This window comes from Bdellovibrio bacteriovorus, assembly GCF_001592745.1.
GTDB lineage: Bacteria > Bdellovibrionota > Bdellovibrionia > Bdellovibrionales > Bdellovibrionaceae > Bdellovibrio > Bdellovibrio bacteriovorus_B.
On sequence record NZ_LUKD01000001.1, the window covers coordinates 1,257,293 to 1,314,963 of the forward strand.

Here is a 57,671-nt window from a genome sequence, read left to right on the forward strand (position 1 = left end):
ACCCAAATTTCTCTCTATGGCACAACGAGTTATCGAATGTAATGAACCCGTCCGTGAGTTACACCTGCCCATGGCCGGGTCCCATACAATAGCACCCTTGACGAACCCCGCTAGGTCCGGAAGGAAGCAACGGCACTCGAGGGACTATGTGATATGGGGTGCTCGGCCACTTTTGTTTTCGCGAAAGTTTTCTTGAGGGGTGTGTTTTGTCTTATCAGGTGATTGCACGCAAATGGCGTCCACAATCTTTCACTGACGTTGTCGGGCAAAACCATATTACCCAAACTCTGACGAATGCTCTGAAAAATGGCCGTCTGCCTCACGCACTTTTATTCACAGGTCCTCGCGGTACGGGAAAAACTTCTTCCGCGCGTATTTTAGCGAAAGCTTTACGCTGCCCGAATGCCGTGGGTTTTGTTCCTTGTAACAACTGTGATTCGTGTAAAGAAATCGCTTCCGGTTCCAGCGTTGACGTTATGGAAATCGACGGAGCTTCGAACAACGGTGTCGATGCCATCCGTGAACTTCGCGACACTGTGGCTTTCATGCCTTCCAGTGGAAAATACAAAATCTACATCATCGACGAAGTGCACATGCTTTCCACAAGTGCCTTCAACGCCCTTCTAAAAACTTTGGAAGAGCCGCCTTCACACGTGATCTTCATCATGGCGACAACCGAAGTTCACAAAATCCCACAAACGATTTTGTCTCGCTGCCAACGCTTTGATTTTAGAAGAATCAGCACTCGTCAAATCACAGAAAGATTGAAAATGATCTGTGATGCAGATGGAGTTTCGGCTGAAGAGGAAGCTCTGTGGGTGATTGCTCGTCAGGGTGATGGCTCCATGCGTGACTCACAAAGTTTGCTGGATCAAGTGATCACGTTTGCTAACGGTCCTTTGACTCGCGCTAATGTGGTGGAAATTTTAGGTTTAACCGATCGCACATTGTTGTTTGAAGCTGTGAACGCTTTGATCGACAGAAACTCTCAAGCCATTTTAAGTGTGTTAGAGAAAATTTCTGCTGCTGGATTTGAACCGCATTTATTCTCTCAAGACTTACTGGAAACAATCCGCAACTTGCTTTTGGTGAAAGTCTCCCAAGCGCAAGCCGCGCAAATGTTAGAAATGCCTGAGTCAGAAATCCAAACTTTGAACGAAATGTCGCAACGACTTTCTGAAGAAGACATTCACATGCTCTTCGACATGGCGTTAAAGGGTGGCAATGATATTCCTCGCGCTCAGGATCCAAGAATTGTTTTAGAAGTTACTTTGTTAAGAATGGCGTCTGCGCCGAAGTTGGTGGACCTGAAGACTCTGTTGCAAAATGGTGTTCCCACCTCTCACAGCGCAGGTGGGGCCAGGCCCTACACTCCGCCGGTAACTCCCCCTGCAAAAGGTCACGATCGTTTAGCTGAAGCGCAAAAAGTTGCTGAAGTTCCAAAAGGCATCGATGCAATGAAAGCCGCTTTGGAGAAAGCTAAGACGACGCACGTGAAAGCGGAAGCGGCGACGAAACCTGCGACCCCGGTAACGAAAAGTGCAGAACCTGTTAAGAAAATGGCTGCGGGAAATACACCTGCAGATAAGTGGGTCGATTTTGTCGATCTGATTCGTCAGGATGATGCCCTGTTTGCAGCGAAGGTGGAAAACCTGCTTTTCTCGAAGGAAGAGGGCAAGCTTTTAACCTTGGGAGTTCCTCCGAAGCTTACGTTCTTGAAAGAGCAAATGGCTGACACTCAGGTGCGTAAAAAACTGCAAGGATTTATTGATTCGTACTGGGGTGCTGGGTATTCTTTTGAAGTTATTATGGGTCGTGATCAAACCGGAGAATCCGCTTCGTCTTTGCAGCAGAAAAAGCAGCAAATGGCCGAAGAAGATCTTCGCAATAAGATCGCAGAAAATCCGATGGTGAAAGCCGCCCAGGATGTTTTCAAAGGGCAGATTAAATCCATCGTAGACACGAAGCGCGACGGCGCAGGGAGATAGTATGAAAGGCATGCAAGGCGGAATGGCTCAGCTCATGAAGCAAGCCAATCAAATGCAAATGAAAATGAAAAAAGCCCAAGAAGAGCTTGCGAAAAAAGAATACGAAGCAACTTCTGGCGGTGGCGCAGTTAAAGTAAAAGTAAACGGCGACCACATGATCACTGCATTGACTATCGATGCTGAAGTTCTAAAAGCCGGCGACGTAGAAATGCTTCAAGACATGATCTTGTCTGCAACTAACGAAGCTATCAAAACTGCGAAAGATACATCTTCAAAAGAGATGGAAAAAATCACTGGCGGTTTGAATATCCCAGGAATGTTTTAATTAATGCTACACATTGGTGCTTTAGAAAAATTAGTCCATGAATTGAGCCGTCTTCCCGGTATCGGGCCGAAGACTGCTCAGCGCTTGGCTTATTTTATTCTAAAGACCAATAATGACTTCCCCGAGCGTTTAAGCGAAGCGCTTTTGCGCGTGAAAGCGGAAGTTCATGAATGCCCTCGCTGCTTCAACTACACGGACACGGATCTTTGCCGTTTTTGCGAAGATCCTCACCGCTCTGATGAATCTATCTGCGTGGTTGAAGAACCTGCTGACATTGTTCGTATCGAATCTTCCGGTGCTTTCCGTGGCCGCTACCATGTTTTGCATGGAGCGATTTCTCCGCTGGAAGGTATCGGACCTCAAGATTTGAAAATCAAAGAGTTGGTTGAACGTGTCGAAGCGGGCTTGAGTGGCCAAGGCCCCGTCATCAAGGAAATCATCCTCGCATTGGATGCCGATCTTGAGGGCGACACGACGATTTTGTACCTAGCTAAGCACCTTCAGGGCAAAGGATTGAAACTTTCTCGCATTGCCCATGGAGTTCCTATTGGCAGCGACATCGATTTCATAGATGATAGAACTATGGGTCGTGCCCTGCAAAATAGAGTGGAGCTGTAATGTCCTTTATTAACTACAATGCTAAAGAAATTCACTGCAAGGTGGTCTATTACGGTCCTTCATTGGGCGGTAAGACGACGAATATTCAGTGGGTTTATCAAAAAACGGCGGAGGATCAAAAGTCCAAGCTCGTGGCATTGAATACGGACATTGAGCGCACTCTGTTCTTCGACTTCTTGCCTTTGAACGTTGGTGATATTCGTGGCTTTAAGACGCGTTTTCATCTTTACACCGTTCCTGGCCAAGTGGTGTACGATGCTTCTCGTAAATTGATCCTAAAAGGTTTGGATGGCGTTATTTTCGTCGCCGACTCGCAAATCGAGCGTATGGACGAAAACTTGGAATCTCTTCGCAATTTAGAGCGAAACTTGGAACAACAAGGCTACGACATCCGCGAAATCCCTTTGATCATGCAATATAACAAGCGTGATCTTCCTAATGTGGCCTCTTTGGCTGAACTTCGAAGTGCTTTGAATCCTTATAATGCGCCAGAAATCGAAGGCTGCGCATCTGAGGGAAAAGGCGTTTTTGAGTCTTTGAAGACGGTTTCTAAGTCTATTATCAACGTCCTTAAGGGCGGAACTACTTTATAACGATCGACCGGCTTCTGGGAGGGAGGGGANNTCCCCTCCCTCCCAGAAGCCTCAATCGTTTTAAATTTGTCGCGTTTGGTAGTTAATTTCGCTTTGGAACGGCTCCAAATCGGTTTGCCTTTTCCCTGTCAGGTTACGGTGTGTTTGGGCTGGTCAAAAGGGTTGGATGGCAGTATATGAGGGCTGTTGTTGATCAATTGGGTTACAATTGGGGCCCGAGGTTTTTTTATGTCTTATGATATCGTGGCTGATATTCAGCGTTTAAAAAAAGAGAAGAATGCCGTTATCTTGGCTCACTATTATGAAGATGGTGATATCCAGGATGTGGCTGACTATGTTGGTGATAGTTTTTATTTGGCTAAGATGGGGCAGCAGGTTCAGCAGGATGTGATTCTTTTGGCTGGTGTTGTTTTCATGGCTGAAAGTGTGAAGATTTTAAATCCTACGAAGACGGTTTTGGTTCCTGATATGGAAGCCAGTTGTTCTTTGGTGAAGGGGGCTCCTTACGATAAGTACTTGGCTTGGCGTCGTCAGCATCCGGATGGGATTGCGGTTACTTACATCAACTCTTCCGCTGAAGTGAAATCTATTTCTGATGTGATTATCACTTCTTCAAATGCTCAGCAGATTGTTGAGTCGATTCCTCAAGATCGCAAAATTCTTTTTGGACCTGATCAACACTTGGGTCGTTGGTTGTCTAAGAAATTGAATCGTCAGTTCGAATACTGGAATGGCGCTTGTGAAGTGCATGTTCTTTTCAATGCGAAAAGATTGGTCGAGCTTATTGCTCAACATCCAGATGCGGTTGTTATCGCGCACCCTGAGTGTGATGAGTCTGTTCTGCAGTATGCTTCGGTGATTGGTTCGACTTCCCGCTTGCTTGAAGAAGTTGAAAAAAATCCGGCGAAGAAATTTATCGTTGCAACAGAGACTGGCATTTTCCATCAGATGCAGAAGAAGCGTCCTGACGTTGAATTAATCCAGGCTCCGGTTCTGGATTCTGGATGTTCATGCAACAACTGCCCTTACATGAAAATGAACTCGATGGAGAAAATCAAGTACGCGCTTGAGACCTTCAAACCACAGGTTCACCTGAATGAGGAGTTGCGTTTGAAAGCTAAGACGTCTTTGGATCGCATGATGGATATCACTAGCGGTAAAGAAGTTTCTTGGCCGAAAGAATTTACGGTTTAATTTATTAAAAAGGACTCGAAGTCATGACACTTTCTGCAAGCGTTATCGAGTCCTTAAAAAAGCACCTACCCTGCTCTGAGCTTGAAGTGCTTATGCACACTGAGTGGGGAAGTAAAAATCCTGACAATCGTCCCTTAATTAACAGTGAACTTATGAAGGCCTTAAACGGCCGCACTCTTTATACCTCTATCTCTCATTGCCCTGATCTTGGAGTCGCTGTGATTGCGCCTTCCTCCGTCGGTGTCGACGTAGAAATCCGCGAGCGCGTTACGGCTCCTGTAATGGCGCGCATTTCTAAAGAGGAAGAGATGCTGGTCGCACCCAGTCTTTCTTCTTTGTGGTGCGCGAAAGAAGCTGCGTTTAAAGCACTTCGCCCCTATGAACAGCCCTCGGTCCTTTCGAAAATTTCTATAGGGGACTGGCAAAATATTGATTCTCAGATTGAGACATATCGACTCATAAATGCTCGTGAGTTTAATTCTCCCTCTGAAAACAGGGGTGTTACTATTCACTCCGCAACACACACGTTCAGCTTTTTTCTTTTTTACTCTTAACTTTGGTCTGGTCCTGCCGAAGAGTTTATTACAGATGTTAATGTACTCGTTCGAAGGCAGGTAAATATGGGAACAGCAAAATACAATCGTAGAGTGGCTCCAAGGAAAGAAGTCTCTCCCATTCACATTTCGTATCTGACATCACTGGATGATTTCGCAAAGATCGCGAAAAATTGCGAGATCGTAGAAGCTTCTTCAACGGGACTTCTGTTGTTGATTAAGCGTGACGATTTGATTCCAACGGCTCTTCGCAAGAATTTGACCTTGGATGTTCTTATTGGTGACCGCGTTTTCATGCACCTTGAAGAAATGAACTTGGAAATTTCTGGTGTGATCACTCGCACGCAGCTTCTAGGTAAAAAAGGTTTCTATGTGGCTGTTGATTACAGCGAAGAAGCTCCAGAATACTGGAGAGAATGCTTGATGGATCTATTGCCTAAGCCAGGTGAATTGGACTAATCGCTTTTTAAATTCTTTCGTTAATAAAAAAGCCTGCGGTAAAAACGCAGGCTTTTTTATTTTCAACCAAAAGTCCCCTGGCACCTTTTGGTCTTGATGCACCGTAGACCCAAAAAAGAAGCAGGCACCTTAAAGATCGGTGAATGGTGGGAGGCCGATTTCTGAGACTAGCACTACGGAATAGTGTGGTGGCAGGAACCAGCTGATGGCTTCGGCGATGCCTTGGTGTTCTTTGGTTGGTGGGTTTCCTAGGGATTCTAGAGAGAATGCTAGGTCGTAGTGTTTGCGGTCTGTGCTCATTACGAGGATGCGCGGGCGCAGCACGGCTTGGTCGCGGAAGAAGTCTTTTAAGATGTTGCGCACGTATTGTGGAAGGTATTGCGGACTTGGTGGGCCAGCGTGCAGCTTTTGACCTGTTGGCATTTCTACGGTGCCGACGATGGATTCGTCAGCGGATTGGTAGAACAAACCTGTCTCTTTGAAATTCCACAGCATGCCGTAGGTGAAAACGTAGTCAGGATAGTTTTTGCGAGGGTTCACGGCGATACCGACACCCTTCATCGCGGACCATTGCATGACTTTGTTCGCATTTTCTGTCGCATCTTCGCCTGTTTCGACCAAAAGATACGGCCAACCATCGGGACCTTTTTGAGGAGCTTCATGCAGAAGCTTTACGTTTCCTTGAGTGATCGCCATGAAAAAATCGATTTCCCATTTATGATCGCGTTGCTCATCTGGGACATTTACCAACTCAAGAAGACTCATTTTAAACTCCTAAAACCCGGGGCCTAAAAATAAAAAAGGCCGGGTGAACCAGCCTTTTTTATGACCATTTAATGTAAGGGTCAAGACGAGGACCGTCGGATTAGTATTCCTCTACGATCACAATAGTTTTATAACCACGCTCGTATCTGACTTCGCCGTATTTATCCACCAAGGGACGGCCAGAACGTGTATCAAGAACTGGAACTTGGCCTTTATCTGCTGCCAAAACTGAAGAATAGATCGTGTAGATGTGGTTTTTATGAACGCGCACGCAACCCGAAGAGGCACGTTTACCTAACATCGCCTCGCCTGCAGCTTCGCCGCCAGAAAGATCTGGTGGGACTTGGTGAACAGCCAAACCACGTTTTTCATTGAAGAACATCGCGTAAGGCATTTTGAATTTGCTTTCGCCAGAACGGTAGTTGGCGTTTTCAACACGTTTAATAGTGTAGAAACCACGAGTTGTGTGTCTCCAGTGAGACTCTGTAGAACCTTTGAAGATTTTATTGATCACGCCACGGATCGGAGTGATGTACTCTAGATCTTCGCGACCTGTAGATACTTTTGTTTTCAGCATCAACTGACGGTTTGTGTAAAGGCGAAGAGATTGCGCCATCGGGCCGCTAGCCGCTTTGTTGATGACGATCACGTTTGTGTATTGGTTTAAATAAGTCTCGCCACGGAAGTAAGCTTCTTCGTCGAAAAGTTGACCACGAGGAGCTTCGTAGCTGTCTTCAACCATCAAACGGCGTTCGGCTTCGTTGCGAGATTGTGCGAACGAGTTTACAGAAAATAGAGTCGCAAGTAACAACAACGAGAAAATCGTCAATAAGCCCTTCATGAATTCTCCCCATCAAGGTTGGCAAAGATTAAGATTTGTTAAAATCAATACCCCCGTGGTCTAACAAAAATTTTTCCAAGCGCGTACAAATTTTGGTCATCTTGTAACAAATCAGAGATTAGGAAAATAATTCCACATTTGACATAAGCCCTTCGTCAGCTCGTTTTAAATGACATCTGAATCAAATTTGCGCGCGCATCAAAGACTTCCTAAAATTTCATCAATATCTACGCGATCCCAAAAATGGAGTGTGAAATGAAGTTCGTTATGAAATTTCTTCCTGCCCTATTCGCAATCGTATCAATTGGATGTTCTGGTGGTGGAGGCGGAGGCTCTGATACTCCCGGCCAAAACTACAACAAACTGAATCTAGGCGACGGCCAACTTGCCTCTCGCGTGATTGGACAAGCCAACCTCACTTCGGACTCTTCGGGAACCACGCAAACAAAGTTGAAAACTCCCTATGGATTGGACTTGGATCCCTATGGAGTCCTACGGGTCACAGAGTTTTTAAATAATCGCATCACTACTTTTGCGACGATTCACGCAAGCTCAGGCTCGGGAGCCGAAGCCGTGTTGGGACAATCTAGCTTCACGAGTGGCGGAGCTAACGGGGGCGCGGGTGCCGGTCGACCTGCGGCGAATACTCTGTACCGCCCCACTTCGGCAAAAACCTTCGGAAATAAATTGATCGTCGCGGACTCCTTTAATCACCGCGTGCTCATTTACAACTCCATTCCAACCACGGGAAATCCGAATGCAGATGTGGTGATTGGTTCACTTGATTTTGTCACTCCAATGCCCGGTGTTTGTGCGGCAAACACTCTGCACTTTCCTTCTCACGTGACGGTCGTGAACGGAAAATTAATTATCACGGACACAGGCAATCATCGCATTTTGATTTTTGATTCCGTTCCTACAGGCAATCTCCCTTCACCGTCGTTAGTTCTTGGTCAACCTGATTTCACGACGTGTGACTCTACGACGATCAATGGGGCTACAGCTTCAAGACTTTATGGTCCAACGAGTGTCTGGTCTGACGGAAAGAAGTTCGTAGTTGCTGACAGAGAAAATCATCGCGTGCTTATTTGGAACTCATTCCCTACACAGAATGGCCAACCTGCGGATCTAGTTTTAGGTCAGCCTGACTTTGCTTCTAATACTGCGAACGTCGGCGGAATTTCTGGAAGCAGCATGAATCTTCCATTCTCGGTCAGTGCGAATCCCGCAGGGCAAATGTTTTTATCTGAACAGGGAAATAACCGCGTTCTTATCTGGGATCGGTTTCCAACAAGCACTCAACAACCTGCCGATCGCGTGTTAGGGCAAAATAGCATGACGACGAACTCGGCACCCAACCCGCCGAATGCAGGATCTATGGCGACTCCCGGAGAAGTGATCTTTGCGGAAAACAGTTTGATCGTCGCTGATTCGATGAACAACCGTGTTTTGATTTTTGATAGTAAATAATGAAATCAGAGAGGCCGTCGTGGGGCAGACAGTGTCCACTAACTAAAAGGGCCTGCCCCCGTTTAACTGGATGACTTGATCGGTGCCACTGACGTTGATGTATTTACCATACATCATATTATTCCAAGAATAGCTACAGTAGGTGCCGCCGGAAGAAGAATTCGGGTAAGTAGAAATAGATCCCTGAATAGCGCCGCGATCTTCGTTCACTGTCACTTTCAACGTCCCACTCAACGTAATAGAAGTTGCAAATGTTTTTGCCGGACCTAATGTTGCAGAATAAGTTCCTTCTCCCATAGCTACGATACTCACCACAGTTGAGCTATTAGGCGCTAACGACCACTTTCCTTCGCCAGCATAATTCGTAATGGAATTAGTGCTGCTGGTTTTCGTTCCACTGACGTTACCACACACAACCAAGGTTGTATTCATGCTGTAAGCCGGACAACACATGTTGTTGCCAAACGCCCCTGAACTGTTATTGAAGGAAATCGTTCCCGTCTGAGGAAGTTTTGAAAGATTTGAAAGCGTCACTTTGACGACAAATCCTGAAATAATAGGAGTTCCTTCTGAAAGATGCATTGGCTCCTCCCAAACAGTTTTTTTAAAGTCGTGGTAAGACATTAAGTCCAATGGTGGGGAAATCAAAGTTCTCGCGGCGAAAGCTTGTGAGCCAGCGAAAATTAGCAGTATTCCTAATATGGTATTTAAACCGTTCATAATGACTCCCCTTTAAAATATATAATATGGTCTGCTGATTTGCTTTCCACGAGTCAACCCCAGCGTTCGACTGTTTTCGATATCTTGCTCATAGGTGTCTGGAAAGCCCACACAAATAAATCTTCGACCGCTAGTATGCGTGATCAAAAACTCGGGCTCTAATCCGGAAAGCTCTCCCGAGTCCGCGATCGATTTCACCAAAACGTAAAGAATTTTTCCAGAATCCGTTTTCAGTAAAAACGTCGAAACGCTAGCGGAGCTGCTTGATGGATCGAATATTAAACTGTGATTGCCGGTCGTTCCCGCAATGCCGGAAATTCCATGAGACCATCCCATCTGTCCCAATTTACATATAGGCACCAGAGTCTTCGTCGAGGTTTCTAAATAGCTGATGACTGTACTTTCACCGCCGCCGTGAACCGAAATGATTTGATCCTCGCCTTGGTCTTCACCGACAACTTCAATATCGTCTATGTTAGTTAAAGCTTCTTTATCATAAGGCGGAAAGACTTTGTGCCCAGCCAAACTACCGTTTTCAGCAACCATGTAAGAGCCACTATTTAGATTTCGAAAATTAACAATTTGTCCATCATTAGCTCTTAAACCAAAAAAGTCGCCGCGATAGTAAGCGACTCCCGTGCCTCCCCCGAGGTTTGCGATGTCATCGCACGAAACTCCGGTGTACTGACGATACTTGGACCACATTTGATTGCGACAAGGGTCGTTAGCAATGGGATATTGCTGAACTATTTTCAGATCCCCCGAATCAAGATGCATTCGATTGGGCGAATCCGACGTAAATAAAGAGAAGCGATTGTTAGCAGTTCTCTCTCCATTGACATAAAGAACGGCGTTAAACTCCGCACGGTCCTTCGTTGTGAAGGTGTTATTATAAAAGAAATCAACATGGATGCGTTCCATATTGATGGTAATCACTTTGCGAGTCAGCGGTCCATCGGCCGGCGAGTCTTCATTGATTTGCCATCCATTTGCATAAGAAAAAAGAGCGCGCTCTTCCGGCGAAAGCCCCGCAAGGTCTGACATCGTAAATACAGAAATTTTTTTGGCTCCCAGCTTCGTGCAGCGATGGCCTTCTGCTAAAGCACGTAGAAAAAGCCGCGCATCATCGCAATGGCGTGCCTCGATCATATACTTCGCTTCCGCAAAGCGCACGGCCAACATAAATGTTTCGATAGCGGAACTTAACGTCAGTCGGTGTTGAGAGCTTTGTCGTTGTCTTTTGGCTTCGTGAATTTGATCGTTGATGATGGCGAGCACAGCACCAACAATCAGTCCTAAAACTCCCATCAGCATTAAGCTCATCACAATATTCCCGCGCTGATTAGAACGAGCTGACATGATAAGCCTCGTTAAAAAGTTCGGGATTTGTCTTCTTCGCTTTGTAATCACGGTTCACTTGCAAATAGAAACTGATGGTGTGGATGAATTCTTGTTTAATCAATGAAAAGGAAGTTTTTATAATCTGCCCATCAATCTCGCCATTTAACGAAACAGGCAATGGCGAGGGAATGGTTAGCACTTCACAGCCGGACCCATCGCAATAGTTTTTCGAAAACGCCGAGGCTCGAATGACTTTTTCCCCGGCAAAGGGCTTATTGAAAATCTGCTGCGCACGTAGGCTAACGACGCCTTCGGTTCTAAGAAAAACTTTTGTGCAGGAAATTTTGCTTGTCGAATCTAAAGCGCAGTCATTCACGACCATGTTCATTTCGCCGTCAACCTGCCCCATCCCTACACTCATGAGCCTCAAAGGAGACAGCTTCACTGGCGGCCGCCCCATCGCATTTAAAACTGTCTGACTGTCCGGAGCACTTACACCAGAGTCAGGAATGAGGAATGGTTTTATCGGAAGAGTATAAAGCTGATTTCTATTTTTTGTGTATTTAATGCAGTCAGAGTTACCAGCATAGCGAGGTTCTGCAAATGTGCCTGTATCTGCGTTGTATTGAGGATCAAATTTTTGCAAATTTCCGCTGACAGAAAATAGAACTGAATTTGGTTCATCCGTTAAGGCGATAACAGTATTTTGCGAAAGATCGATTTCACCTGTCGGCATTTGCGTTCCGTTAGCTCCGACCTCTACAGAGTTTCCCGACACACTTAAATTCCCAAAGTCATCGACGGAGGCATCGATTAAGAGAGTCTTTTCATCCAAGGGGCAAATAACTGGAAGAGACGGACTCTTCACATCAGAGTAAACCCACAAGTAAGATGTCGAGTTTTCGCAGGATTCAGTAAGATTCGCACATCGATCTTCATAGGGAATTACAACTCTTCCTAACGGCAAACCCGAAGTTTGTGCAGCAAAACCATAGAAATGAATGTCGGACCTTAGCATATTTCTTTGCAAGAATCCCATCAGCAGATTGGCTTCGGTCTTAATCGACCTATTTAAAAAGACTTTATTAAAATCTTTAGAGATATCTGAAAACGCCGTGGTAATCGCAAAGATACCGATAAGGGTCACACTCAGCGCGACTAAAATTTCAATCAAAGAAAAGCCGCGCTGATTCACTACCAAGGGCCTCTCCGAATTGTGACGGTTTTATTTTCAAGCTTATGCGTTTTCGCCGAGAAGTAATAATAGTTAAACGAAAGCTCCAAAAGCTGGTTTGCCACAATATGTCTGCAGTACATTAAGTCGATGCAGCTGGGGGACGCGTAGTGGGGCCCGATAAAGAGCGCTAAATTTTTTCCTAGAAGCTCACCCATCGCGGGGATGTCTTCGATATTATCCGCATTAATGGGTACTCCCACCTTTTCACTATCTAAGGTGATGCTTTCGCAACTACTGCTGGTTTTTTGGGTCCAGGCATTTCTGTCGCTACAAAGATTTCTGATTTTATAAAGTGGGGATTTAAAAATATCCGTGAAGATCGTCACCGAAAGATCGTTGGACTTTCCTTCTCGAGAAAGATCCGAGGAAACCGCCCAATAATTATTGAAAACCACCGCGGCCGCCATCGTAGCTATAGACACGACGAGTATGCCAACAAGGCTTTCGATAATAGTGAGCCCAGCGTCTGTTCCGGAAACGTACATATAGAGACAGCCTATATTTCGAACAAATCGAAGTAAAGGAACCTACCTCATGTTCTGGCCTATAAACCGGGTTCGCTGATTTACTGTAATGCTTGTGACAAATAAAAAAACCACCTTGGTCGGTGGTTTTTAGTGCGAGATAAATTTTGAAGAAAAATGGTAGGGAATGCCGGATTCGAACCGACGACATCCACCTTGTAAGGGTGGCGCTCTACCAACTGAGCTAATTCCCTATCGTCTCGAAGGACCATTTTGTAACAATGGTCCTTCTTAATAGCAATATCTTTTTTAACGTTTCTTACTTTTTTATATCTTCAAGGCAGACTTTTTGAGTCAAATGGGCAGAGATCTTCATAATTTGCATATGAACCATGCCTTCGATGCCTTTATTATCAAGCGCACCCATTGAAAGAACCATAACCGCCTCTGTCGGCATATCGCCTTTAAGAGGTGGGATCGTAAGATCCTGCAAGTCCTTCTCACTAAATGCTGACAATTGAACTCTGTAAGTCGCGCCCAATTTGCTTGTCATTTGAGCAAGCACTTTGTTACTTCTTTCGATACCAACACCCGTCGCAAGGACACGGCAAGTATCGCCGTCGAATTGCTTCACTTGAAGCTGACGGATGCCCGTTGATTTTTGACGAACGACTTTCAAAGCAAAGTAAGAAGTAAAGTCCCCTTGCTCTACTTTCCATAAACCTTGAATATCAGACCATGGGAAAGGTTGAACCATTGCCCAAGGCCATGGAACCCAACGGTCATCGCCAGCCGGCATGATGTGTTCTTCTTCAGTCGTAGTCTCAGAGTAATTTGCAGCCGAAGCTGTAAATCCCATGAGTCCGATCATTGTTGCTAACAATAAGCTGCGTAACATGAATCCCCCCTAGTGCTCGAAATGAACTCGAGCCGCTTTATTCATGTAATATCCATTTTTGGCTCTAAAAATATATTTTGGTTTCTCGTAATCCGGTTCAATTAATTTACGCAGACGTTTGATCGTGACGTAAATTTTATTGTCATGGATTGCAGGATCGTACGGTTGCTTCCATACGTTTTCAACCAAGAATTCTTTTGAATAAATGTGACCTTGATTCTGAACAAACAGACGCAAAAGATCCAAAAGAATGAATTGGTTTTTGAAATCGATGCGTCCCAACTTTTTCTCAATAACTGAGTGGTTTGGTTCATCGAAAATAAGATCGAAGTTAGTTTGTGTCTCACCGCCGATTTTTTCCGCCAAAGCTTTCACCATACGGCCCAAGCGACGGTGATTTTCGGCATCGACGGATTTCTGAGCAAGAGTGATATATGTTCTTGCCATATCCTTATCGCCGATCTCGAAGTACGCATCAGCCAAACCACCCATGAGGTAGTTCGACATCACGACATTGCGAGTTTCCTTAACGATGTCATAAGCTTTCCAAAGTACTTCGATAGCTTCGTCGTACTTTTTCATTTGCTTTAAGATGTCCGCGTTCAAGAAAAGTGAAGACGCCTGAAGATCCGGCATTTGATACACTTGGAAGAACACTTGAAGATTGTAGATTTCTTTAAGCGCATCAGAGTGACGAGCGGTCGCCGGATGAGAATAAACCATCGCAAGACCGAAGATCGCGTGACAGATGTCTTCTTTATTGTCGGAAGCAAGACCGATAGCTAATGCTTTTTGCAAATAGTCCATCGCTGTCTCTAGTTGACCCTTATAAGAAGCGCACACTGCGAGTGTGTAGTATGTTTTGGAGTTAAGTTCGAAGCCTTCTTTAAGAACTAGATCTTGAAGTTTTTCTTTTGTTGAATTGATTTCTTCAAATTGCTCGCGCTCAGCGAAGATACGCAAAAGCAAATTAAGGCACTTTAAGTATTGAGAGAAATTTTTCTCAGCAAAGTATCCTTTGGAAGCCTCTTGAAGATGCTCCACCGCCGGAGAAAACTCTCCGCGATCACAGTATAACTTGCCGAGCTCAAAGGCACGATCTAGTTGGTTCATAAGTTCCTAAAACTCCAAAACAAATTTCGAATTACTCGCAGGGATACAGGTTTTTACAGATTGTCAGGATTTCGTCAATGTAAGACGCAGACAGTTGCTCATTAAATGAGCAGGTTGAGAATTGATTTCAGGAATGTAATAGAACCCGCTTCCAGCGCGGGAGTTAACGCGCTGGGCTTGTGTCAGATTTGGTGATTTTTTCTTTGCCAAGATCGGAATCTTACTTTTGTTAGCCTCGATCATTGTCCAAACACACTGTTCCGAAAGTCCGAATTTTGCGAGGGAACACAAGAGAAATTCGTAAGCACGTCAAAAATCAGTGAAGATATTTTTAACTCCTAACAAAGGCTGATGAATGAAGACGGCTCGCTTGTGTCTGCTTGCGCTCACGCTAACAACTTTTCTTTCGGCGTGTTCGTCTTCTTCAGATGATAACACTTCTCCCACGGATAATTCTTCAACGGTGAAACCTCCAGTGACTTCACCTTCACCTTCGCCGTCGCCTTCTCCTTCTCCGAATCCTTCGCCAACGGATCCGAGCACTCCAACGCCGGAAGAGCCAACACCTATTCCAAGCCCAGCTCCAAGGCCGACTCCAGAAGAACCGACACCGACACCTGCACCACAGCCGGTGCCAAGGCCTGTACCAGCGCCAGAGCCAGAACCAAATCCTGCGCCGAACCCTTCGCCGTTGCCATCACCATCTCCAGCGCCAGAGCCTACACCTGCTCCGTCACCAGAACCTAGCCCAGGGCCGGTTCCAACGCCTCAGCCTTCGCCAGAGCCGGCTCCAGAACCGACGCCCACTCCGTCGCCAAGCCCTTCTCCGCAACCAGCACCGGAGCCGAGTCCTGCGCCATCACCAACACCAGTTCCGGAACCAAGTCCTGCTCCACAACCAGAGCCAACTCCAGCACCTCCGGTGGGAACGACCTGTCCTGTGAATTATGAGTACGTCAATGCGAACGCCATCGTTGGAACAAGTGCTTTCTGTCTAGCGAAGTTTGAAATGAAAAATGTGAACTCGATCGCGAAGACTCAAGCTGCGGGCAAACCTTGGCTTGCTGGAAAAGCGACGGCGACCGCGGCTTGTGCTGCTTTGGGATCCCAATATCGTTTGCCGACAAATGCAGAATGGAATGCGGCGGCCTTAGAAATTTATAACAACGCTGCCAACTGGTCGGGAAATGCGCACAAGACAGGAAGACTTTATACCGGATTTTATTCAGGCTGGACTGAGCCGATCGAAATTTCTGATATAACAAATCCATATTCGGGCACTGGAAAAAACAGCGGCTCGGAAAGAAGAACTTTTGTTCTTGCGAGTGGAAATGTGATTTGGGATTTTGCAGGGAATGCGTGGGAGTGGGTCAGCGATACAATCTATGGCAACGCGTACACGCCGGACCTTTCTAGTCCTTACGGACGCAGTTATCGCAATAATAACTGGGACGTAAAACCTGGCTCAAAACAACTCTTCGACTTTACAGGAATGACATCGGTGCCGAAACAAGATGTTTACCTCGGTAATCTTTTTGGTGGAAGCAACGGAAAGGTCATTCGCGGAGGAGCTGTGTGTATTCATTCTCCGGGAACAACGGGCATCTTTACAGCGAATATCGGTGATATCACTGCCGATGACTTGCAAGCACCCGCTTCATGGAATCTACGCATGAATAACGTAGGCTTCCGCTGCGTGACCACCCCTCAATAATTTTTAGCGGGGGAAGATATCGTGGAACTTTTTAGTAAGATATCTTCCCCTCACCATTTCTTCAGATAAAAAAGAAAAGCAGGTACCAAAAAAAAGGGCCGGTATTTCTACCGACCCTTTTTAGTTAAATTGTTCTTTGATCTTAGTGATGATGGTGAACTGATTGGCCCGTGTATTGAGCTTTGATACCGAACTCAGTCTCTTTTTGAACTTTGAAAAGTTCTTTTGGAGTCTTGATGTCCAAAGCGTTGATCAATACTTGGTCCACGTGGTCTACCAAGATGACTTTCAAGTCTTTCATCACTTCCTTAGGGATGTCCTTAAGATCTTTTTCATTCTCTTTAGGACAGATGATGATCTTGATGCCACCGCGGTGAGCCGCAAGGATCTTTTCTTTCAAACCACCAATCGCCATCACGCGACCGCGAAGTGAAATCTCGCCCGTCATTGCCACGGTTCTTTTCACTGGAACTTTCATGATTGCCGAAACAATCGAAGTCGTCAGTGCGATACCTGCTGAAGGACCGTCTTTAGGAACAGCGCCTTCTGGCAAATGGATGTGCACGTCGATGTTAGAGAAGTACTCTTTATCCAAACCGAACAAAGGACCTCTTGAACGTACGTAGCTCATCGCTGCGGAACATGATTCTTTCATCACATCACCTAGCTGACCCGTGACTGTGAATTTACCTTTACCAGGAACCACACTCACTTCGACAGCTAGAAGGTCACCGCCCACCTCCGTCCAAGCCATACCGTTCGTCAAACCGATCTCGTTTTCTGTCTCGATCACGCCGAACTTGAACTTGTGCGGACCCAACAAGTCGACCAGTTTTTGTGGAGTTACCACGTAACCGCCATTCTTGTTGTTCGTAGCGGATTTTTCTGTCGTTTTCGAAGCTTTCTTTGCAGAGCCTTTTTTAGCGGCTTTCGCACCTTCAGCTTTGAAGTTTTCAACAGTTTCACCCATCACGATTTCTTTAGCGACTTTACGGCACACATTCGCCATCTGTCTTTCTAAGTTACGGACGCCGGCTTCTTTCGTGTAGTAACGAATGATGTCGCGGATCGTTTCGTCTTTGATCGTGACTTTATAATTTTTCAAACCATGGTTTTCCAATTGCTTAGGAACTAGGTAGTTCTTAGCGATGTGGAATTTTTCCTGCTCAATGTAACCTTCAAGATTGATGATCTCCATACGATCCAAAAGAGGTCTTGGGATTGTATGCAATGAGTTCGCTGTCGCGATAAACATCACTTTTGAAAGGTCGTATTCAAGCTCCAAGTAGTGATCTTGGAAGTTGTTGTTTTGCTCAGGATCCAAAACCTCAAGCATTGCGGCTGCTGGGTCACCACGGAAGTCATTCGCCATTTTGTCGATCTCATCGAGCAATACTAGCGGATTTCCTTTGTCCACTTTACGAAGCGCTTGAAGGATTTTACCTGGCATCGCACCTACGTAAGTTTTTCTGTGACCGCGGATCTCTGCTTCGTCACGCACGCCACCCAAAGAGATACGCGCAAATGGACGATTCAAAGACTCTGCAATCGATCTTGCAAGAGATGTCTTACCAACCCCTGGAGGACCTGCCAAACAAAGGATTGGACCCTTCATGTCTTTCGAAATCGAAAGAACGGCTAGGTATTCAAGGATACGGTCTTTAACTTTTTCCAAGCCCCAGTGATCGTCATCAAGGATGCGTTGAGCATTCTTAAGATCATGTTTCTCTTCATTGTAGTCATACCATGGAAGAGAAAGAACCCAGTCGATGTAGTTACGAACGACTGTGGCTTCCGCAGACATAGGCGACATCATTTTGAGCTTTTTAATCTCTTTCATGACCTTGTCTTTGGCTTCTTGAGACATTTTCTTAGCTTTAGTTTTTACTTCTAAATCCTGAAGCTCTGCTTGGTAATCGTCTTTTTCACCAAGTTCTTTTTGGATCGCCTGCATTTGTTCATTCAAATAGTACTCTTTTTGAGAGCGCTCCATTTGTTTCTTCACGCGAGTGCGGATCTTTTTCTCTACTTCAAGGATCTCGATTTCACCTGTCATTAGATTCAACAAGTGCTCAAGACGTTTTGAAGGATCAATGATCTCTAGAACGGCTTGCTTGTCTTCTAGTTTCAAGTTCAATTGAGCAACGATGATATCTGCCAACTCACCTGGATTCTCGATCGTTGATACACGCATCAAGATTTCTGGTGGGATGCGCTTATTCAGCTTCACGTAAGTTTCGAAAGTCGATTTTACGGAGCGAACAAGAGCTTGGGCTTCTACGATGTTCGTAGAATCTTCATCCAGGGCTTCACAAGAAACCATGAAGAAGTTGTCGTTGTTTACGAAATTCTTAATCTTTACACGACGTTTACCTTCAACAAGAACTTTTACAGTTCCATCTGGCAAACGAAGTAATTGGATGATTGTACCGACTGTACCGATTGCAAAGATATCTTTGGGCTCGGGATTGTTCGTCTTAGCATCTTTTTGTGCCGCTAGAACGATGTCAGTTTGTTTGCTCATCGCTTCTTCAAGAGCATTGATACTCTTTTCGCGACCGACAAACAAAGGCATCATCATATGCGGAAAAATGATGAGGTCTCTTAGGGGCAAAAGTGGTAGTTGTTGAACTTTTCCCTCGCTCATATATCTCCCTCCCTTGGGTTAACGAGCAGACTCGTTCTTCTCAGACTCGAGCCAAATCAACTTCGGTTAAAAATCCGTTTCAACCCAAGTTAGATTCCTGTACTCAGTCTAACTATGAGTACGATTACTGGGAAGTAAATATATTCGGAAAAAAAAGAGTTCTGGCCCTTGCCATATTTTTGTTTGCTTATTTATTGGGCATCATAAAAAAGGCTGATGTTAGCCGAAAAGTATTCTTATTTGTGTCGGATTTTGAGAATCTTTCCTAAATGTAATACCGTGCTATTCGATTTTCATGCCAATTTTCAATAAATTGTTCGATAAGTGCTCTGTGACACCCAGAGACTCCAGACGTTGGTTCCGCAGAAATTCTCTCTCTTTAAAGCTCCTCATTGCGACATGGGCCGTGAGCTCCTTTGCCACGTTGATTCTGACGGCTTTCCAGCTGATCATGGACTACCAACGAGACTTTGATAAACTACAAAACAACTTCGTGATCATCAAAAACTCCTACCTCGACTCGATGGCAGAACACTTGTGGTCCTATGACACAAGACTGTTAGAAATCCAGCTCGATGGACTTAGCCGTTTGCAGGGGGTTAGTTACCTTCGTCTTGTGGCAGACAACAAAACAATCTACGAGTCCGGAAAAACTGAGCCCACCGAAGAAAACCATAAACGGTTTGATATCTATCACAAAAACACCAATGAGATCCTGGGTACTCTTGATGTCGAGCTTGATGTCCGCAGCTTGCGTCAAAAATATTTTGAAGAAGCGTTTTTAATCTTCATCCGTCAGGCAGCTAAAACTCTGGTGGTCGTATTCTGCTTGTACTTCATCTTCAATCGGATTCTTGTGGTTCACATCCAGCACATCGCTGATTACCTGAAAGGCATTGGCTTACGGGATAAACGCAGCCTTGAACTCAAGCGCCGTTCGCACAAAGGCGAAGACGAACTGGATGTTCTTGTCGATTCGATCAACCAATTCAGGACTGAGCGGTTGGCCGCCAACGAAAAGTTAGAAACATTGAACGTGGCTCTTGAGCAAAAAGTGACTGATCGCACTCGCCAGCTAACAACGAAAAACGAAAGCCTTGAAAAGGCCATGCTGCAAATCAAGCGCATGCAAGCGACTTTGGTAGCGCAAGAGCGCTTAGCGTCTTTGGGAAGTCTGACTGCCAGCGTGGCGCACGAAATTCGCAATCCGCTCAACTTTGTTTTAAATTTCAGTGAGCTTTTAACGGACTCTGAAAATCTGGATGAGGTCAAAGAAGTTAGCCGTGTGATTCTAAAGCACAGTCAACGTATCGATCAGATCGTACGTTCTATGCAGATTCTTTCAGGTTACGACAGTGATGTGCTGGAAACCACGGACATCAACGAAGTGGTAAAGCGGGCTTACCAAGATACTGTTTCTAATCGCGCTCTGGGTTCGGCTTATGTGCCGTCAAAGGTGAACTATCGCCTTGCCGACAGTATCATGGTGCCGGTGTATGCGACGTCTTTACTGCGCGCTTTGACGAACGTGATTGATAATGCCATTCACGCCTTGGAAAAGAAGGCTTTAGCGAACAAAAATTTCGAGCCCGAACTCACATTGGCAACTGCCGTTCGTGGGGACATGGTGGAAATCATCATTCGTGACAATGGCGTCGGTATTCCTGCCATCTTAGGTGAAAAGATTTTTGACCCATTTTTGACAACGAAGTCCGCAGGCGAAGGCGCGGGCTTGGGTCTTACTGTTGCATTTAATATTGCTCAAAAACACGGAGGCACTCTAAGATATACGAGTGAGTTTGGCCAATGGACGGAGTTCGTTATGGCCATCCCACTTGTACATGAAAGATTGACCTAATGATTCATATCGTGATCGTGGATGATGAGGCGGATACGCACCTTCTCTACAAACTAAAATTCAAAAAACTCTTCGCGACATTAGGCGAATTGAATCTCGTGTCCTTCTTGGGTGCTCAAGAATGTTTGGAATATCTAAAGCGCAAAGACATTCCTCACGTCGACCTTGTTTTATCCGACATCAACATGCCGGGAATGGACGGTTTTGAACTGCTTCAGAAGATTCATGAAATGGATCGCTCTATTCCGGTCTATATGGTCAGCGCTTACGAGTCCCCTGAATACCGAATTAAAGCCGACAGCCTTGGAGCTTCTCGATTCTTAAGCAAACCGGTCGACTTTCATCTTCTGATTGAAATGCTTCGCAAAGACCTTGCGATTTTACCCTCTTAAATTTTCTAAAGTGGAAAACGGTGTGGAAAACGAGCGGAGAATCCGCCCGTCATTTTATGGCCACTGACTTTGTAAAAGATTTTTTCTGTTCTGAAGTGAATTATCGATACCCACTTTGCAGGCGTTCGATAGCTCTGTCGTATGATCACGCAGACACTTGATAATGCGACCGCCACCTGCACTCACGTTATCACAGAATTTCAAAAGGTCGTTGTTACACGCCCCTTGAAGCTCTATCACCATTTCGTGCAGTTTTTTATTTCTTGCACGACACTCAGGTGAAAGTTTGTCTTTGTTTTCGTCTAAACATGTTAAAAAAGCTCCCCCGCCCGGCTCCGCATTCTGGCAATACTTTTGAAGGTCCGATACACACGGATCCAAAAGTGTTCGATTGTTTTGTGCTAATACTTCGATGGAAAAAATAAATCCCAGAGCTAAGGACAGAGTGAGCATGCCAGCAATGACTTGCTCCTTCATTGATCCCCCTTTTCCGAAATTGATCTTAAAAAAGGGTTCTTAGAGTATAAATAAGAAAGCAGACGCCGTGTCTTTATACAAACAGACTCTTAAAAAGATTTCGGCGTCGCAATTTTCAGAGGAGAAATCAGCGTCTTTGACCGATTTTTCGTTAAAAATAATAATGCATCATTAAGTAGGCATAATCTTCGAAGTCGTCCCCGACAATTGAGATCTTCTTTTTTGTATACAAACCTTCAAACTCGAAATGCGGGCGCGGGTAAAATAAAAATCCGGGGCCGTAGCTTTCGAACTTCGATTTTTCGTTACTGAAATCACTTTGTGAATACTCCTGCACGAATTGCGCGTGAATTCCTTTGTAAAACTCGTATCCATACTTCGAAAATTGGTAAAGACCGTACTGTGTTTTTTGCGTCGTAGCTTGATGCCTGTTTTGATAATCAGCCTCTGCAAGAATATAGAGTTTTTCAGTGAATCCCAAAACGGCGTGAAGGCCCAGGATCTGTCTATTCTGAGTATCACTAGTGCCCAACCAATAGCTTGCGCCGACGCGATAGGAATCAGCGATCGTGTAATTCAGCTGAGCGGTCATCGCTGTTTCCACCTCACTTACGGAGGCGCTTCTTACGCTCTTAGAAACAGTAGAAACAAAATTCCATTTTTCACCACTCCACATGCCCTCTAAAGCATCGCGCTCAGTTCCCTGGTTAAATCCCAGGTTGGCTCTGGTCACCATAGTGTGTTGTGGGATGTTTAACCCAAAAACCGGAATAAAGCGGCCCGCACGCACTGTCAGCTCATCAAGTATTTGATACATTATGTAGTAGCGAGTTGCGATGGGTTCGACCTTCCAATCAGAATTCAGCTTTCCGTAAAAGAGATCGACGGTCCATTTACCCACTGTCACCGCAAGTTCTATCCCCGCTTGCATGGGGATAGTTCGACCTTCCTTGACGGTCGCGGATTCATGATGAAACTGCAAAGCACGTACGTTACCACCCACCTGCAACCATTGATTGAGCTTTTCATTATCTAAAGCGCCGTAGAAGGAACGCGCTTCCTTTTCCGTCCCCCATGTGGATAGAACTTCGCTAGAAATGGTTCGACCATAAGGCGTTAACAAGCCTCCCCCACTCGGAGAAAAGTGGCAGGCCGTACAGTTTACGTAATGATGACGAATCATTTCTGGAAAAGCATATGCCTTCGTCGTCAGAGAAATCGCAATTAAAAGTATTAATTTCATTTACTCCTCACGCGTGATGAATTCATTGATGAGGACCTGCACTTTCACGACGTCCGCCACTTTGATTCCCAGGTAAGACGGGATATCAATCTTGAAATCAGAAATTTTAATTTCAAATCGAGCTTCGGTTTTAAGTTTTTCCGAAATGCTTAAAGTTCCTTCCACTTCTTTTTCCACACCATGCAGGTGAAGGAGTCCTTTGAACGGATGATCTTGAAGTTTTGCATTTTGCGGATTCCACGAAGAGGGCAAAGAAAGATCTTTGATGATGAGCTTCGCTTGAGGATACTTTTTAACCTCGAGATATTTTTCCTTCATGTGTTCATTGCGAAGATCGATACCAGTATCTAAAGTCTCTAACGCGAAGTTCATCTCTCCTTGGACTTTTGAATCTGCTAAAGTCAAAATTCCACTAGGACCCGCCGCCTGCCCTTTAATCTTCATCATGCTGGGCTTGCCAATGGCTTCAAACTGAACAGAGCCTTGAGAAGGCACAGACTTCATTTCGATAGCAGCCAGGGCTGGCAGATTGAAAAGTGCGATTATAATGATGATGATTGATTTCATAAATCCTCCTTAAGGTTTTCTTTGTGAAAATTCAGGAGCGCCCGCAGCGATCCAATCTAAAATAAGTTTCTTTTGCTCTGGAGTGAGAGTCGTACGTCGAGGCATTGAGCCGTCGCGTATCGTGGCGTCGACATCCGCGATATTAGAAAGAACATTTTGGTATGTTTCTAAATTTACACCTCCGCGATTCGTAGGCGCTGAATGGCAGTTCAAACACTTGGGTTCGATGACAAGCGTTCTGACTGTAAGCCAATCTAAAGAAGGTCCGACGACTTCTTCTGGAGGCACATCCGGTGGAGGAGTGGGAATCGCTTGCACGGGAGGATTTTCGGTCACAGTTTCTGGCGCGCCAGCTTCAATCCACTTATTGAGAAGCGCTTTTTGGCTCGCGCTAAGGGGTTGCCGATTGAGAGGCATAGAATTATCCGCCACTGTACTTTGAATCGCTGCGATTTCAGCTTTGACGTTGGCGTAAGTCTCTAGATTGACACCGCCACGATTGCCTCCCGCAGAAGAGTGGCATTCCAGGCATTTCGGCGCGACGACCTCGGACATGACAAGAGCAAAGTCCACTTGTCCTGCGCCAACGTTACCATTATCCGCCGCCCCCGAATCTTTACTGATCTTATAATGGCAGCCGGAAAAGACAGAAAACATGCTGATAATCAGCAGCAGATATGAAAATTTCATAGGACCCCCGATCCTTCAGGGTCAATCTAGAAGAAATCCTTTGAGTTTGAACTAAGGCCATCTTAAAACTATGATTGGATTTGATGGGATTAGGTATAAATGTCTGAAATTACTAAAAATAAGACATCAAAGCAGCGACTGTCAGAGCTCTTTTTTCTTGGGCACTACACTACTATTTTACAAATCTATAAAGACCACCCCCTAAGCCTCGCGGAAAAAGACATTCCGTTTCTGATCGGTGCCCTTTCGTTTCTGGGTAAGACCTTAGAGGCCGAAGAAATTTTTAAAACCCGACAAGCCAGCTTTTCAGAAAAAGAACAGGCAGCCTCATTGTTTTATTTAGGTGTGGGTGTCGCTCGTAAATCGAAATACAAAAAGGCGCGAAGATTCTTCCGTGAGAATCAAAAGCGTTTCGGCAACCACGATCAGGCAGAGATTTCTTTTTACACTTATCAAGGCATTGCGTTTTACTTGTATTTCACGGGCCAATTTTTCCGCAGCGAAAAGTTTGCCACCAAAGCCTTGCGTCTTGCCGTACGCGCACAGAATCCCCACATCAAAGTTCTAGCTCAAGATTTACTGGCGCACACTTTAGTGCAAACCGGTCGCGTTTATTCCGGTTTGGAGCTTTTGAAAGAAGCCCACGATATTGCGCTAAGACTTGGGAATGATGCTTTCGCCTCGGCCACGCAAGTTTCCATTTTACTTTATGAAGCGACATACGGCCATCGTCCCGAGTCTATAGTTCCAGATCTAGAAAAATGCCTCCACAACTTAAAACCTCAAGATAGCTATTCAAAGTCCAATGTCGTATTGGAATTAGCTCGCCAAAAAACCTTGCGAGGCCTCTGGAAAGACGCCGAAACTTTATTGAACTTGCAAGCTCCCGTTATTTTTTCGAGTGAAAACCGTCGCCAAGAAATCGCTTTAAACTTGCGCTGGGCAGAGCTGGCTTATCTTCGCGGTCAAACCGTTTTAGCCTGGCAATATTTGCGAGGAGCCAATCTTCGTTTAGATCAAGAGGCCGATAAAAATTTTGCTATTCAGATTCTAGGCCTGGAACACAAAATTCTGACAGAACAAAATAATCCTTTGGCATTGGAAAAGAAAAAGCTATTGCTTGAACTGAGCCGCTCTTTTTCAAGTAAAATAAATCGCAACATGATTTCACGCCGACAATGGATTCAGGAAAAAGATTTTTCTGAAGATGACCATATTCACACGCTTCTTTCGCAAATTGGTGATAACTCGGGCATAGAACTGGTTCACAAGTCGGGCTACTATTCGTGGTACTACAAGTGCCTTCCTTTGCAAAAAGGCGTGAACTACTTGGTTTTAGGTCTTTCTAAGAATCGTGCCGTTACGTTCTCTATAGACGGTATTGAAGTCATAAAGCTTGCGGATTTTTCTGCGCGAATACTTGAAGTTTTAAGGCAAGGTCCGCTTGATAAGGCGACGCTCGTCGAAAAAGTCTGGGGTTATGAATATCACCCTTTACGTCACGATAGTTTGGTTTACGCGGCCATGAGCACGCTTCGCCGAAACTTAGGAAGCAAACACACCTGGATTCAAACTTTGGATTCAGGCTACCAACTAGAAAAGAACGTCCACATTCTGCAAGCCCGAGGCTCGATAAATGAGTCTAAAAATTCGGGAAGCATACTTTTAAAAAGCTCTTCTTTGCGTCCTGTTGATGCAGAATTGAACTACCGCCAGCTTCAGGCTTTGGATTATTTGCAAGAAAACAGGTTCCTAAGCACGCGTCAGTACAAGGATTTATTTAAAACTACAGAAATCACGGCCTGTCGCGACCTTGCCGCTTTAAATAAAAAAGGCCATGTGGTAAGAATCGGGTTCGGTAGAGCCACCCAATACACCTTGGCTCAGGGAGATCGAAAATGAAATCTTTCGTTCTTATAGTTTCCTTCTTTATATCGTCCATTTGTAGTGCGGCTTCACCCAGCGCCGTTTATGAAATCCCTGGCGTTGAAGATCCCGACCTTGCTCACTATGAAATCGAATCGTTGAAGCTGGATATTAATGAGGATGATATTCGCATTGATTACGTTCTGCCTTTAGATTTGACCGGGGCAAAGAATCGCATCCGCGCCGAAGGCGTGATTGGACCTGATAGTAAGGCGAACCTGCGCGGCCCCCACAGTGATTTTGTTTGCGATTTAATCCAAGAAAAGTGCGACGTTCGCTACAACGATTTAACAATTGATGAATCTTTGGTGCGCGCGCGTTTGGAAGGAAAAAAACTTTCCTCTACGCAAATAGAACAGCGATTGCAGGTCACCCGCCGCTTCTCTGGCGACCCCATCGGAATCATTCACCTGAAATAGGCGTGAAATAAAAAACCCAAGGTCGAAACCTTGGGTTTTTTGTTTTTAAGACAGACCAGTTGGCAAAGTCCCCTGGCATCTTTTGCCTAAGCGGAACTTTTCTTTTTTGCTTCTTCTTCAGCTTGGATTTCTTCATCGGTTTTGTAAACCAACATTGGCTGTGCGCCGTCGTTGATTACGTTATCGTCGATGACAACTTCCTTCACATTATTTTTAGAAGGAATGTCGTACATAATATCCAACATCGCTGTTTCAAGAACGCCGCGCAGACCGCGGGCCCCTGTTTTACGCTTCAACGCAAGTTGAGCGACAGCGCGAAGAGCTTTATCTGTAAACTTCAGTTCAACGCCTTCGAAGCTGAAAAGTCTTTGATACTGTTTTGTGATCGCATTCTTAGGACGAACCAAAATGTCCATCAAAGCTTCTTCGTCTAGAGGAGCCAGAACCGCGATCGCTGGAAGACGACCGATGAACTCTGGGATCAAACCGAACTTAGACAAGTCATCGGGTTCTACTTTCGCAAGTAGGTTTGAAGACTTCTCTACTTCTTCAGAAGTACGGATGTCCGCGGCGATACCCATTGTCTTGTTTGAAGTTCTGTTTTCGATGATCTTATCCAGACCCACGAAAGCTCCACCCACGATGAACAAGATATTTGTCGTATCCACTTGGATGAACTCTTGTTGAGGATGCTTACGACCGCCTTTTGGAGGCAAGTTCGCCACAGTACCTTCTAGAATTTTTAGAAGGGCTTGTTGCACACCCTCACCGCTCACGTCACGCGTGATCGATGGGTTTTCAGACTTACGAGAGATCTTATCAATCTCGTCCACGTAGATAACGCCACGTTGAGCTTTTTCTACATCATAGTCTGAAGCTTGAAGTAAGTTTAATACCACGTTTTCAACGTCCTCACCGACGTAACCCGCTTCAGTCAATGTCGTTGCATCCGCCATGGCGAATGGAACGTTTAAGATCTTAGCGATAGTTTGCGCCAACAATGTCTTACCAGAACCTGTCGGGCCGATAAGAAGGATGTTGGATTTTTGCATTTCCACATCTGTCGTTTTTTTACCGTTCGACATTGCGTTGACACGTTTGTAGTGGTTGTGAACCGCTACAGCCAATGTCTTCTTCGCTTGAACTTGCCCGATCACGTAATCATCAAGGTAAGTTTTGATGTCAGAAGGTTTTGGAACTTTGAAAGTTCCTTTGACCGCGGTCTCGCGCTCTTTTTCCTCGTCAATGATGTCATTGCAAAGGTCAATACACTCATCACAAATGTAAACGCCAGGGCCGGCAATTAGCTTTTTAACTTCTTTTTGGCCTTTGCCGCAGAAGCTGCATCTCAATGCGCCGTTCGTGTCTTTCGTGGTCATCTGCTCTTATCCTTTTTTCACTTTACGAGATTCAACGACATGATCAATCAAGCCGAATTCTTTCGCTTGGTAAGGGTCCATAAAGTTATCCCTTTCCATTTGCTCTCTCAAGAATTCATAGCCTTTGCCCGTGTGCGTTTCATAAATACGAGTGAGCTTCTCTTTAGTTTTGATCAGCTCGCGCGCATGAATTTCAATATCAGTCACTTGTCCTGACAACCCGCCTCCAGCAAGAAGAGGTTGATGGATCATGATACGAGTGTTCGGAAGGCTGTAACGCATTCCCTTCGTACCTGCCGTTAGCAATAGCGAGCCCATACTTGCCGCCATGCCCATGCAATATGTCGCCACATCGCACTTTACGAATTGCATAATGTCGTAGATTGCCAAACCCGCTGACACGCTTCCACCCGGAGAGTTGATGTAAAGGTGGATAGGCTTTTCTGGGTTATCTACCTCAAGGAACAGGAATTGCGCAATGATTGCGTTAGCGATTTCGTCCGTCACTTGGGTGCCGAGAATCACGATACGGTCTTTCAATAAACGGGAGTAAATATCGTAAGATCTTTCACCCTTTGATGTCTGCTCTATGACGTATGGAATGAGTGCCACTCTGCTGTCTCCTGTGGTTGTGATTGAGGTGTCATACTGTGCTACCTATCGGAATACTTAGACAAGACTTTATCAAAAAGCCTTTGACCCGTAAAACTGCTGTGCTACATCTAGTTGATCAGCATAAAACCGAATCATTTTAAGGGGTTCATATGGCTTTCAACTTGTTAAATAAAGACATCGAGACTTTGACTTGCCCGGCTTTGGTCGTGTTTTCAAAGGCGTCTTCTCAAAAAGATAAACCACCAAAGGTGACTCATTCTGAGCTTCACAAAAAACTGGCCGCATCTTTAGAAGATAAAGCGATCACAGGCAAACACCAAGAGGTGGTTCTTTTCCGTGAAATGAACTACAAGGGTTTCCGTCACGTGGTTGTTGTTGGTCTAGGAAAAGACAATCAACAAACTCACGAAAATGTTCGCCAATCTATGGCGGCGGCTTTTGAATCCATTAAAGCTTTAGGCGTTAAAGAAGCTGCGATTCACTTCGATGGCGTAGCAACAGGCAAAAAAGACGCGGCTGATTTCGCGAAAGCCACAGCTGAAGGCTTGATGCTGACTTCTTACGTTTTCAACGAATTGATGTCTGGTAAAAAAGAAGAAAAAGAAATCGACGTTCACGTAGTTACGAAAGTGAACGACAAAGCCATGAAAGCGGCTTTTGCTGAAGGTATTATCCTTGGCTCTTGCGTAAACTTCTCTCGTCGCTTGGGTGATATGCCAGGCAACTTGATGACTCCAGCGATCTTAGCTGACACGACAGTGGAAGCAGCTAAAGGCACAGGCGTTAAAGTCACTGTATGGGACAAAGCTCGTATTAAAAAAGAAAGAATGGGCGGTCTTCTTGGCGTTTCTAACGGATCTGCACAAGAGCCTCGCTTCATCATCATGGAATACCGTGGCGCTGCTGCTTCTAAAAAGCCAGTGTGCTTCGTAGGTAAAGGTCTGACATTCGACTGCGGTGGTATCTCTATTAAGCCATCTGCGGGAATGGAAGAAATGAAATTTGATATGTGTGGTGGCGCAAACGTGATCGGAACAATGCTTGCGATCGCTAAGTTGAAACTAAAAATCAACGCAGTTGGTTTGGTTGCTTCTACAGAGAATCTTGTAGGTCCTGCAGCGACAAAACCAGGCGATGTGCACACAGCTCGTAACGGTAAAACTTTCGAAGTGAACAATACAGACGCTGAAGGTCGTTTGATTCTTGCAGATGCTCTTTCTTACGCGACTGAACTTGAGCCGCAAGTTATTATTGATGCTGCCACTTTGACTGGTGCGATGGTTGTTGCTTTGGGTAACACGCACACAGGTTACTTCACTCGCAACGGTGGATTGAAAGGCAAAATTGAAAAAGCTGCTGTTCAATCTGGTGAGTGGGTTTGGAATATGCCTTTGACGGACTTCCACGTGAAAGACATGAAGGGCACTTACGCGGATCTTTCTAATATCTCTGCAGGTAAAGGCGCAGGCTCTGCGACAGCTGCAGCGTTTCTAGAGCAGTTCGTGGGTGAAGGTATTCCTTGGGCTCACTTTGATATCGCCGGCACTGGCTGGGCGGTAGGCAACCGTCTTCCATACTGCCCTAAAAAAGGTGCCTCTGGCGTGATGGTTCGTACTTTCGTTGAAATTGCGAAAGCACATATCTAAGAATTAGTATTTCACAAAAAGAAAAACCCCTCTTGAGATTTCAAGAGGGGTTTTTTATTTTTCAAAACTATTTAAAACTACCAGGCAAACACCATTGGATGACCTAGGTATTTTGCCACTTCATCGCTTTCAATCACCAAAGCCTCTGAATCTCTTTCATTCACAAGCTTCACTGATTTCAAAAGCCATGTGCGGGGCCATTCTTCAGGAAGATTGGTAAAACGAACTGTGATCATCGAACCTTCGTTGAATTGAAACTCGCCATCACCGGGGCGCTCTCCAATAATTTTTGCTACTGGCACATTCAGCGGGTTAATCTTAGACATATCAGGCGAAAACTCACAGCGACCTTCAACTTCCATCAAAGGTTTATCACCTGCGACAGAAACGCCTTCGGCTTCAAAGCTGATCGACACTTTTCCGAATTCCTGACACGCTAATCTTTTTTCGCCGCTGTCGTTTAAGAAAACGAAATGGCCTAAACCAATACCAGCACCGTTTTGCGTTTTGCGAAACTCAAGACCGGTCAACAAGCGTTGCTTAACCGCTTCTTGAAGTTTGTCGCCACGAAGATGTGAAAAGTCGAAATTATTTCTGATAGCGGCGGGATCTCTATGGATTTGTGATTCATCTGTATGGAACTGCATGTGCCCGTAACCGAATGCGAAGCAAAGCACGAACAACGCAAAAACACCGTAAAACTTTCTCATAATTTTGCTATCCCTCTTCCCTGTAGGATAACATGCGAACCCTTGAGGTCCTCTGAATTTTTCCTCTCTGGTCTATAGTCCTGCATGTCCGCAACACCATAAAAACAATGAAAAATTTTCTTTCATCCCACTTTGAGAGGATGAAAAAATCTTAAAACACGGTAATTACCAACGCGATAAAGGCTCTGTTTTCCCAGGCTTATTTCACCTTTGACTGACTATAAACTATTGGTATTTAACCTTCCCCATGAACAAGACCTCAGAATTTTTATTGAACGAATACCAACGCCGAAGATCCAGTTCGCCGGAGCTAACCAATGCTCAATTCGCAAGAATCCTGGGCATTCCTTCCAGCCGTTTGAGTGACTATATCAATGGTCGCCGCATCATGACCCAAGCCGTGGGCCGTCAAGTTATCAAGGGCCTAGGCATGGCGGACACTGATTTTGAGCATCTAAAAAATCTGATCGAATTTGATAAGCGCAAAGTTAAAACACTTCTTCCTGAAGGCCAGTTGAAAGAAGATGAATTTGGAGTGATCTGTGATTGGTATCACTTCGCTATTCTTGCATTGGTTCCTGTTAAAACATTCCAACCCAACGCAAACTGGATCGCCGATCGCCTGAACATTCCTTTGGAAGTCGCTAGTGCGGCAATTGATCGCCTGTGCCGACTTGGTCTTCTGATTGTTGAAGATGGAAAATTCACGGTCACCAAGAAACAGCTTGAGACAACACATAACATTCCTTCTGAATCTTTGCGCCGTTCGCATAAACAATCCATCACGCAAGTTTTGGATAACATGGACCGCATTCCTTTGGATTTGCGTGACGTAACGTCCATCACCTTCCCGATGAATCGTAAAAAAATTCCGGAAGCAAAAAGATTGATTCGCAACTTCCGCCGTAAAATGGCGACCTTGATGACTCAAGGACCTAAAACGGATGTTTACAACTTGAATGTGCAACTATTCCCCGTCACGAAGGTGGGCAAATGAAACTTCTAAAACTACTAACACTTTCCTTGCTTATTACTTCGTCTGCGTGGGCTAACAATTGGTATGACCGCGGGAATGCCGGATTTGCGCTATTCTGTAGCGACCGGACTCCGCAAGTTCTTGATCTTTACGAAGCTCAACAGCGTGACGGCTACACCATTGTATTTTCCAAACAGTTTGGCGTGATCGAAAAAGTTTATGACTTGATTTCTCGCTTTGAAAAGTTGGATCCAAAGAGAGCGAACATGTACCGCGCGTGGGCGCAAGAGTTCTTTTCTGAATCCACAGCTTTAAGTCCTTCTACAGAAATCGTACAAACTCCGGACCTGGGTTATGTATCTCTTCCGCAGGCTTGTCGCTTGGAGCAAGTGGTTTTCCAAAGAAACCCATCGGTTCTTAATAAGTATCGCTACATCATTAACACCGATCTTTGGAACAAACTCGACACCAATCAACTTGCGGCTTTAGTGCTTCACGAGATTGTCTATCGTGAATTCATGAATTCCCGCACGAATGAAATGACGTCCGAACGAATTCGCATGTTTAACGGACTTGTTCATGCGAATAAATTTGCGAGCCTGACGATTCCGGAATACGTGTCAATCCTTCAAGAGCTTCACTTCACAACTTACAGCTATAATGGTGTTCTGTTGTCTTTGGGTTCTGCCAATACAGTGGGAGCATGGACGACGAACTCGATCCAGTTCCATGCTGACTCGGTTCTAGAAAAAGCGGTCCTTGCGGGCGAACAGGCCTTTGAACTAAATGGTGTTAAATTCGTGTGCTTCCAATCCGACATGGATTTGGGTGAAGCGACTTTCCAAGGCTCTGGAAAATTGAAATCTCTTCGTGTCGCGACGGATTTCGCAGCTCAAACGGAATGCGCTCTTCCATTCATGGAGTACAGCTCCGAGAAGGGACGCTTCACTGTTTCAGGTACTGAATGGACTTTCCATGACAATGGCGCTCCGCTTGTGGTGAAGGGAAGTTTAAGACTGACGGAGCAATTGCAAATCAATTACGCCGGCGTGACATATTCATCCTTCTGGAATCCATTCATGCAAAAATCTGTGGAAAGCTTTTTTGAGTTTGATACAGACTTGAATTTGCGTGCCTTGGGCCTAGGTGGCGCGGCCTGCAGAAATCCTTTGAACAACTCCGTACAATTTAATCCTAAACCGTACGGCACAGATACGATCGTAAGCTTAACAGCTGCGGGTCAATTGGAAATTGAACCGCCCGCTTGTTTCTAATCTTACGTTTTATCGCACATACTTGAGGGCTGATATCCTTTGAAAACGGCATTCAGCTCTTGAGCCTCGTGAGCAATCGCTAACAACCCTAACTTCGCTGTCCAACCATAAACGTTTTCTTGCGGGCATCCCGGCGTATTGATCGCTAAATCCGAAACGCAGAGGCGTTTGTAAACCGCTCCTGGGCTATTTAAGCTGTCTGTAGAGCTTTTTTCTGCATGCGTTCTTAAGAAGCCTCCGGCAAGCTCGCTACCGATCATATAGATCACAGGCTCCGCACTGGCGCCGTCGGCTTGAACCACAGAAGGAATGCCTTCTTGGATGATCACTTCTTCAACGTCGCGCCCACCTTTTGCCGCTTTCATTTTCTTGCGAGATTTGTAAGACCACTCTTTAACTTCCGCACCCGAACCCACACGAATCACCGCTAAGCCATAAGTGCCAGCATTGTTTTTTACGAACACAAAAGGTTCTTGAGTGATTCCACGCTTTTGATATTCCGCTTTTAAGTGTGCAAGCATCGCGTCCACTCTGGCGGCAAGCTCTTCACGGCTTTTTTCATCACCGATATCAAAGTGCTCGAAAAGTTCAGTTTCCACACGAAGTAAGAACGGATCAATCTTAGTGATTGCTGCGAATTCATTTACAAGTTCGTTGTAATACTTAAAGTAAGTGCTTTTCTTACGCTGATACCACCCTAGCTCTCGCGGTGGATTCATTGGGAAGTCCGTGACGGTTTTTGCCCATTCTTCATAAGCTTCAGAGAAGTCGTTGTTGCTGATGATAAGATCGGGCTTGAAAGTTTTTAATAGCTCCCCGTCCTTCAAAGCAGAGTGCACGATTACTTCGTTACCTGCGGAACTTGTCAGCTTCAACGGCTCCGGCAATTCGCGAGGAATTGCAACCTTCACGGTGCGACCACCTGCTTCGATGAGATTACGGATCGTGTGTACGTTTTCCCAATAGAAAGCGTTATTCGTGTGCTCTTCTGTCACAAGCATGATGCTTTTCACATCGGCACCATAGTGCTTCACAATGTACTTATTCATCAACGCAATCGAAGTCTCTTTGTCCGTTGGGCAGATGTTGTTAAACCCCGCTGGAAAGATATTCGCATCAACGTTAGACACTTTGTATCCAGAATCGCGGATGTCGTAACTTGAATAAATAGGATATGAAAGATTCGCCGTCTTTGAAGAAAACCAAGCGCAAATTTCATTCATGTTGGCGAGAGTTTGTTTATGTAGCGTGAGTTTCGCCATGGAATTTCTCCTTCGATCTTTTCCTACAGATTAGGATCTTCTTCAGGAACAACTTTGGGAGGAAGAGGTATAGGCGACTTCTGTTCCTCTGGCAAGAGAGAGTCGGGTTTGACTCGCCCTGCTCGTTTGATGCTGTTCAATCGTTGTGATTCTTCAGTGAGCGACATCGTTTCGCCACTGCCGTATAAAACATTATCTAATTTCTTTCTAACTTCAGCTAGATAGCCGAAAAAGTTTTTCTCGTACGTCGTTTCTTTCTGGCCAAGAATAGGCTTATAAAGCTCCGCTTGATCCATCAAGTCTAAAAGATCCCCACCCAAGCGACTTTGTACGTCACGATTTTTTGAGGACTCTACTAATGTAAATAAATCGCGATACACGTTTTGAAGCTCTTCTTGCGCACGCAGCGACCAAGTTTCATCGTTTTGCTTCATAGCCTTAAATAAATACACCTGAATCCATCTTTGACCTTGTGCGAACTCCGAAAAGTTTTCTTCAGAAATCTGGTTTGTCGAGACAAGGCCCATCTGGAAATAAGTTTTCGCCAACCATCCTGGTTGAAGTTGCGGACGCTGTTCTTGAAGTACCTTCGCAATTCCCTTATCGGCCTGTCCAAGATAATCCACGGTCTCTTGTTCACGTCCCTGACGACCATAGATCGCTGCCAAGCGCGCGGGAATTTCAGCTTCGGCCACTTCCAAAGGTAAATGCTCGCTGAGCTTTCTTGCATCCAGCAGCGCCGCGATTGTTTTTTCATCATCGCCCAAGGCTTCGTAGGTGAAAGACATTTTGTACAAAGCTAAAGCAGCTATTTGTGGCTGACTTTGAATTGTGCGCAAGTAAACGTCGCGGTAAAGAGAAGCCGCTTGTTGATATTCTTCCATGCCGTCCAATGCTTCTGCTTCACCCAAGCGTGCCGCTTGATAAAAAGAAGATTGTTGGTGACGACCATAGAAGTCCTTAAAAAGAATCTGCGCCTCTTTGAATCTTCCTTTTTCAAGAACTCTTTCCGCATTTTTAAGTTCGGCTTCTTCAGCCGCTCTTTTGGCAAGGATGACGGCTTGTTCGTCTTCGGTGGCAGAGCGTTTACCTAAAATAGTTGCACACCCCGCAAGCATGAACGGTAAAAGGATCAAATATTTTTTCATGCTCTCTTTTCCCCTTCGACGATCAACGCACTTAATTCTTCAAGTCCTTTTAAGTCAGAAATATCTTTTACCAAATCAGGAATACGAAAGACCCGCGCGTCTTTCTTTATGCTGGATTCAAACTTTGAATAAAGGACTTCCTTCTGATTGTAGTAGCTTCGCATTTGTGAGTACAAGCGAAGGAGTTCTTCATGCCCGTTTTGATCTTTCTGTGCCGAACGGAGGTCTAGCCAATAAGGAAAAACACGATTCAAAACCACCGTCGTCAGATGATAGCCGCCTTTTTTGATCTCTTTAGAGAAGTACTCCGCTTCTTTTAGTTTCGCTTGGTCAAACGCCGTCACCAGACAAAAATGAGTTGTCGGCGAAACGAGCATACGATGCACATCGACCGTTCTTTTTAAAAGCTGACTTTGCCATTGTTCGATATTGAGGAAGAAATCTCCAAGTTCACGAATAAAGTTAGAACCCGTCAGTGTTTCAAGAATTTTTAGAACTTGGCGTGTTCCTGTCTGTAAAAGCTGTCCAAAGAAGCCGGACTTTTTTCCCTCAGGATCACGGAACCATTTCGCGACACCTTCGTTGAACAAAGCGGACAACTTTTGCGGCGCTTGCAGGAAATCAATCGCATGTTTCGTCGGTGGCGTATCCAAAATAATCAAATCAAATTGTTTTGATTCATAGACGGAATAAAGTTTTTCAAGGGCCGTGAATTCTTGAGAGCCGCTGAGGTTTGTTGAAAGCTGTTGGTAAAGACGATTCTGATAAATTTTCTGAACGGCTTCACTTTTCTTAGCTGCTCTGGCCACAAAATCATCAAATGTCTTTTTATGATCTATGACCGAGGCGTAAATTTCGCCTTTGAAATTTTGGTTGGGAACTTTGGTGATGTCTTTGGTTCCTTCGATACCCAAAGTTTGCGCCAGGCGCTTAGCCGGATCAATGGTGAGAACCAAGACTTTCTTTCCTTCTTTTGCCGCAATCACGGCCAATGAAGCCGCAACGGTAGTTTTCCCCACTCCCCCGCTGCCAACACAAATGAGCACTTGGGTGTTTTTAAATATCTCTAGACTCATAAGGTGTCCCCCACTTTTTCTACGAGGGTCCACGGATCGGTTTCAAAAAAAAGTGGTACTGCTTTCATCGCAGCGGCTTTGGCTTGTGCTTTGTTCCACATTTCTTTTTGATGGGTGATCTGATGCTCAAGGTATTCGGCAAATTTTCCTAAATCGGAATTTTCGTTCTGGGTGTTTTTGAGCTCTGCTTCGGAAATAGAGGTTTGCACCATCTTATTCACAATCAGGCTTGCTTCAATTGAAAACTCTGCCTTCAGTCTTTGCAAAAGTTCCGTTGCTTCTTTGACCGGAAGCTCTTCAGGCAAAGTGACAATATGGTATTTAGAAAGATCTGAGTTTCGAAGACATGCATCGATACTACGACTTTGCTCTCCCATCGGACCAAACTGCACGGCTTGCGCCATGCCTTTCGGCGCCTCCAAAAGCGCAATAAAGTGACCCGTTGCAAATGCATCAACGACAAGAACATCAAACGGCAACGGAGGTCCGTGCTGTCGAGGCCCACTGGTTACTTTACCTAGGATCGCAAGTTCGGGAAGACCCGGGGCCACGTTGATGAACGCGCGCATAACGGCGTTTTCAAAAAAGAGTTTTGCCAGACTTTCCACCTTGATCAGATGGCGTGCGTATTCCTGCAAACAGGCTTCCCCGGTCCACAAGGCGACGGATAGATTCTTTTTGATTTCAGTAGGCTTAAAGCCAATGTCCGGAAGATCAAAAAAGTCTTTATAGAAACTTTGATCCCCTAGTTCGACTAAAAGGACCTTTTTTCCCTCTCGACTTTTCTTGAGAGCCAGGGCCGCCGCGACAACCGACTTTCCCACGCCCCCTTTTCCGGTCACAAAGTGAATCTCTTGCTTCATACGTTCTAAGAGTGTCGCTGACCTCCGAAATATAGGCATTACGCGGTGCGATAGCGTTGCCTTCAGTCAGGGACTCTTCTAATATCCATCGGTTTTTATATTAGGAGAAAAAGACATGAAATCGAATGTAGAAAAAGTCTCTAATCTTTCCCGCAAATTGAGCATCGAAGTTCCTGCGGCTGCCGTGGCATCAGCTTTCAATAAAATCTACTCTGGCATCCAAAGAGACGTAACAATCAAAGGGTTCCGCAAAGGTAAAGCGCCTTTGGCAACAATCAAAAGCATTTACGGTGACCGCGTAAAACAAGACGTTGTCCAAGAACTTGTTCAAAAACACTACGCGATGGCATTGAGCGAACACAAACTTGAGCCCATCAGCTATCCAGAATTTGAATTCGCTGATCCAACAGAGAACAAAGACTTCTCTTTCTCTGCAAACTTTGACGTGCGCCCTGAAATCACTTTGAAAAAGTACGAAGGTTTGGAAGTAGAAAAAGAAAAGTTCGAACTTGATAATGCAAAAGTAGATCAAGTTTTGGAAAACATCCGTTCTTCACGTGCTACTTTCGAGACAGTGACTGAAGGTCGCGCTGTTAAAATGGGTGATATCGCAGTTATCGATTTCGAAGGCTTCATGGGTGGCGCGCCACTTGAAAACGGTTCTGGCAAAAACCACCACCTTGAATTGGGCGCAAAACAATTCATCGAAGGTTTTGAAGAAGGCATCGTAGGAATGAAAGCGGGAGAGACTAAAACTCTTTCTTTGAAATTCCCAGATCCATACCACTCTGCAGACCTTGCAGGTAAACCGGTAGAATTCAAAGTTACTTTGAACGAAATCAAAGCAAAAGTATTGCCTGAGTTGAACGACGAGTTCATCAAAACTTTGGGCGGTCCCAGCGATCTAGAAGCTTTGAAAAAGACGATCAAAGAAGATCTTGAACAAACTGAACAAAAACGTATCGACGACGCTTTCAAAAACCGTCTGTTGAAAGTTTTGGTTAAAGAAAACCCAGTTGAAGTTCCTCCATCTTTGTTGAAAGAACAAAAAGCTTCTTTGGTTGAAGACTTCAAAAAACGCATGACTGAACAAGGCATGGGTCCGAATGATTTCGCTTCTTACGTTGATAAATGGGACAGTGATTTCGAAAAAACTGCGGCGGAAATGATTCAATCTTCTTTCTTAGTTGATACTATTGCGAAGAAACACGATTTGTTCGCGAAGAAAGAAGATCTTGATGCTAAATTTCAAGAGTATGCTCAACAAACGAACATCGAAGAAGCACGCATCCGTGAATTCTATGGTCGTCCAGAGCAAGCAAGCCGTTTGACTTACATGATCACAGAAGAAAAAGTGATCGATTTCTTGAAAAAATCAGTAAAGGTTAAAGAAGTACCGGCTGGTTCTTTGAAAGAAGAAGGCAACTAAGCTGACCCTCAAATCTGAAATAAAAAAGGCTCCCCCTGGGAGCCTTTTTTATTTTTCGGGCAAGACTTCCAAAAATGCGTCAGCCTGACGGGATAGCTGATGCGCTCCTTTATGAACGACGTACATTTTGTAACGAATCTTTTTGCCTAACTCCTCAAGCTGCGGGATCACTTTGACCTTAGAATGATAATCCAAAATGAACTCGGGGATAAAGCCTACGCCTAAACCCATTTGTGCCATTGAAACAATCGCTTCCCAGCTTTCGACCTCTACGCCAATGGCAGGCTCGCTGTGGAACCTCTTTTTGTAAACCTGGCGTAACTCTTCAACACCGGGGCTTTCGCGCGTGACCAGGAACTCTGGCTTTTTAAAAGACGCTTTGATTTCTGCACTGGTAATGCAGGCAAAACTTCCTTCCCTCAGGAGCTTTCTTTCTAGTCCCGCAAAGTGACCATCATCAATGACGATACCCAGTTCCGCGCGACCGCTTTTTACTTCACCTACGATAAATGCGACGTCCCCGATCGTCACGTGCAGTTGAATCTTCGGGTAACGTGTTTTTAAATCCTTCAATAGGGAGGGCAGAAGAAATTGCGCCACCGTGGAAGAAGTGGCAAGCGTGACTCTTCCCGCGACTTCACTATTGAGGCTTTGAATCTGATCTTTAAGAAAATCGATTTGCTTAAAAATGCTTTCTGAATTTTCTACAAGGTATTCGCCTTCTTTTGTGAGTTTGAAAGAATTGCGGCTGTGGATGAGAAGATCGCACCCCAAGGACTCTTCAAGCTTGCGAATTGCCTGGCTAATTGCGGACTGGCTGACATTATGAGCTTTCGCTGAAGCGCCCAAGCCGCCAGCTTTTGCCGCTGATATAAAGTATTTTAAATGGTTTAAATTCAATTCCATAGATTAAGTATTACTTAATATTATATTGAATTTAATGAATTTTACTTATTAGTCTAGTCGCGTTAGCTTCCGCGCCAACAGGAGATCTTATGAAATCTTTGATGGCTGTAATCACTCTTTTTTCAGTAAATGCTTTTGCTTCTTATCCCCAATGTTCAATCAATGGCACGATCGTAGACCTTCTTCCAGAAGTTCATCCGCGTGCCGACATCGCCAGCTATGTGTTTGAAGGCGCGGTTTCTGGTGGCCACGTTCGTATTGCTGAAGTTGATGGAAATTATTTTCTATCTATTAGAAAAGACGGACAGTCCGTATTGGTTCAAGGCGAAAATATTAACAACTCATTTGTAATTGCTAATACCGAATTCGCTATTCAGTGCCCATAATCAGGTGATCCCGTGGCTACCGAATCCTTTTCGCTCTGTCATGATACTCTCAACAGTCTCTTTCGAGAAAAAGGTCTGTCGCAAACAGCGGTAGCCGAAAAACTGCATATCTCCACAAAGACGGTTCAGCGCTGGTCAAACCGCACTGCTCGAAGAATTCGCTCTGAGCTGCTGACCAATCTTGCCGCGCTCCTCGAAGTTCCTACTGAACAGCTTATTAAAAATAGCGAAAGCTTTAAGATGCGCCCTCACAACCCTTTGCTTGAGGAGCTTTTACAAGATTCGTATTTGCAATTCGTTCGGGTTACCGACAGCTGGAGCAGCTACTTAAGAATGTTACGTTCATTTCAAAGTGAAGAACTTCCCAGCTCGCAAGCTTTAGGTCTTTTTTTGCAGATGGGTGCCGCAACTCTTCATGTCGGACAAATGCGGGCTAGCCGCTTCTATTTACAAAAAGCCCACGACCTTGCGGTGACTTTGAATGACCCACGGGCTCTGACAAAATGCTATATTTTGTCTGCCTTCCGAGAAGAACAGGCGGGCAGCTTAAGTGTCGCACTTTTACATCTCGAAAAAGCTCAAGGTTTTTTAAAATCCACGAATTCATTGTCTTTAGAGGCCGACTTTCATTTTTGTTATGGCCGGATCCATGCCCATCTTCGCAACTTTCACATGGCTAAAACGGCTTTTCGCAAATGCCTCTTGATCGCTGTAAAAAATAAATTCATGGCTCGCGCAGCCGTGACGTATTTAGAGCTGGCTCATTTGCAGTTTAAATTTGGCTTTTATAAACAATCTTACCTGTCATTTCAGCGTACGTTGAAATATGCACAGAAGAGCGGATGGGCGCACGGGATTTCCGTTGCAAAAGTCGGTTTGAATCTTGTTCAAAGTATTAAAACGAAGTCCCACTTTCCACAGCTCACAAAAAATTTGATGTTCGCCAATACGAAAGTTGACGTACGACTTGAAGACCTTTTGTTTCAAGGTGCCGTATTAAATGGTGACATGGAAAGTGCTAATAAGATGGCATTAGCACGTATTAAAAAATCCCGCACAACACCTTTGCATTTTGCTTACGCAATCTTAGATGCCCAAGTTCTTGCAGAAAAGAATCCATCGAATTATTCTTTCAGGGAAAGTCTGCTGTCTAAAGCCCGGGATACACTGAAAAGAAATGGGATCCCCGCTAATTAATCTTGAGGATAAAACGGTATATCGACAATGGCTCTCAGACCGTACTTGGAAGTGATAGCCGTGACGATGTTGCGAATGCTCGTAATAGTTTTTCCGTTTTTACCGATGAGTCGGGCCATATTCTGCTGACAGCAGTCCACTTTGAAAGTGGTGGTTCTATCACCGGGAATCACTGTCACTGTCATTTCTTCGGGAACATCGGCATTGAGTTTTAGTAAACCCTCTATAAGATCGCGGCATTGATTGATCACGCCTTCTTTCGAGGGGTTTTCGAGCCTCCAGGGATCGCGGCTTTGACGTTTGATAACAAGTGGTTTTTCTGATGAAGACATAGTTAAGCTCCTGATCCCATTCAAAAGTGAAATCTAGGGAGCAACAATCTTCAGTTCAAGAGACTGGCCTAAATAGTAATGCAGTCCTGTATGTCCGTTATTACTGACAGTTATTATATTCTTCGAAATATCTCTGGCAGATTGAGTATTGTGAATTGCAATCGTTAATATCCGAGGATGTGTACTGAGCTGTAGGACATTGGCGAGGAGCACCTCGTTTTACGTTCGCAACAAAAGTTCCTTCTGCCATTGGTTCGATGTTACGGCTGTAGATTCGGTAGCGAATCGTGTTCACTCCCGCTTCCAACAAAGGCTTTTGAAAGATCGTTGAAATCCAAAGATTGAAAGCCTCTTTGCTTTTGCCGCGGTATCCGTCGTACTCTGCAGTCTTTGAACGAGACGAGCCGTCAGCATGAGTCGCCACCAACTCAACACGATCCGTGCGAGAATCTTGAGGACCTACGAAATGATCATAAGCCGCTGGGTTTAAAGCCATGTCACGGCAAGTATAGATAGCAGAGCCGCTTCCGTTAAAACCACTGCAGATAACTTTGACTGTGCCAGAGATGGCCGTCGCCGATAATTCATTTCCGTGAGAAAAGCCCACGAATTCAGCCGACGCCATGGATGAGAATAATAGAATTGAAGCAATCACCTTCAACATGAAAGGCCCCCTCTGCCTGCCACATCTTGTAGTGGGCGTAGAGTAGGGCCTCTAATTTTCAGAAGCAATAACTAGCGCGTCAAGGCCTTCAGAGTACCCCATGCCTTAAGATAGCTAAATGCCTGATATGCCTGATAATCTCGCTTAAATAATGCTTCGCGCGGAGAAAGCTTTTCTTCCTTCTTAGAACCCACATCTTTCCACCAAGCAAGGGCGCCTTCTTCAGTTCCTTGTTTTGTGTCAAGTTTCTCTGCGGCTTTTTCGCGGTCGCCTTTTAAGTGCCCAGCGATGTCACCTTCGCGAGTTGTTTGCGATTTTACGACGGCTTTAGAGAATGCTTCGGGATCCACGTCATCAATCTCGATATCAGGATGGATTCCTTCTGCTTGGATCGAAACGCCACTTGGAGTGTAGTAACGAGCCACCGTTAATTTCAAACCACTGCCATCACCTAATTTAATAACAGACTGAACAGAGCCCTTTCCGAAAGTTCTTTGACCAACAATCAAGGCACGTTTGTTATCTTGAAGCGCGCCGGAAACGATTTCACTAGCACTTGCCGTGTACTCATTGACTAAAATCACAACGGGGAAGTTCGTGTACTGACCACGACGAGTCGCCACCGCAACTTCTTTGTCATTTTTGTTGCGACCAATGGTGCTTACGATAGTTCCTTCTTTTAAGAACATATCGCTGACTTTCACCGCTTGATCCAACAATCCACCCGGATTTCTACGTAAATCAATCAGAAGTCCCGCGGTATTACCGTTATTTTCTTTCATGTGTTTTTCAATCGCTTTTTGTAAATCCTTCGCCGTATTTTCTATAAAGCTTGTGATTTTCACGTAAGCAAATCCATCGCCCAAGTCCGTGTATTTCACAGATTTGATTTTTACACTTCCACGAGTCACCGTGATATCGCGAGGTTTTTCTTCACCTTCACGCACGACACGAAGAATGACTTTGCTACCACGTTTTCCACGCATCAATTGCGAGGCTTCAACTAAGCTGACACCTTTCGTGCTATGTCCATCGACTGCAATCACTTTATCTCCGGCTTTGATTCCGGCTTCCCACGCAGGCGCATCTTCAATTGGAGAGATGATAGTTAAGACACCATTTTGAATGGAAATTTCAATTCCCAGTCCGCCAAACTCGCCGCTTGTCTCAGTTTCAAAATCTTTAAAGATGTCAGGAGACATGAAGTTCGTGTGAGGATCAAGTTCACGCAACATCCCTTTAATAGCCCCATAGACTAATTTTTTAGTGTCTACCGGCTCTACGTAATATTGCTGAATAAGATTTAAAACTTTCGAAAAGTTTTGCAAATCCGCATAACGCTCTTGAGCGAATGCGCGAACCTGAAAACCCGTTTCAGCCATAATAAAAATTGTTAATAAAAGAACGAATCCGAGGATGTAGGTTTTCCAGTAACGTTTAATCGATTGCATAGTGTTTTAGAGTCCTTTCATCCACTGCTGCGGGTCGTAGGGTTCGGAAAAATGTCTAATTTCAAAATATAAACCAGGGTTGCTTTCGCGAGTCGGCTCACCCACCTGGGCAATGACCTGCGACTGGGTGATCTCATCACCGACGCCAACTTTTACTTCTTCAGCGTGAGAATAAACGGTGTAGTAGTGATCGCCGTGATCCACAATCAATGTCGTGCCAAATCCGGGCAGTTCACCGACATAAGAAATACGACCTTCAAAAACAGATTTGATCGGACTTCCTTTAGCTGCGGAAATGAAAATTCCCTTATGAGAAATAGTATAGGGATGATCCTCCCCTTTCATAAGTCCAAATTTCCGAGTAACTACACCTGGAAGTGGCTGAGGCAAGGCGCCTTTTTGATCTGCGAAAGAGGGTTTAAACAGAAGGTCAAAAAGTCCGGCGTCTTCAATATTGTACTGCAAAGATTTTTCACGAAGACCGTTGATCTTGTTGATCGCGAATAGTTTGCTTTTGCGAATGCCATCAAGAAGTTTGCCTTTAAGCTCTTGTTCTTTGCGAAATTGCTTTTCTTGCGCGACGATTTTGTTTTCAACAGACTTAAGGCTTTCCAAACGTTGCGCTAACATTTTCTTTTTATTTTGCAGTTCTTTAAGATCGCGTCCGTAGTTCTTTATAAGATCTAGATCGCGGGCCGCTACAATCCCTAAGATCTTAAGATTTCTTTCCAAAGATGCTGAACTATTTGATGAAAACAGAAAACGTGCGACCGAAGGGCCGCCTAGTTTATAGATCGCTCTTAACCTTTCGGCGAGGAGTGCTTTCTGCGATTTTGAGCGTTGATCCAACTCATCGACTTTTTGAGAGAGGTTTTTAATATTGACCTCTAAGAAAGCGCGCTGTTGAGACAGATCCCCTTTTTCGATAACGATCTTTTTGATTTTCTTATTGAGCTGATAAAGCGCGGAAAGGACTTGGCGCTGCTTAAGTTCTGCGTCCTCAAGTTTCTTTTTCTGAGTTTCAAAGTCTTTAGCAATAGAATCCGCCTCCGTCGACGCCACCGCCGTGGTTGCCATCGCCGCCGAAAGGATTATTGCTAAGAACAGTTGAAAGAGCTTCAAACCTACACCCGACTTCCTGCATATCCGTCGTTAAGGCGACGAACGCAAAGATAGGAAGCCAGCGCACCTAAGAAAGTGCCCCCGACGACAAAAAGGAAAAGGGCCGGGTAACTGATGAAGTGAATGTGTTCACCTAGCTGTAAGAAACTAAGTTTGGTAACCAAAAAGCCTTTAAGACCCGTGTATAATAAAAGACAGAAAACCAGGCCAAATATAGAGGAGCTAAATCCTAAGATAGCCCCTTCCACCATAAAAGGTTTGCGAATCATTCCCGCCGTTGCACCGATCATTTCTAAGACGACGATTTCATCTTTTCGACTTTGAATCGAAGCACGAATCGCATTGGAGATCACAAACAGAGCCGCAGCCAAAATCACGAACCCTAGTAAAGATAAAGTCGTTTCAATCGTTGTGACAAGAGACGCGTATTTTTCAACCCAATCTTGACCGTAGCTAACTTCATCAACTCCCTCTAGCCCTTTGACTTCGGCTGCGAGCGACTTGAGGACCTGCATCTGATCCGATGTACTGACGTTAGGTGCTAAACTGACTTGAAGACTTGCCGGAATCAATTTCAAAAGCTCTTCATCTTGAGAAATGTCCGGAGCGTAGCTTGCCATTTGCGCACGAAAATCATTCAAAGCTTTTTCTTGATTTACCAAGTGAATGGCACCGACTTTACCAGTCTCTTTGAGTTTGTTTTCGATAAACTGACGACCCTGATCCGAAAGGTCTTGTGAAAGATAAACCGTCATTTGCACGTCTTCCCCCCACAACGTCAGAATATTTCTGAAGTTTTGAGAGATAAGAAGACCTGACCCCATAACAGCGAAGCAGGCTGTCACAACAATCAGTGTAGAAATTTTTAGAGCCCAATTTTTTTGTGGAGATCTCATTTCTTGTCTCCCACAATCATTCCGTCGCGAAGTTCCAAGGTGCGTTTGTTGCGACGTTTTACCATTTCATGGTCGTGAGTAGCGACAAAGACTGTCGTGCCTTGAGCACAGACTCTCTCAAGAAGATCCATAATTTCTTCACTGAGTCTCGGATCTAAATTCCCTGTCGGCTCATCGGCGATAAGAACACCTGGCTGATGAATGATGGCGCGGGCGATCGCCGTGCGCTGCTGCTCACCACCTGAAACAAAATCCGGATACTGATCATGTTTGTGGGCTAATCCCACTTGCTCTAAAACTTCAGATACACGACGAGTAATGGCTGGGGTCTTGTCGCCACGGACCACTAAAGGAAGTGCTACGTTTTCAAAAATAGTTTTGTCTTTAAGAAGTTTAAAATCTTGAAAGACCACGCCGATCTTTCTTCGAAATAAAGGAATTTGACCTTCTTTGATTGAAACTAGGTCATGGCCCGCCACTTTAACATCACCGGATGTCGCAACATCGTATGCAGAAATCATTTTAAAAAGAGTTGTTTTACCCGCACCACTCGGACCGGTAAGAAAAACGAATTCACCTTTGTCGATGCGCAAATCGACATTCTTTAAAGCGTGAACCGGGCCGGGATAAGTCTTGTAAACATGAGAGAATTCAATCATCCCTCTATCTTATGAAAGAGTGACTGGGATGAATACTCGCCGGAAGTCGAGGTTTTGTACCTAATTGAAACTTTTCGCCGGATTAAGGCATTCCTCCAGCCATCAAAGTATCAATAATCGTCGAGTGTTGACGACGCAGAGCCAGTTTTATGGCCTCTTCACTTTGGTTGGAACCCGTACGCAGAACGGAATCATAAGGTGTTTTGATAGTTTTCATCACAGCGCCATTACAGAAAATACGGCTCACTAGAAAAGGATTCTGTAAACCCCAGTCTTCTGTTTGCACATGATATTTTTGTCCACGCACGGTGATGTCGGAATTAAAACCTTTTTGCACTTCAACAAACCTCGGCAAAGAAGCTATCAGAAATTCTTCGCGTACTCATCAAATTTTTCTTGGTGTCATTGTGAATTGAAACTAAAGTTAAGTCTAAATCGAAGGGAATTTACAATGAATGCAGTACGTTTCACGCTTACAAGTTTGGCATTTTTATTTTCTGTTTCTGTGATGGCACAAGAAAACCCGCCACCACCTTGGAAAGGCGAAGCAGAGGCTGGTGCGATTGTCGTCAGCGGTAACAACGATTCTGAAAGCTACAACGCGAAAGCAAAAACAGAATACACCGTAGATAAAAATCTTTATGCCGCTTTTGGTCGATACCTGAAAACAAATTCTTTAGGTGTTGAAAGCGCCCGCAACTGGGAAATCGGCGTTCGTTTTGAGCACCAATTGACGGACTACCTCAGTCTTTACGTGGGACAAAAATCAGAAAGTGATATCTTTAACGGTTACTTGCAAAGGGACTCAACAGACGCCGGTCTTAAATACTTCCTTATCAAAGCCGACGAGATGACTTGGACATTTGAGGCCGGTTATCGTTACCAAAAAACTCTTCCAACTGTTGGTGGAGTCACACATGATAACCTGGGCCGCGCCTACACTGAATTCAATAAAGCCTTGGATAAAACTTTATCCTTTAAGTACTGGGTAGAATATCTACCGAACTTCACTGATTCAGATGCTTACTTGGCAAACACAGAAGCTTCTTTGAACATTATGTTAAATTCCATCTTCTCTTTGAAGTTGGCTTACCTACTACAATATCAAAATATGCCGCCAGCAGGTGGAAAGTACACAACGACAACAACGACAATGAACCTTGTCGCAAAATTCTAACCAAGGACTCGACAGATGTTTAAAGAGTTTAAAGCCTTTATCATGAGAGGAAACGTTCTGGATCTGGCGGTCGGTATTATTATCGGCGCCGCTTTCGGAAAGATCGTTTCATCGTTTGTTTCAGACATTCTGACTCCGGTGATTAGTATCGGCGCAGGAAAAGTGGATTTTTCAAATCTGTTCTTGGCCTTGAATGGTCAACAGTACGGCACTTTGGAAGAAGCGAAGAAAGCCGGCGTTGCCACTATCAACTATGGCTTATTCATGAACGTCGTTTTGGACTTTTTAATTGTCGCCTTTGCAATCTTTTTGATTGTTCGCGTGGCAAATCGTCTGAAAAAGGAAGACGCTCCACCACCGCCGAATAGTAAGGAATGTCCTGAGTGCCTTTCCAATATTCCACTTAAAGCCCGTAAGTGCTCACAATGTGGAAGCGCTCAAGCCGTCTAATATATAAGATAAGTTCTTCGGTGCTTTGTCAGATCCAATCTAATAAAGCGCCGCTCTAGCATCTCAATTTGAGACGTAAACCTTTTGTTCATCCCTGCCGATAATTGGTACTGGTATTGCACCACCTATTTTCATCGGGGAGGAATCAAATGAATAAGATTTCAAGCACAACAGACAGAACAGTTGTCAAAATCTTTATCAACATCATTGCCACCGCATCTTTGCTTTCCTCTGTAGCTTCGGCTCAGAATACTGGCAATGGAAATAACAACAATCAAAATAATAACAACTCTCAGGGGCAGCAACAGCAGCAACAAGTTCAAACTACAGGTTATCCATTCACTGCGCCTACTTATAATGAATGTCGCGATGCTCGTGATAAAATGGATAGAGCTGAAGAAAAAATTGGTGAAGCTTGTAAAAAAGCCGGCTTAGGGTCTGCTAAAGACTGTATTTCTAAAGCGAAGTCTTGTGGCGCATCTTCGGGCGAGGACTCTTTCGACACGACGGCGGCATTTGCAACTGTATTGGGACTTTCCTCTACTGCAGCATCAGGACTGCAAAATATCAGCAAAGCCTGTCCGCAAATGAATGGTCGCGACTACTTCACTGAAAAAAATAACATCCAAAAAGAGATCAAAGACACAGAAAAAGAGCTGGCAGAACTCAACGACGATAAGGCTCAGATCCAAGAAGACTATCAAAAAGAGATGGATAAAATCCAAGAGACTTTAACTAAAGCTCAAGAAGACTATAAATCCAAATCACTTGAAATTGACTCTAAAGAGCGTGAGCGTATTGCGGAGTTTAATAACAGCCAAAACCAAGCTAAAGAAGAGATGCGCAAAAAGGGTGCGGATATTCTGAAGTTGCGTGGTCAGGTCACTCAATCACAACGCGACAAAGCTCTGAAACTCATCGCAATGACAGATGCTTCCGGCAAACGCGCGTGTATGAAGGCCGTGACTGAAGCTAAGAAATCCTATGAAAGTGTTTCTGCTAGCACGAGCTCAAACCACATCGCTCAGGCTAAAAAGAAACGTCAAGAGTTGATCAACATCTATAACGACTGTATGGATGCTTTTGATCAACAACGTATCGCTTTGAACGAGTCCAAGAAGCAAGAACAAGACGAATTGAATCGTCAGATCGCCGATCTTCAATCATCGTATGATGAAATTCAGAACAGCTTGAACCTGGCTTCTTCGCAACTTGAAGAAATGAAACAGTCTTCATTAAAAGAAAAATCAGACGCCCTACAAAGTGTGATTGATTTGGGTACTCGCTCTCAAACTCAAATGCAGACGGCTTATACAAAAATGCAAGAGAACCTAAAAACTCTCGCTTCGAAACAAGCCAGTCTGACTGCGGCACTGAATCGTGCAAATCAATCTTTGATGACATTAGGCCCTGCTCCTAAGCGTAGCGCCGAGGACACTGCGGATGAGGCATCAAGCGAGATTTCATCACAGATCAACATTATTTCGAGCATCCAAAGAAACTTCCCGTCCTGCACGAATGAAGTTGCGACCTCAAAAGAAAAGTTGAAAAGCTTGGGTGTGAAGTAACCCGTCTTCTGACTAGTCTAGTATCCCTAGACCCTTACGGGTCACACTGTTAGAATGGGGGCTTATTAAAGGAGCCCCCACTCGTGTTAAAAAAGATCGCCCTGTTTATTGTCGCGCTTGGCCTCATCGGAATTCTTAGCGCCTACCTTATTGTTAAATCCGTTCAATCCGGTCTTCCACAACTGATTACTGTCAAAGACTATCAACCTCTTTTGGTAAGCCAAGTTTATGATCGCCACGGAAAAAAGATTGGCGAGTTCTTTCGCGAAAGAAGAACACTTATCCCTTACGATAAGATTCCTAAACATGTCGTGAACTCCTTTCTGGCAGCGGAAGACGATCAATTCTTTGAACACAAAGGGATCAATCCTCAAGCCATCTTCCGTGCTGCTTTAGCCAATCTACGTGCAGGCCGTTCCGTTCAAGGGGGATCGACGATCACACAGCAGGTTGCTAAAACACTTCTTTTAACGGACGAGAAAACTTTAACTCGTAAAGTTCGTGACATCTTACTGGCGATCGAGATGGAAAAGAACTTAAGCAAAGAAGACATTCTGTTCCTTTATTTGAACCAAATTTATTTCGGGCAAGGTGCTTACGGAATTGAACAAGCAGCCCAGACATACTTCCATAAACCCGCGAGTAAACTGACTTTATCTGAAACTGCTATTCTTGCAGGCTTACCTAAAGCACCGAGTGCTTATAGCCCGGTTCGCAACCCGGTGCGCGCGAAAGAGCGTCAGATTTACGTGCTTCGCCGTATGGCTGAAGTGGGTTACGTGAAAAAAGAAGAATCTGAAGCGGCCATCAAAGAACCCGTGAAAGTTTTCGTTCGCGAAAACTACGAAGAATACGCGCCGTTCTTCTTAGAAACTGTTCGTCAGCTTTTAGTGGTTCAGCTAGGTGAAGACATGGTTCTTGATAAGGGCCTTCGTATTCACACAAGCTTAGATCTAGAAAAACAATTGGCAGCTCAAGAATCAGTTCTTGCGGGCCTAAAGGGTTTAGATAAACGCCAAGGTTACCGCGGACCGATTAAAAACATCACTGATGCTGAAGATGTTGAAGAGTTCTTAAAAGAAACTCAGAAAAAATTAATTTCCGACTTCACTCCTGAAAGAACTATTCTGCCGGACGGAAAATTTGCAGACATCGTTCCACCTAAAGATACGAAAGAAGGAATTCTTCCAGCGTACATCAAAGTGAAAGACACTGTGCAAGGTGTAGTTCAAGAAGTAAATGATGACACCGGTTTGGTGACGGTGAAGCTGCCTGAAGGCCAGGGTCTTATTGATATTGACTCGATGACTTGGGCTCGTAAGCCTGACACGGAAGTTCGCTATGATTTAGGCGCAATTAAAAAGCCGTCACAGGCTTTGAATAAAGGTGACGTGATCTTGGTCAAAGTTGTTGCCGAAAAATTCTCTTCAAACCGTTTAGCGAATGCGAAGAAAAAACCAACAGCAGCCCTTCCTGATTTCAATAAGTTTGTTGCGTTAGAGTTAGATCAAGAGCCCCTAGTAGAAGGCGCATTGATTTCTTTTGACCAGGATTCACAAGATGTGGTCGCGATGGTCGGCGGCTCTAGTTTTGCAAAAAGTGAATTCAACCGTGCAATTCAAGCTCCTCGTCAGACAGGCTCGGCGTTTAAAGCCATCGTCTATGCCTCGGCTTTAGAAAAAGGCTACACACCTGCAACTCCGATCATGGATGCGCCAATCGTTTATGAAGAAGGTGGCGCGGCGGATGATTCAGAGGGACAAGGTGATCCAAAAGTCTGGAAACCTTCCAACCACTCGAAAAGTTTCGGTGGCGATATCATGTTCCGCAATGCCTTGGTGAAATCATTGAACATCCCGACGGTGAAAATCATTGAAGACGTTGGTGTTCCCTGGGCCATGGATTATGCCAAACGCTTGGGAATCTATTCTCCACTGAATCCAGACTTCACGTTGGCACTGGGTTCAAGCAGCGTGACTTTATATGAAATGACAAAAGTATTTGCTGAGTTCGGTCGCCTTGGAAAAAGAATTTCTCCGCTGTTGATTCACAAGGTGGAAGACGCTCAAGGTAAATCATTGTTAAACACAATGAGCCTGGACACTCGTTTCGAAAAAGAAATCAAAGCAATCAACGACGAATTTGAAACTCGTCGCAAGGCTTATATGGAGATCGTGAACGATCCAGCCAAAGTCGAAGAGCTTAAAAAGAAAGATCCTAAGCACGCGAAACTAGATGAAAGTATCTTCTTCCAAGATGCAGATCAGCTAATTCGCCCCACAACTGCTTACGTGATGACGACACTTTTGAAGGGTGTCGTTGAAGATGCTGGTGGTACAGGTGGAAGAGCTCGCGCTGTCGGTCGTGAGGTTGCGGGAAAAACGGGATCGACAAACAACTACTATGACGCGTGGTTTATCGGCTACAGCCCACAAATCGCAACAGGGGTTTGGGTGGGTTTTGACAAAGAAAAGAGTATTGGTAAAGGCGAGGTCGGTGGACGTGCGGCGTTACCTATATGGGTAGATTACATGAAAGCCGCTCATGAGGGACTTCCTCAGATGACTTTCCCGGTTCCTGAAGGTATCGTATTTGCTAATATCGATGCTGATACTGGAAAACTGGCTTCAGCTTCTACTAAAAAAATTATTCGTCAGGCGTTTGTTGAAGGAACCGAACCAACTCTTTCTTCCAGCAAAGCAGAAGAAGCAACAGACTTTTACAAACAGGATCTCTCTGAATGAAAGATATTCACCTCTGGGGGGTGAAACAAAACAATCTAAAAAACATTGAGGTTAAAATTCCTGTCGGATCTATGACAGTGATTTGTGGACCCAGTGGTTCAGGAAAGTCTTCGCTTGCCTTCGAGACTCTTTTTGCCGAAGGCCAGCGCCGCTTCATCGAAAGTATGTCGAATTATGCTCGACAGTTTTTGAATAAAGCCCCAAAGCCTGACATCGAAGGCATTAGCAATATTCCGCCAGCTATTTCGATTGAACAAAAAAACACGGTGAAGAGTTCGCGATCTACTGTAGGTACAACAACAGAGATCATCGACTATCTGCGCCTGCTTTATGAAAAAATCGGAAAATCTTACTGCCCGACTCATCACTGCCCGACTGAAAAAGAAAGTGTGACAGAAGCCACGGCGAAAACGATCAAAGAGTTTTCCGGCAAGCGCGGTTACATTTTAGTCGAGATCAGTGAAGATGGACGTGTTGCTGAAGGCAAGAAGCTTCATTCTCTTCTTTTGCAAGATGGTTACTTGCGTATCTATATTCCGAAAGGAACAGATACAAAACCCGCTCCTGAAAAAGCGGCGACAAAAAAATCTGCCAAAAAAGCTTCTAAACGCGCGACACCTGAATTCGTGCCGGCGGCTCCCGTTGTTCCCAGTGGGTTGACTCACGAAGAAATGGGCACGGTCGTCGAAATTGGTGATGCGGCGGCCATAAAAAAAGGTCTGCCGAAAGAAACTTTCTATCTTGTTATTGATCGTATGAGCTTTAACGAAGATGAACGTGGGCGTATCGCGGACTCTTTAACTCAAGCTTACGAAGCAAGTATTAAGTACAATACGACAAACATCACTCGTCGTGCGACAATCTTGACCACTGAAGGTCAACGCTTGCAAGTGAGCGAAGAATCTTCTTGTCCTGTTTGTGGATACACTCCACCGCCGTTAAGCTCTCGTCTTTTTAGTTTTAATTCGCCGATTGGGGCGTGCCCGACTTGTAAAGGTTTTGGGAACACGCTGGATATCGATGAAGGCAAAGTCATTCCGAACCCCAATATGAGTTTGGCACAAGGGGCTTTGAGTCCTTTCTGGATGCCTAGTGCCGCGCATGAAAAGAAACAGCTTCTTAGCTACTGTAAAAAAGCGAAGATCGATGTTCACACTCCGTGGAAGGATCTTCCCAAAGCGCAACGCGATACTATCTGGAATGGGAATAAAGAATTCTTCGGCGTGCGTGGACTTTTTGAGTACTTAGATCAGATTAAATATAAAATGCATGTGCGCGTTTTCATTTCGCGCTTCCGCAGTCCTTTCTTGTGTCCTACATGCAAAGGGGCACGCCTTCGTCCTGAAGCGAATAACGTTTTAGTGGCGAATGCAAATATCAACGATCTTTCAACAATGACGATTGAAGACCTTCATCAGTTTTTCCAAAAACTGGAAGTGTCGGCTCATCATCAGGAGCTTGCGGGCGAAGTCTTAAAACAAATTCGCTCCCGTCTTGAATTCCTGATGCGAGTGGGAGTTCACTATCTTTCGTTAAGTCGTGAAACTAGAACTCTTTCTGGTGGTGAATACCAACGTTTGATTTTAGCGAATCAATTAGGCATGGGATTGTCGCAAGCCTTGTATGTCCTGGATGAACCGACTGTAGGCCTTCACCCTAGAGATAACGATCGTTTGATTTCTATTCTTAAAGATCTGAAAGAACTTGGTAATACATTGGTGATCGTTGAACACGATCACGATGTTATTAAATCCAGCGAGCATATTATTGAAATGGGACCTGGCTCTGGTTACCTTGGTGGCGAAGTCGTTTACTCTGGGGCGACAGAAGCCTTCTATGACTTTGATAAGTCGGTCACCGTTCCTTATCTAAAACCGGATAAAAATAAAGCTCCACTTCGCGTGTCTCGACCTGTGGATGTTGATTCCTACAAAGTGAAGCTCGAACTAAAAGGGGCCAAAGGTCACAACCTAAAAAATCTAGATGTGACGATTCCGCTCAATCGTCTGGTCACAGTCACTGGCGTCAGTGGATCTGGTAAATCGACCTTAGTAACGAAGACACTTTACCCTGCATTGGCGCGCGCTTTGGATTTAGAATATCTTCCGGCGCAAGAGTACGCAGGTCTTGAGGGCACAGAGCATATTAAGAACGTGCTTTTGATTGATCAATCTCCGATTGGTAAATCAGCGCGCAGCTCGCCGATCACTTATCTTAAAGCTTTTGATGCCATTCGTACAATCATGGCTGGCACGCAAGAAGCGCAAGCTCGTGGATACACTCCTGGAACATTCAGTTTGAACGTTGATGGAGGACGCTGTCCTGCTTGTAAAGGCACGGGTTATGAAGAGATCGATATGATGTTCATGGATAACGTTGTTATTCCGTGCGATGTCTGCGATAGCAAAAAATACCGCCCTGAAATTCTAGAAATTCAGTACAAAAATAAGAATATTCACGAAATCCTTTCAATGACTGTGAGTGAAGCTATGAATTTCTTCGTGGCTCACCCGAACATTCGTAAGCCTTTGAGTGTCCTTAAGGAAGTGGGCTTGGATTACCTTCAATTGGGCCAGCCAGCGAACTCATTAAGTGGTGGGGAATCTCAGCGCTTGAAAGTTGCTAAAGAGCTTTCTCAGGTGAATCAGAAGGCAACGCTCTACATTCTAGATGAGCCGACAACAGGGCTGCATTTCCGTGAAGTCGACCTTTTGATGAAGGTTCTAAGCAAACTCATTGAAACTGGCGGCAGTGTCGTCGTGGTTGAGCATAATTTGGATGTTATTCGTGGTTCTGATTATGTCATTGACCTGGGGCCTGAAGCGGGTAAAAAAGGCGGAAACATAGTGGCTGTGGGGTCTCCTGAGGACATCATGAAGACCAAAAAAAGTCTGACCGGCCAGTATTTAAAGCGCTATTTAGAAGACCAAAAAGGTCCTTAAAGTTGGAATAAGATGTTACCTGAGATTAAGAAGTTAGTTGCCGAGCTGAAACCGTACAAAAAAACAATCGCCATCGTGGCCATCACAGGGATTGCGTACGCATTAGCGGCTGCTAAGTTTGCCTTCCTCACAAAGTCTTTGTTCGATGCTCTTTCTGGCTCAAAACATGATGAGATCATGAACTTAGTTCCCCTAGCGTTGGGACTTGCCTTAGTCATGGCCGTGGGTCGTTACTATCATATTTACCTTATGAATTACGTTGCTGAGTGCGTGGTGCAAAACATCCGTCAAAAGCTTCAGCAAAAATTCATGAGCTTAAATCTATCTTTCCATAATAACTATCATGCTGGTTCTGGTGGCTTGATCAGCCGTATATTGAATGACATCCGCACTATTCAGGATGGCTTGCGTGTTGTTGCCGATATCTTCTTGCATCCTCTTTTATTGATCGCACTTATTACGAATCTTTTCCGCATCGACTGGAAGCTGACGTTGGGAACGATGATAGCGGTCCCTTTCATTGCGGCGATTTTGAAATCGATCTCTCGCAGTATGAGAAAATATATTCCACAGGAAAGAGACGCTTTGGAATATATGACTTCGACAATCAAGGAAAGCTTGGATGGAGTTCGCATCATTCAATCTTTCAACCTTGAAAAAGATATGGCCAAACGCCTTATCGATGATTCCAATAAGTACTTGGACATTCGCAAGACTATTTACAAACGCCAGGAAGCTGCGGGTCCAGCAACTGAATTTATCGCGACGATTATTCTTTTAAGCGTTCTGCTTTACACAAGCTTTGAAGTAGCCGCAGGAAGAGCAACGCCGGGTACATTCATCGGATTCTTAACTTCATTGTTGATGATCAATCAGCCGATCAAGCGTGTGCAAGAGGCTTACGTTCGTATTCAAGAGGTTACAATCTCTGTACAGCGTATCTTCTCTATTATCGAAGATCCTTCTGAAGTTCCACAAAGCCCGTTGAATAAGCCTTTTCCGAAGAACTGGAAAAAAATCACTTACCGCAATGTCAGCTTCTCTTACGGTAAAGATATGATTCTTAAGAACATCAATCTTGAGATCAATCGCGGTGAAGTTGTCGCTCTGGTTGGCGCTAGCGGAAGCGGTAAATCCACGATCGTGAACTTGCTTGAACGCTTCTTTGATGCGACTTCAGGTGAAATTCTGATCGACGATATTAATATCTTGGATTTGAACCTAAAAGACTTGCGTCGTAACGTGGCCCTTGTCACTCAAGATGTATTTCTATTCAGTGACACGATCGAAAAGAATATCTGGGCGGGTGATTACAATAGAAACCGCGCCGATGTTCTAGCGATGGCAAAATTGGCTAACGCCCACGACTTCATTATGAAGATGCCTCAAGGTTATGAAAGCCGTGTTGGCGATCGAGGCAACCTTCTTTCTGGCGGCGAAAAGCAGCGTATTAGTATTGCTCGTGCCATGTTTAAAGATGCTCCGTTGCTGATCTTGGATGAAGCTACCAGTGCTCTAGACACTGCAAGCGAGATCGAAGTGCAAAAAGGTTTAGATCATTTGATGGAAGGCCGTACAGCCCTTGTGATCGCTCACCGTCTATCGACTATCCAAAAAGCTGACAAGATCGTCGTTTTGAAGAACGGTGAGATCGTCGAAGTTGGAAATCATACTCATCTTCTAGGCCAGCAGGGCGAATACTTCCGTTTTCACAGCCTTCAACACACCTAAATCTCACTCTGAGACACGCAATCTGGCCTTTTGCCAGATTCGCACTCATTTTAGACAGTCCCACCTAAAGTTCGTCTACTTTCTTGACGATAAAAGATTTGACACTTTTTTCGTCACTGAACTGAAAGGAACGGATTTATGATTAATTGGGATGAGTTTGAACATATACATGTGATCAACAAGCTCAAACAGATTCTCAGCGCATGGTGGAACATTGACGTTGTCTTCACTGACGAGCGCGGTGCTTTGAAAGGTTATGACTCTGATAAAGTCACTTTCAACAATCCTGCTATCACAGCTCTTGTTAAGAAAGAAGCGGGTCAAGCTAGCATTGCTGAGCTAGTAACAAAATCTTTGGATGATCTTCGCACTTCACAAAATCGCTACAGCCTTCGCAAGTGGGACATGGTGGGTTTCGACACGGGTGTATTCCCGATCATGATCGACAATGACTGTGTAGGTACGGTTGTTGCGATGGGCTTCTTCCGCGACTCTAACTACACGGCTCGTTTGTCTGAGATTCGTGACCGCTTAGCGGCTTTCGGCTTGTCCGGC

Annotated in this window: 54 protein-coding genes, 1 tRNA gene and 1 other RNA gene (1 of these 56 cut by a window edge); 27 read left to right on the top strand and 29 right to left on the bottom strand. The window is 44.8% G+C overall.

The genetic code is table 11. The annotated features are described in order from the left end of the window. Positions 1-72: 72 nt before the first annotated feature. The 8 genes from ffs to AZI87_RS06060 all read left to right on the top strand — a co-directional run bounded on the left by ffs (position 73) and on the right by AZI87_RS06060 (position 5,731). Positions 73-171: signal recognition particle sRNA small type (gene ffs / locus AZI87_RS06025), an RNA gene on the top strand. Positions 172-206: 35 nt separating this feature from the next. Continuing rightward, positions 207-1,988: a DNA polymerase III subunit gamma/tau gene (gene dnaX, locus AZI87_RS06030; RefSeq protein WP_063205479.1), complete on the top strand. Its 1,782-nt coding sequence runs from the start codon at positions 207-209 to the stop codon at positions 1,986-1,988. Between the two features lies 1 nt (position 1,989). After that, positions 1,990-2,313 (top strand): YbaB/EbfC family nucleoid-associated protein, encoded by a 324-nt coding sequence (locus AZI87_RS06035; RefSeq protein ID WP_063205480.1) that lies wholly within the window; start codon positions 1,990-1,992, stop codon positions 2,311-2,313. Positions 2,314-2,316: 3 nt separating this feature from the next. After that, the gene (recR, locus tag AZI87_RS06040) at positions 2,317-2,931 is read left to right on the top strand and encodes a recombination mediator RecR (protein ID WP_063205481.1); all 615 of its coding nucleotides are present in this window, start codon (positions 2,317-2,319) and stop codon (positions 2,929-2,931) included. After that, the gene (locus AZI87_RS06045; RefSeq protein ID WP_063205482.1) at positions 2,931-3,524 is read left to right on the top strand and encodes a GTP-binding protein; all 594 of its coding nucleotides are present in this window, start codon (positions 2,931-2,933) and stop codon (positions 3,522-3,524) included. Before recR ends, AZI87_RS06045 begins: the two co-directional genes overlap by 1 nt. Before the next feature lie 228 nt (positions 3,525-3,752). Next, the gene (gene nadA / locus AZI87_RS06050) at positions 3,753-4,718 is read left to right on the top strand and encodes a quinolinate synthase NadA (protein ID WP_063205483.1); all 966 of its coding nucleotides are present in this window, start codon (positions 3,753-3,755) and stop codon (positions 4,716-4,718) included. 23 nt (positions 4,719-4,741) lie between these two features. Beyond that, positions 4,742-5,272, top strand: a complete 531-nt coding sequence (locus AZI87_RS06055; RefSeq protein ID WP_063205484.1) for a 4'-phosphopantetheinyl transferase superfamily protein — start codon at positions 4,742-4,744, stop codon at positions 5,270-5,272. Between the two features lie 66 nt (positions 5,273-5,338). Beyond that, positions 5,339-5,731, top strand: a complete 393-nt coding sequence (locus AZI87_RS06060) for a hypothetical protein (RefSeq protein WP_063205485.1) — start codon at positions 5,339-5,341, stop codon at positions 5,729-5,731. Positions 5,732-5,860: 129 nt separating this feature from the next. Here AZI87_RS06060 and AZI87_RS06065 read toward each other — a convergent pair whose 3' ends face one another. Further along, positions 5,861-6,496, bottom strand: coding sequence for a hypothetical protein (locus AZI87_RS06065; RefSeq protein WP_063205486.1), 636 nt, complete (start codon positions 6,494-6,496; stop codon positions 5,861-5,863). A 100-nt stretch (positions 6,497-6,596) separates the two neighbouring features. After that, positions 6,597-7,337: a L,D-transpeptidase gene (locus AZI87_RS06070; protein ID WP_063205487.1), complete on the bottom strand. Its 741-nt coding sequence runs from the start codon at positions 7,335-7,337 to the stop codon at positions 6,597-6,599. A gap of 255 nt (positions 7,338-7,592) precedes the next feature. On the opposite strand from AZI87_RS06070, the gene AZI87_RS06075 reads away from it, so the two are divergent. After that, a complete protein-coding gene (locus AZI87_RS06075) occupies positions 7,593-8,807 on the top strand; it encodes a hypothetical protein (RefSeq protein WP_063205488.1) in 1,215 nt (404 codons plus the stop codon). A 42-nt stretch (positions 8,808-8,849) separates the two neighbouring features. On the opposite strand, the gene AZI87_RS06080 is transcribed toward AZI87_RS06075, so the two are convergent. From AZI87_RS06080 to AZI87_RS06110, 7 genes are all read right to left on the bottom strand, one after another. Continuing rightward, complete coding sequence (locus AZI87_RS06080; RefSeq protein ID WP_063205489.1) at positions 8,850-9,389, bottom strand: hypothetical protein; 540 nt, start codon at positions 9,387-9,389, stop codon at positions 8,850-8,852. A 150-nt stretch (positions 9,390-9,539) separates the two neighbouring features. Then, positions 9,540-10,886: a hypothetical protein gene (locus tag AZI87_RS06085; RefSeq protein WP_063205490.1), complete on the bottom strand. Its 1,347-nt coding sequence runs from the start codon at positions 10,884-10,886 to the stop codon at positions 9,540-9,542. Then, on the bottom strand, positions 10,870-12,063 hold the full coding sequence (locus tag AZI87_RS06090; protein ID WP_367613505.1) for a PilW family protein: 1,194 nt from the start codon (positions 12,061-12,063) through the stop codon (positions 10,870-10,872). The genes AZI87_RS06085 and AZI87_RS06090 overlap by 17 nt, the downstream gene beginning before the upstream one ends. Then, positions 12,063-12,590 carry a hypothetical protein gene (locus AZI87_RS06095; protein WP_155722503.1) on the bottom strand — a complete coding sequence of 176 codons (528 nt, stop codon included), beginning with the start codon at positions 12,588-12,590 and terminating at the stop codon, positions 12,063-12,065. Before AZI87_RS06095 ends, AZI87_RS06090 begins: the two co-directional genes overlap by 1 nt. A 157-nt stretch (positions 12,591-12,747) precedes the next feature. After that, positions 12,748-12,823, bottom strand: a tRNA-Val gene (locus AZI87_RS06100). Positions 12,824-12,888: 65 nt separating this feature from the next. Then, complete coding sequence (locus AZI87_RS06105) at positions 12,889-13,467, bottom strand: hypothetical protein (RefSeq protein WP_063205493.1); 579 nt, start codon at positions 13,465-13,467, stop codon at positions 12,889-12,891. Between the two features lie 9 nt (positions 13,468-13,476). Continuing rightward, positions 13,477-14,580, bottom strand: coding sequence for a winged helix-turn-helix domain-containing protein (locus AZI87_RS06110; RefSeq protein WP_063205494.1), 1,104 nt, complete (start codon positions 14,578-14,580; stop codon positions 13,477-13,479). A 355-nt stretch (positions 14,581-14,935) separates the two neighbouring features. Here AZI87_RS06110 and AZI87_RS18105 point away from each other — a divergent pair, with 355 nt between their 5' ends. Next, positions 14,936-16,294: an SUMF1/EgtB/PvdO family nonheme iron enzyme gene (locus AZI87_RS18105; RefSeq protein ID WP_155722504.1), complete on the top strand. Its 1,359-nt coding sequence runs from the start codon at positions 14,936-14,938 to the stop codon at positions 16,292-16,294. 142 nt (positions 16,295-16,436) lie between these two features. Here the strand turns inward: AZI87_RS18105 and lon are convergent, their stop codons facing one another. After that, entirely contained in the window at positions 16,437-18,941 is a 2,505-nt protein-coding gene (lon, locus tag AZI87_RS06130) for an endopeptidase La (RefSeq protein WP_063205498.1), read from the bottom strand. A 331-nt stretch (positions 18,942-19,272) separates the two neighbouring features. Here lon and AZI87_RS06135 point away from each other — a divergent pair, with 331 nt between their 5' ends. Both AZI87_RS06135 and AZI87_RS06140 read left to right on the top strand, forming a co-directional pair. Then, a complete protein-coding gene (locus AZI87_RS06135; RefSeq protein ID WP_253696505.1) occupies positions 19,273-20,799 on the top strand; it encodes a sensor histidine kinase in 1,527 nt (508 codons plus the stop codon). Next, a complete protein-coding gene (locus AZI87_RS06140; protein ID WP_063205499.1) occupies positions 20,799-21,191 on the top strand; it encodes a response regulator in 393 nt (130 codons plus the stop codon). The genes AZI87_RS06135 and AZI87_RS06140 overlap by 1 nt, the downstream gene beginning before the upstream one ends. Positions 21,192-21,245: 54 nt before the next feature. Here the strand turns inward: AZI87_RS06140 and AZI87_RS06145 are convergent, their stop codons facing one another. The 4 genes from AZI87_RS06145 to AZI87_RS06160 all read right to left on the bottom strand — a co-directional run bounded on the left by AZI87_RS06145 (position 21,246) and on the right by AZI87_RS06160 (position 24,168). Then, positions 21,246-21,668: a cysteine rich repeat-containing protein gene (locus AZI87_RS06145; RefSeq protein ID WP_063205500.1), complete on the bottom strand. Its 423-nt coding sequence runs from the start codon at positions 21,666-21,668 to the stop codon at positions 21,246-21,248. 151 nt (positions 21,669-21,819) lie between these two features. Continuing rightward, positions 21,820-22,911: a hypothetical protein gene (locus AZI87_RS06150; protein ID WP_063205501.1), complete on the bottom strand. Its 1,092-nt coding sequence runs from the start codon at positions 22,909-22,911 to the stop codon at positions 21,820-21,822. Further along, a complete protein-coding gene (locus AZI87_RS06155; protein WP_063205502.1) occupies positions 22,912-23,478 on the bottom strand; it encodes a YceI family protein in 567 nt (188 codons plus the stop codon). A 9-nt stretch (positions 23,479-23,487) separates the two neighbouring features. Next, the gene (locus AZI87_RS06160) at positions 23,488-24,168 is read right to left on the bottom strand and encodes a hypothetical protein (RefSeq protein ID WP_063205503.1); all 681 of its coding nucleotides are present in this window, start codon (positions 24,166-24,168) and stop codon (positions 23,488-23,490) included. A gap of 99 nt (positions 24,169-24,267) precedes the next feature. Between AZI87_RS06160 and AZI87_RS06165 the strand changes: the two genes are divergently transcribed. Further along, positions 24,268-26,070 (top strand): DeoR family transcriptional regulator, encoded by a 1,803-nt coding sequence (locus tag AZI87_RS06165; RefSeq protein ID WP_063205504.1) that lies wholly within the window; start codon positions 24,268-24,270, stop codon positions 26,068-26,070. Beyond that, entirely contained in the window at positions 26,067-26,513 is a 447-nt protein-coding gene (locus tag AZI87_RS06170; protein ID WP_063205505.1) for a hypothetical protein, read from the top strand. Before AZI87_RS06165 ends, AZI87_RS06170 begins: the two co-directional genes overlap by 4 nt. Positions 26,514-26,599: 86 nt before the next feature. Here AZI87_RS06170 and clpX read toward each other — a convergent pair whose 3' ends face one another. Beyond that, positions 26,600-27,892 (bottom strand): ATP-dependent Clp protease ATP-binding subunit ClpX, encoded by a 1,293-nt coding sequence (gene clpX / locus AZI87_RS06175; RefSeq protein WP_063205506.1) that lies wholly within the window; start codon positions 27,890-27,892, stop codon positions 26,600-26,602. 6 nt (positions 27,893-27,898) lie between these two features. Next, on the bottom strand, positions 27,899-28,504 hold the full coding sequence (locus tag AZI87_RS06180; RefSeq protein ID WP_063205507.1) for an ATP-dependent Clp protease proteolytic subunit: 606 nt from the start codon (positions 28,502-28,504) through the stop codon (positions 27,899-27,901). Between the two features lie 152 nt (positions 28,505-28,656). Between AZI87_RS06180 and AZI87_RS06185 the strand changes: the two genes are divergently transcribed. Then, positions 28,657-30,153, top strand: coding sequence for a leucyl aminopeptidase (locus tag AZI87_RS06185; protein ID WP_063205508.1), 1,497 nt, complete (start codon positions 28,657-28,659; stop codon positions 30,151-30,153). A 77-nt stretch (positions 30,154-30,230) separates the two neighbouring features. Here the strand turns inward: AZI87_RS06185 and AZI87_RS06190 are convergent, their stop codons facing one another. Continuing rightward, complete coding sequence (locus AZI87_RS06190) at positions 30,231-30,863, bottom strand: hypothetical protein (RefSeq protein ID WP_063205509.1); 633 nt, start codon at positions 30,861-30,863, stop codon at positions 30,231-30,233. A 247-nt stretch (positions 30,864-31,110) separates the two neighbouring features. Between AZI87_RS06190 and AZI87_RS06195 the strand changes: the two genes are divergently transcribed. Together AZI87_RS06195 and AZI87_RS06200 are read left to right on the top strand one after the other, a co-directional pair. Beyond that, positions 31,111-31,860 (top strand): TIGR02147 family protein, encoded by a 750-nt coding sequence (locus AZI87_RS06195; RefSeq protein WP_063205510.1) that lies wholly within the window; start codon positions 31,111-31,113, stop codon positions 31,858-31,860. Continuing rightward, entirely contained in the window at positions 31,857-33,113 is a 1,257-nt protein-coding gene (locus AZI87_RS06200) for a hypothetical protein (protein WP_063205511.1), read from the top strand. The genes AZI87_RS06195 and AZI87_RS06200 overlap by 4 nt, the downstream gene beginning before the upstream one ends. 2 nt (positions 33,114-33,115) lie before the next feature. Here the strand turns inward: AZI87_RS06200 and gshA are convergent, their stop codons facing one another. From gshA to AZI87_RS06220, 4 genes are read right to left on the bottom strand one after another with little or no spacing between them, the layout of a single operon-like run. After that, positions 33,116-34,375 carry a glutamate--cysteine ligase gene (gshA, locus tag AZI87_RS06205; RefSeq protein ID WP_063205512.1) on the bottom strand — a complete coding sequence of 420 codons (1,260 nt, stop codon included), beginning with the start codon at positions 34,373-34,375 and terminating at the stop codon, positions 33,116-33,118. 23 nt (positions 34,376-34,398) lie between these two features. After that, positions 34,399-35,523: a tetratricopeptide repeat protein gene (locus AZI87_RS06210; RefSeq protein WP_063205513.1), complete on the bottom strand. Its 1,125-nt coding sequence runs from the start codon at positions 35,521-35,523 to the stop codon at positions 34,399-34,401. Next, positions 35,520-36,599: an ArsA family ATPase gene (locus tag AZI87_RS06215; RefSeq protein WP_063205514.1), complete on the bottom strand. Its 1,080-nt coding sequence runs from the start codon at positions 36,597-36,599 to the stop codon at positions 35,520-35,522. Before AZI87_RS06215 ends, AZI87_RS06210 begins: the two co-directional genes overlap by 4 nt. Continuing rightward, the gene (locus AZI87_RS06220) at positions 36,596-37,462 is read right to left on the bottom strand and encodes an ArsA family ATPase (protein ID WP_063205515.1); all 867 of its coding nucleotides are present in this window, start codon (positions 37,460-37,462) and stop codon (positions 36,596-36,598) included. Before AZI87_RS06220 ends, AZI87_RS06215 begins: the two co-directional genes overlap by 4 nt. A gap of 115 nt (positions 37,463-37,577) precedes the next feature. Here AZI87_RS06220 and tig point away from each other — a divergent pair, with 115 nt between their 5' ends. After that, positions 37,578-38,891 carry a trigger factor gene (gene tig, locus AZI87_RS06225; RefSeq protein WP_063205516.1) on the top strand — a complete coding sequence of 438 codons (1,314 nt, stop codon included), beginning with the start codon at positions 37,578-37,580 and terminating at the stop codon, positions 38,889-38,891. A 48-nt stretch (positions 38,892-38,939) separates the two neighbouring features. Here tig and AZI87_RS06230 read toward each other — a convergent pair whose 3' ends face one another. Further along, positions 38,940-39,797, bottom strand: coding sequence for a LysR family transcriptional regulator (locus tag AZI87_RS06230; RefSeq protein WP_063205517.1), 858 nt, complete (start codon positions 39,795-39,797; stop codon positions 38,940-38,942). A gap of 89 nt (positions 39,798-39,886) precedes the next feature. Between AZI87_RS06230 and AZI87_RS06235 the strand changes: the two genes are divergently transcribed. Then, positions 39,887-40,183 (top strand): hypothetical protein, encoded by a 297-nt coding sequence (locus AZI87_RS06235; protein WP_063205518.1) that lies wholly within the window; start codon positions 39,887-39,889, stop codon positions 40,181-40,183. 12 nt (positions 40,184-40,195) lie between these two features. Beyond that, positions 40,196-41,380: a helix-turn-helix domain-containing protein gene (locus tag AZI87_RS06240; RefSeq protein ID WP_063205519.1), complete on the top strand. Its 1,185-nt coding sequence runs from the start codon at positions 40,196-40,198 to the stop codon at positions 41,378-41,380. Here the strand turns inward: AZI87_RS06240 and AZI87_RS06245 are convergent. From AZI87_RS06245 to AZI87_RS06275, 7 genes are all read right to left on the bottom strand, one after another. After that, on the bottom strand, positions 41,377-41,712 hold the full coding sequence (locus AZI87_RS06245; RefSeq protein WP_063205520.1) for a KH domain-containing protein: 336 nt from the start codon (positions 41,710-41,712) through the stop codon (positions 41,377-41,379). The genes AZI87_RS06240 and AZI87_RS06245 overlap by 4 nt on opposite strands. Before the next feature lie 100 nt (positions 41,713-41,812). Continuing rightward, on the bottom strand, positions 41,813-42,376 hold the full coding sequence (locus AZI87_RS06250) for a hypothetical protein (RefSeq protein ID WP_063205521.1): 564 nt from the start codon (positions 42,374-42,376) through the stop codon (positions 41,813-41,815). A 71-nt stretch (positions 42,377-42,447) separates the two neighbouring features. Beyond that, a complete protein-coding gene (locus tag AZI87_RS06255) occupies positions 42,448-43,827 on the bottom strand; it encodes a S41 family peptidase (protein ID WP_063205522.1) in 1,380 nt (459 codons plus the stop codon). A 6-nt stretch (positions 43,828-43,833) separates the two neighbouring features. Continuing rightward, the gene (locus AZI87_RS06260; protein WP_063205523.1) at positions 43,834-44,949 is read right to left on the bottom strand and encodes a murein hydrolase activator EnvC family protein; all 1,116 of its coding nucleotides are present in this window, start codon (positions 44,947-44,949) and stop codon (positions 43,834-43,836) included. Between the two features lie 2 nt (positions 44,950-44,951). Further along, positions 44,952-45,845, bottom strand: coding sequence for a cell division protein FtsX (locus AZI87_RS06265; RefSeq protein WP_063205524.1), 894 nt, complete (start codon positions 45,843-45,845; stop codon positions 44,952-44,954). Beyond that, positions 45,842-46,504 carry a cell division ATP-binding protein FtsE gene (gene ftsE, locus AZI87_RS06270; protein ID WP_063205525.1) on the bottom strand — a complete coding sequence of 221 codons (663 nt, stop codon included), beginning with the start codon at positions 46,502-46,504 and terminating at the stop codon, positions 45,842-45,844. The genes AZI87_RS06265 and ftsE overlap by 4 nt, the downstream gene beginning before the upstream one ends. Positions 46,505-46,586: 82 nt before the next feature. Beyond that, a complete protein-coding gene (locus AZI87_RS06275; protein ID WP_063205526.1) occupies positions 46,587-46,859 on the bottom strand; it encodes a hypothetical protein in 273 nt (90 codons plus the stop codon). A gap of 96 nt (positions 46,860-46,955) precedes the next feature. On the opposite strand from AZI87_RS06275, the gene AZI87_RS06280 reads away from it, so the two are divergent. The 7 genes from AZI87_RS06280 to AZI87_RS06310 all read left to right on the top strand — a co-directional run. Further along, positions 46,956-47,681 (top strand): DUF481 domain-containing protein, encoded by a 726-nt coding sequence (locus tag AZI87_RS06280; protein WP_253696507.1) that lies wholly within the window; start codon positions 46,956-46,958, stop codon positions 47,679-47,681. A 15-nt stretch (positions 47,682-47,696) separates the two neighbouring features. After that, positions 47,697-48,131, top strand: a complete 435-nt coding sequence (gene mscL, locus AZI87_RS06285; protein WP_063205527.1) for a large conductance mechanosensitive channel protein MscL — start codon at positions 47,697-47,699, stop codon at positions 48,129-48,131. A 149-nt stretch (positions 48,132-48,280) separates the two neighbouring features. Further along, complete coding sequence (locus tag AZI87_RS06290) at positions 48,281-49,699, top strand: hypothetical protein (protein ID WP_063205528.1); 1,419 nt, start codon at positions 48,281-48,283, stop codon at positions 49,697-49,699. Between the two features lie 83 nt (positions 49,700-49,782). Next, a complete protein-coding gene (locus tag AZI87_RS06295) occupies positions 49,783-52,443 on the top strand; it encodes a penicillin-binding protein 1A (protein WP_063205529.1) in 2,661 nt (886 codons plus the stop codon). Then, positions 52,440-55,385, top strand: a complete 2,946-nt coding sequence (gene uvrA / locus AZI87_RS06300) for an excinuclease ABC subunit UvrA (protein WP_063205530.1) — start codon at positions 52,440-52,442, stop codon at positions 55,383-55,385. Before AZI87_RS06295 ends, uvrA begins: the two co-directional genes overlap by 4 nt. Positions 55,386-55,397: 12 nt before the next feature. Further along, a complete protein-coding gene (locus AZI87_RS06305) occupies positions 55,398-57,116 on the top strand; it encodes an ABC transporter ATP-binding protein (protein ID WP_063205531.1) in 1,719 nt (572 codons plus the stop codon). Between the two features lie 138 nt (positions 57,117-57,254). Further along, positions 57,255-57,671, top strand: the beginning of a protein-coding gene (locus AZI87_RS06310; RefSeq protein WP_063205532.1) for a sigma 54-interacting transcriptional regulator. It continues 1,140 nt past the right edge of the window; 417 of the gene's 1,557 nt are visible here — the first part of the coding sequence; the start codon lies at positions 57,255-57,257; the stop codon falls past the right edge of the window.

Excerpts from the sequence above, each read along its gene's own strand:
- AZI87_RS06160 (WP_063205503.1), bottom strand. The coding sequence starts at position 24,168 with ATGAAATTTTCATATCTGCTGCTGATTATCAGCATGTTTTCTGTCTTT.
- AZI87_RS06215 (WP_063205514.1), bottom strand. The coding sequence starts at position 36,599 with ATGAGTCTAGAGATATTTAAAAACACCCAAGTGCTCATTTGTGTTGGC.
- AZI87_RS06200 (WP_063205511.1), top strand. The coding sequence starts at position 31,857 with ATGAAACTTCTAAAACTACTAACACTTTCCTTGCTTATTACTTCGTCT.
- mscL (WP_063205527.1), top strand. The coding sequence starts at position 47,697 with ATGTTTAAAGAGTTTAAAGCCTTTATCATGAGAGGAAACGTTCTGGAT.
- AZI87_RS06170 (WP_063205505.1), top strand. The coding sequence starts at position 26,067 with ATGAAATCTTTCGTTCTTATAGTTTCCTTCTTTATATCGTCCATTTGT.
- AZI87_RS06220 (WP_063205515.1), bottom strand. The coding sequence starts at position 37,462 with ATGAAGCAAGAGATTCACTTTGTGACCGGAAAAGGGGGCGTGGGAAAG.
- AZI87_RS06165 (WP_063205504.1), top strand. The coding sequence starts at position 24,268 with ATGTCTGAAATTACTAAAAATAAGACATCAAAGCAGCGACTGTCAGAG.
- AZI87_RS06065 (WP_063205486.1), bottom strand. The coding sequence starts at position 6,496 with ATGAGTCTTCTTGAGTTGGTAAATGTCCCAGATGAGCAACGCGATCAT.
- AZI87_RS06080 (WP_063205489.1), bottom strand. The coding sequence starts at position 9,389 with ATGCATCTTTCAGAAGGAACTCCTATTATTTCAGGATTTGTCGTCAAA.
- clpX (WP_063205506.1), bottom strand. The coding sequence starts at position 27,892 with ATGACCACGAAAGACACGAACGGCGCATTGAGATGCAGCTTCTGCGGC.
- uvrA (WP_063205530.1), top strand. The coding sequence starts at position 52,440 with ATGAAAGATATTCACCTCTGGGGGGTGAAACAAAACAATCTAAAAAAC.
- gshA (WP_063205512.1), bottom strand. The coding sequence starts at position 34,375 with ATGGCGAAACTCACGCTACATAAACAAACTCTCGCCAACATGAATGAA.
- AZI87_RS06190 (WP_063205509.1), bottom strand. The coding sequence starts at position 30,863 with ATGAGAAAGTTTTACGGTGTTTTTGCGTTGTTCGTGCTTTGCTTCGCA.
- AZI87_RS06245 (WP_063205520.1), bottom strand. The coding sequence starts at position 41,712 with ATGTCTTCATCAGAAAAACCACTTGTTATCAAACGTCAAAGCCGCGAT.
- AZI87_RS18105 (WP_155722504.1), top strand. The coding sequence starts at position 14,936 with ATGAAGACGGCTCGCTTGTGTCTGCTTGCGCTCACGCTAACAACTTTT.
- AZI87_RS06075 (WP_063205488.1), top strand. The coding sequence starts at position 7,593 with ATGAAGTTCGTTATGAAATTTCTTCCTGCCCTATTCGCAATCGTATCA.
- AZI87_RS06105 (WP_063205493.1), bottom strand. The coding sequence starts at position 13,467 with ATGTTACGCAGCTTATTGTTAGCAACAATGATCGGACTCATGGGATTT.
- AZI87_RS06250 (WP_063205521.1), bottom strand. The coding sequence starts at position 42,376 with ATGTTGAAGGTGATTGCTTCAATTCTATTATTCTCATCCATGGCGTCG.
- AZI87_RS06195 (WP_063205510.1), top strand. The coding sequence starts at position 31,111 with ATGAACAAGACCTCAGAATTTTTATTGAACGAATACCAACGCCGAAGA.
- AZI87_RS06265 (WP_063205524.1), bottom strand. The coding sequence starts at position 45,845 with ATGAGATCTCCACAAAAAAATTGGGCTCTAAAAATTTCTACACTGATT.
- AZI87_RS06230 (WP_063205517.1), bottom strand. The coding sequence starts at position 39,797 with ATGGAATTGAATTTAAACCATTTAAAATACTTTATATCAGCGGCAAAA.
- AZI87_RS06210 (WP_063205513.1), bottom strand. The coding sequence starts at position 35,523 with ATGAAAAAATATTTGATCCTTTTACCGTTCATGCTTGCGGGGTGTGCA.
- AZI87_RS06290 (WP_063205528.1), top strand. The coding sequence starts at position 48,281 with ATGAATAAGATTTCAAGCACAACAGACAGAACAGTTGTCAAAATCTTT.
- AZI87_RS06140 (WP_063205499.1), top strand. The coding sequence starts at position 20,799 with ATGATTCATATCGTGATCGTGGATGATGAGGCGGATACGCACCTTCTC.
- tig (WP_063205516.1), top strand. The coding sequence starts at position 37,578 with ATGAAATCGAATGTAGAAAAAGTCTCTAATCTTTCCCGCAAATTGAGC.
- AZI87_RS06235 (WP_063205518.1), top strand. The coding sequence starts at position 39,887 with ATGAAATCTTTGATGGCTGTAATCACTCTTTTTTCAGTAAATGCTTTT.
- recR (WP_063205481.1), top strand. The coding sequence starts at position 2,317 with ATGCTACACATTGGTGCTTTAGAAAAATTAGTCCATGAATTGAGCCGT.
- AZI87_RS06150 (WP_063205501.1), bottom strand. The coding sequence starts at position 22,911 with ATGAAATTAATACTTTTAATTGCGATTTCTCTGACGACGAAGGCATAT.
- AZI87_RS06145 (WP_063205500.1), bottom strand. The coding sequence starts at position 21,668 with ATGAAGGAGCAAGTCATTGCTGGCATGCTCACTCTGTCCTTAGCTCTG.
- AZI87_RS06280 (WP_253696507.1), top strand. The coding sequence starts at position 46,956 with ATGAATGCAGTACGTTTCACGCTTACAAGTTTGGCATTTTTATTTTCT.
- AZI87_RS06095 (WP_155722503.1), bottom strand. The coding sequence starts at position 12,590 with ATGTACGTTTCCGGAACAGACGCTGGGCTCACTATTATCGAAAGCCTT.
- AZI87_RS06035 (WP_063205480.1), top strand. The coding sequence starts at position 1,990 with ATGAAAGGCATGCAAGGCGGAATGGCTCAGCTCATGAAGCAAGCCAAT.
- AZI87_RS06055 (WP_063205484.1), top strand. The coding sequence starts at position 4,742 with ATGACACTTTCTGCAAGCGTTATCGAGTCCTTAAAAAAGCACCTACCC.
- nadA (WP_063205483.1), top strand. The coding sequence starts at position 3,753 with ATGTCTTATGATATCGTGGCTGATATTCAGCGTTTAAAAAAAGAGAAG.
- AZI87_RS06060 (WP_063205485.1), top strand. The coding sequence starts at position 5,339 with ATGGGAACAGCAAAATACAATCGTAGAGTGGCTCCAAGGAAAGAAGTC.
- ftsE (WP_063205525.1), bottom strand. The coding sequence starts at position 46,504 with ATGATTGAATTCTCTCATGTTTACAAGACTTATCCCGGCCCGGTTCAC.
- AZI87_RS06155 (WP_063205502.1), bottom strand. The coding sequence starts at position 23,478 with ATGAAATCAATCATCATCATTATAATCGCACTTTTCAATCTGCCAGCC.
- AZI87_RS06085 (WP_063205490.1), bottom strand. The coding sequence starts at position 10,886 with ATGTCAGCTCGTTCTAATCAGCGCGGGAATATTGTGATGAGCTTAATG.
- AZI87_RS06185 (WP_063205508.1), top strand. The coding sequence starts at position 28,657 with ATGGCTTTCAACTTGTTAAATAAAGACATCGAGACTTTGACTTGCCCG.
- AZI87_RS06305 (WP_063205531.1), top strand. The coding sequence starts at position 55,398 with ATGTTACCTGAGATTAAGAAGTTAGTTGCCGAGCTGAAACCGTACAAA.
- AZI87_RS06045 (WP_063205482.1), top strand. The coding sequence starts at position 2,931 with ATGTCCTTTATTAACTACAATGCTAAAGAAATTCACTGCAAGGTGGTC.
- AZI87_RS06070 (WP_063205487.1), bottom strand. The coding sequence starts at position 7,337 with ATGAAGGGCTTATTGACGATTTTCTCGTTGTTGTTACTTGCGACTCTA.
- AZI87_RS06255 (WP_063205522.1), bottom strand. The coding sequence starts at position 43,827 with ATGCAATCGATTAAACGTTACTGGAAAACCTACATCCTCGGATTCGTT.
- lon (WP_063205498.1), bottom strand. The coding sequence starts at position 18,941 with ATGAGCGAGGGAAAAGTTCAACAACTACCACTTTTGCCCCTAAGAGAC.
- AZI87_RS06110 (WP_063205494.1), bottom strand. The coding sequence starts at position 14,580 with ATGAACCAACTAGATCGTGCCTTTGAGCTCGGCAAGTTATACTGTGAT.